Here is a 55,524-nt window from a genome sequence, read left to right on the forward strand (position 1 = left end):
GAGTCGAGAGCGAAAGGCTGGAGGTGACGGCGCAGGCCAGCAGAAGCTTGCCTAATCGGAAGGGGTTTGCGCGATTCATCATGAATTCTCCTGTGCTTTTATGGTTCGCAGCCGGAGCTGCTATTTAGGAGGGCAGTTTCAAGAGCATCAGGACAGGGCGTTTCCTGCCTCAGCGCGGCTTTGGACTTCTTCTTGGGTGAGAGGTGCGCCGCGTTTCGCCGCTGGAGCATAACAAAACGAGTTTTCTCCCTGGGATTGCACTAGGACAATTGCATGACACTGCGCTTCAGTCGATCCTGTCGGCTCGACTGAAGGTGGAACGTCATGCGCAACTGGAAACAGGCCTTGCTCGCTGCCCGTAGTGGCGCGTCCAAATACAAGCTGCTGGTTACCGCCATTGCAACCGACATCGAACAGGGCAATCTGCAGGACGGGCAGCGCCTGCCGCCGCAGCGCTTGCTCGCCGAGCAACTCGACATCAGCGTGCAAACGGTGACCAACGCCTACAAGGAGTTGGAGCGTCAGGGCTGGGTGCGTTGCGAGGTCGGGCGCGGCAGCTTCGTCAGCCGGCGCATCAGTGAACGTGTCGCCAGTTCGATGCTCGATCGCGGCGAGAATTCGCTGCTCGACTTCTCCACGGCGCGCATCGTGCGTACCGAGACCCATGACCGTTTCTGGCGGCAGACCTGCGAGGAACTGGCGGCCGAGCATGAGCAGCCGTGGATCCACGCCTGCCGGCCGATCGCCGGTTTCGAGCATCACCGCGAAGTCGGCGTGCAATGGCTCGCCGGGCTGGGGCTGACAGTGGAGCTACAGGATCTGCTGCTCACCAATGGAACCTCCCACGCAATTTTCCTCGCCCTCGCCTCACTGGCCGGGCCCGACGATCTGGTCCTCTGCGAAAACTGTACCGACCACGGTGTAATCGGCACCGCCCAGGTGCTCGGCTTCACCCTGCAAGGCGTGGAGACCGACCGCCATGGTCTCGATCCGGAACATTTCGAGGACCTGTGCGGCAACGAGCGGGTCACCGCGCTGGTCTGTACGCCGAATCTGAATAACCCCACCAGCACCATAATGCCGGACATGCGTCGCCGCGAAATCGCTGAGATCGCCCGCCGCTACGGCGTCTATGTGATCGAGGACGACGTGTACGGCCCGCTGCTCGGCGAGCATCGCGAAGCCTTGCCGATCAGCCATTACCTGCCGGAGTTGTCGTTCTACTGCACCAGCCTGACCAAGTCGGTACTCACCGGCCTGCGCATCGGCTATCTCGCCATGCCGCGGCGGCTGGCGTTGCGCACCGAAAGCATTCTGCGGGTAAACAGCTGGATGGCCGCACCCTTGCTGGGCGAAATTGCCACCCGCTGGATCGAACGGGGGCAGGCCAACGAACTGGTGCACCTGCAACGCGAGCTGATCGCCTCCCGTCAGGCCGCGGTGACTGCCGAACTGGGCGATTACCTGCGCGGCAGCCACCCCGCTTCCCTCAGCGCCTGGCTCAACGTGCCCGAACATTGGGAACTGGATGCGCTGCAGCACGAGCTGCGGCGGCGCGAAATAGCCTTGACCCTGCCCGATCCTTTTTTGCCACCGGGTAGCCGTCGCCCACGGGCGATGCGTCTATGCATCGGTGCAGAGTGCGACGACGAACGCCTGCGTGAGGGGCTCTGCAGCATCCGCGAAGTCTTCGAACAGTTCCCCGAGATTCATGAATTTCGCGGCGCGCGCTGAAAGCGAGCGCACGGTACCAGGGCGCCTCATACAGAGTCTCCAGAGGTGCTAAAACAGGGCGCATCGGCCCTTTGGGGCGGCACAATTACAGGGCGAAAATAAAGAGTCCTAGTACATTGAGCTGGCGAAATGGCCGCTCCTACACTCGGCGACATTCACCAGCGGAATGTTCGCCATGCAGCCGATCCTTTTCGACCAGCTCCTCGACGCTCGCGAGCGCATACGCGGTCTCGTTCGGGAAACCCCCCTTGAGCGTTCGGCCACGCTCAGTCGGCTGACGGGCGTGCCGGTATGGCTGAAGCTGGAGTCACAGCAGACAACCGGCAGCTTCAAGCTGCGAGGGGCGAGCCATGCGGTTGCGAGACTGCCGGCGGCGCAGAAACGACTCGGTGTGGTGACAGCCTCTACCGGCAACCATGGCCGCGCGCTCGCCTTTGCTGCGGCGCAGCAGGGCGTCAGGGCGATTGTCTGCCTGTCGCAATTGGTTCCGGAGAACAAAGTACAGGCGATCCGCGAGTTGGGCGCCGAGGTGGTGATCGTTGGCCATAGCCAGGACGATGCTCAGGTCGAGGCCGAACGCATCGAGCGGGAACAGGGCGCCACCTTCATTCCCGCCTTCGATCATCCGCATATCATCGCTGGCCAAGGCACGCTGGGTCTGGAAATCCTTGAACAATGCCCGGACGTCGCCGAGGTGCTGGTGCCGCTCTCCGGAGGTGGGCTGTTGGCGGGTGTCGCCCTGGGCCTCAAGCGCCAGCGCCCGGATATCCGCGTGCATGGCATCAGCATGCGCCGTGGTGCGGCGATGCATGCGAGCCTCGATGCTGGCCATCCGGTCGAGGTTGAGGAATGCCCGAGCCTGGCCGATTCACTCGGCGGCGGCATCGGGCTGGGCAATCGCCACACCTTCGGTCTCGTCCGTGAGCTGGCCGATCACCTCCACCTGCTCGATGAGCCGGCCATCGCCGTCGGCATCCGTCATGCCTATCACCAGGAACGGCTGGTGCTCGAAGGCGCTGCCGCGGTAGGCATCGCCGCCCTGCTCGAACGCGTGATCGAGCCTCGTGGTTCGGTGGTCGTCGTGATCAGCGGCCGCAATGTGGATACCGGTCAGCACCTGCGCGTGCTCAACGGCGCAAACGAATAAGCCCACTCCACCCTCATCAACCTTGCTACCGGTGCGTCCGGTGTATTCCCGATGGAGATCAACATGGCCGAGACTCTGCTGCTCAGCGAAACCGATCTCCGCGCCTGCCTGGCCCTCGATCCGGCCAGCCTCGACGCGGTCGAAGATGCGTTCCGCCTGCTTGCCACCGAGGCGGTGGCGATGCCGCCGATCATGCGTCTGGACATTCCCGAGCACAACGGTGAGGTCGACGTGAAGACGGCCTATCTGCCGGGCCTGCCGCGTTTCGCCATCAAGGTCAGCCCCGGATTCTTCGACAATCCGGCGCTCGGGCTGCCCAGCCTCAATGGGCTGATGATGCTGTTCTCGGCGCGCACCGGACTGCTCGACGCGTTGTTGCTGGACAACGGCTTCCTGACCGCCGTGCGTACCGCTGCCGCCGGTGCGGTGGCAGCAAAGTGGCTAAGTCGTCCAAACGCCAGCCGCGTGGCGATCATCGGGGCTGGCGAGCAGGCGCGCTTGCAATTGGCAGCCTTGCGGCTGGTGCGCGACATTCACGAGGTGCGTATCTGGGCGCGAGATCCAGCCAAGGCGGCCGCTTTTGCCGACGAGCTTGAAGGACTCCATGCGCGAGTCGCCGACAGCCTCGATGCCGCGATGGATGGTGTCGATATCGCGATTACCACCACACCCAGCCGCACGCCCTTGATACAGCCGCGTCATCTGCAACCGGGCCTGCACATCACAGCCATGGGCTCCGATGCCGAACACAAGAACGAAATCTCCGCGGCCGCTCTGGTCGCCTGCGATCTATACGTCGCCGACCGTCTGAGCCAGACCCGGGTGCTCGGTGAATTGCACCACGCGATCACGGCGGGCCTGGTGGACAGCGATTCGTCGTCGCTGACCGAACTTGGGCAGGTGATCGCCGGCCATCATCCCGGCCGCACCTCGGCCGGTCAGGTCACCCTCTGCGACCTGACCGGCACCGGCGCGCAGGACACTGCCATCGCCAGCTTCGCCTTCGACCGGGCTCGCGCAGCGGGCAGGGGTTTCATCTTCAACCCCTGATCTGCAGACGCGAGCCTGTTCGCACCGCCATTCGTCGCGGCTTCGCGAGCCAGCTCGCCCCTGCAGAGCAAGAGCGGTCCATCCACGAGGGCAATGAAGATGTCCGAAATCGTCGTCAATCTCCCCTTCAGCCGGGAGGAATATGCGTTGCGAATCGCCAGGGTTCGGCAGGCCATGGCTGATCGCGGTATCGAGCTGCTGATCGTCACCGACCCGTCCAACATGGCCTGGTTGACCGGCTATGACGGCTGGTCGTTCTACGTGCACCAGTGTGTGTTGCTGGCGCTGGAGGGCGATCCGCTCTGGTTTGGTCGCGATCAGGACGCCAACGGCGCGCGTCGCACGGTGTTCATGGGAGACGACGACATCGTTGGCTACCCGGATCACTACGTGCAATCGAGCGTACGTCATCCGATGGACTACCTTGCATGCGAGGTCATCCCTGCGCGCGGCTGGGACCGCCTGGCCATCGGCGTGGAGATGGATAACTACTACTTCAGTGCAGCGGCCTTCCGCTCGTTGCAGGAGCACCTGCCGCGCACGCGCTTTATCGATGCCACCGCGCTGGTCAACTGGCGGCGGGCGGTGAAGTCACCTCAGGAAATCGAGTACATGCGCGTCGCAGCGCGCATCGTCCAGCGCATGCACGAGGCGATCTACGAGCGCATCGAGCCGGGCCTGCGCAAGAACGAACTGGTCGCCGACATCTACCGTGCCGGTATTCTCGGGGTTGACGGCCATGGCGGCGACTACCCGGCAATCGTGCCGTTGCTACCGACCGGCGCCGATGCCAGCGCGCCGCATCTGACCTGGAACGACAGCCCGTTTCGGCTGGGTTCGGGCACCTTCTTCGAAATCGCGGGGTGCTACAAACGCTACCACTGCCCGCTGTCACGAACTATCTACCTGGGCAAGCCGCCGCCGCATTTTCTGGAGGCCGAGCAAGCCGTGGTAGAGGGCATTTCCGCTGGCCTCGCGGTGGCGCGTCCGGGCAATACCACGGGGGACATCGCCCGGGCGTTCCTTCGGGTGCTGGACAAGTTCGATATCCAGAAAGACAGCCGCTGCGGCTACCCGATCGGCATCAGCTACCCTCCCGACTGGGGTGAGCGGACCATGAGCCTGCGCCCAAGCGATGAAAGCGTGCTCGAACCGGGTATGACCTTCCATTTCATACCCGGACTGTGGATGGACGATTGGGGCCTGGAGATCACCGAGAGCATCCTGATCACCGAGACCGGGATGCAAACCTTCTGCGACCTGCCACGCAAACTCTACGTCAAGGACTGAGCCATGAGCGAAACACCCTTGCGCAACCCGATCAGCCCCACCGTCGACTTCGAGCGCGACGGTGTCCAGCACGGTTATCTGCGACTGCCCTACTCGCGCGATGATTCGGCCTGGGGCGCGCTGATGATTCCGATCAGCGTAGTGAAGAACGGCGCCGGGCCCACCGCGCTGTTCAGCGGCGGCAACCACGGCGATGAGTACGAGGGACCGCTGGCACTGAGCAAGCTGGCGCGCGGCCTCGATCCGGCGCGCCTGCGCGGTCGGGTGATCATCATCCCGTTCATGAACGCGCCGGCCGTATGGGCCGGCACACGCACCTCGCCGATCGATCGTGGCAACCTCAACCGCAGCTTTCCCGGGCGCCCCGACGGCAGCGTGACTGAGAAGATCGCCGACTATTTCCAGCGTCATCTGCTGCCGTTGGCCGACCTGGTGCTCGATATCCACTCCGGTGGCAAGACCCTCGACTTCCTGCCGTTCGCCGCCTGTCATGTCCTGGCGGACAAGGTCCAGCAGGCACGCTGCGAAGCGGCTATGCGCGCCTTCGCGGCGCCCTACTGCATGCGCATGCTGGAGCAGGACGCGTTGGGCATGTACGACACCGCGGCCGAGGCACTGGGCAAGATTTTCGTCACCACCGAACTGGGCGGCGGCGGCTCCGTCAGTGCCCGTAGCCTCGCCATCGCCGAGCGTGGCGTGCGCAACCTGTTGATCCATTTCGACTTGCTTGACGGGGAAGCCGAGCCATCCGAATCGGTCATGCTCGACATGCCGGATGAGGATTGCTACCTCTGCAGCGAAAGCGATGGCCTGCTTGAAATGTGCAAGGACCTGGGTGAGACCGTGCAGCGCGGCGAGCGGGTGGCGCGGGTCCACGATGCGCGCCGCACCGGTGTAGCGCCGGTCGAGTACCGGGCTCCGCGTGGCGGTCTGATCAGCGCGCGGCATTTTCCCGGACGGGTACAAAGCGGTGACACGCTGGCCGTGATCGCGCAGGTGGTGCTGTGAGCATGGAGCCTGGGTTTGCAGCGAATGGAGACTCGGCCGGGCAGACGATCATTGGCGCGCCGGGCGCTCTTTCTGGGGAGTAACCATGCACAAGCTCGACCGCTATGACCTGAAGATTTTGCGCATCCTGTCCGAAGACGGGCGGATCACCAAATCGGCGCTGGCCGAGGCCATCAACCTGTCGGTAACCCCTGCCTGGGAGCGCGTGCGCAAGCTCGAGGCCGCCGGACTGGTGCGCGGTTATCGCGCACTGATCGACTGGGGCGCGTTGTTCCGCACCCAGCAGGTACTGGTGGAAATCAGCCTGGCGCGGCACACCGCGCAGGACATGCGACGCTTCGAGCAACGACTGGCCGCGGCACCGGAGGTCGCGTTCTGCTACGCCACCGGCGGCGGCATCGACTACATCGCCATGATTCGAGCGCGCGACATCGACCACTACCAGCGCTTCATCGACATGCTGCTGACAGATGACCTGGGGATCGAGCGCTACTACACCTACATCGTCACCAAAGACATCAAACTCGACCAGGGCAATGCGCCCACGGCGTTCGACGAGCAAGCACAGGCGCTGCGGACGGCGCAGTCCTGACCGGCGTGACTATCTCCGCAGCCGAAATGGCACTAGAATGCGCGCCGCCTCGGCCACGTTGCCGGCAAATGGGTTCCCTCACCCCATCACGTTCAAAAAGGACATGTCATGCTGCAAATCCCTTCATCGGTCCGCCGGATCACCCTGGGCGGCCTGATCGCGTTTCACATACTGATCATCATCGCCAGCAATTATCTGGTGCAACTGCCGATCACCCTGTTCGGCTGGCACACCACCTGGGGCGCGTTCAGCTTCCCGTTTATCTTCCTGGCCACCGACCTGACGGTGCGCCTGCTCGGCAAAGGCCCGGCACGACGCGTCATCGCGCGGGTCATGCTCCCTGCACTGGTGGCCTCCTACGTCGTCTCGGTGCTCTTCCACCAGGGCGCATTCAGCGGCCTGGCCGCGCTCGGCGAGTTCAACCTGTTCGTGTTCCGTATCGCGGTCGCCAGCTTTCTGGCCTACGCGCTCGGCCAGGTGCTGGACATCCAGGTATTCGACCGTCTGCGACGGCTGCGCCAGTGGTGGATCGCGCCCAGTGCCTCCACCGTGTTCGGTAACCTGCTGGACACTTTCCTGTTTTTCTCAGTCGCCTTCTGGCACAGCGACGATCCCTTCATGGCGGCCAACTGGGTGGAGATCGCCAGTGTCGACTACGTGATAAAACTGGCCGTCAGCCTGGCGCTGTTCGTGCCGCTCTACGGCATGCTGTTGAACGCCATCGTGCGCCTGCTGCCGGGCCAGCCGACCGCCGCCGCGTCACGTTGAGCGTTGCCTGGGAGCGTCGGGCTGACCCGTCATCGGGTGCCCTTCGCTTCAGGCTGATCGGCAGCATTTTTTCTCGTTTCGACCCCGGCAAACGAAAAGATCCACCGGTCCACTCGGGCCGCTACGGAAAAGAACCCAAGCCGCCCTTTCCTAGCATGTCTCCCATGCCAATCGGCTTGGAGACACCGCCATGTCACTCGAACATCCGCTGCTGTTCAAATCGCTCTGCTACGTGGACGGTCAGTGGGTCCACAGTCGCGACGGTGCCAGCATCGCCGTGCAAAACCCGGCCAACCAGGCCGAAATCGGTCATGTGCCGATGCTCGATCGAGAGCAGATCAGCAGCGCGCTGGAAGCAGCCGAGCGCGCCTTCGAGGCCTGGCGTCAGTCCAGCCTGGACGAACGTGCAGCGATCCTGCGTCGTTGGCATGAGCTGATCCTGCGGCATCAGGAAGACCTGGCATTGATCCTTTGCGAAGAACAGGGCAAGCCGTTGGCCGAGGCGCGTGGCGAGATTCGCTACGCCGCGAGTTTCATCCCCTGGTTCGCCGAAGAGGCCCGACGGCTCTACGGACGGACCATCCCCAGCCATATACACGACGCGGAGCTGAGCACACGCAAAGTACCGGTCGGCGTCTGTGCCCTGCTCACCCCGTGGAATTTTCCCAGCGCGATGATCACCCGCAAGGCTGCCGCCGCGTTGGCGGCGGGCTGTACGGTGGTGGTCAAGCCTGCACACGAAACACCCTACTCCGCTTTCGCCCTGGCCCAACTCGCCGACGAAGCGGGACTGCCACCCGGCGTGTTCAACGTGGTGCTCGGCGAGCCGCAGATGACCATGCAGACGCTGGTGCAGGACCCCCGCGTGCGTTCGGTGAGTTTCACCGGATCGACCCGGGTGGGTCGTCTGATACTGGCCGCCGCCGCGTCCGGCGTGAAGAACGTGGCACTGGAGCTGGGTGGCAACGCGCCCCTGATCATTTGCGCGGACGCCGATCTCGAGCACGCGGTGCAGGTAGCAATGGATGCCAAGTTCCAGACCTCCGGCCAGGACTGTTGCGCAGCCAACCGCATCCTCGTCCATCGCGCCCTCTACGAAGCCTTCCTCGCACGCTTTGCGCGTGCCGTGCGGGAACTGCGCGTCGGCCCCGGGATGGATGAACGCAGCCAGATCGGCCCACTGATGCACCAGGCGGCATTCGACGCCACGGCCGCGCGGGTTGCCGACGCGCTCGATAAAGGTGCCCGGCTGCTGGTTGGGGGTGAGCCCCACGCCCTTGGCGGTTGGTTCTGGCAGCCGACAGTGCTGGCCGACGTCACGCCGACCATGCGTATCTACCGTGAAGAAAACTTCGCTCCGATCGCCGGCGTGCTGCCATTCGACAGCATCGACGAAGCGGTGGCCATCGCCAACGACACCGAATACGGGCTGGCCGCCTACATCTGCTCGAACCGCCTCGACGAGATCCATTCGCTCATCCGGCGGCTCGATCACGCGATGGTCGCGGTCAATGGCACGCGGTTCACCGGCCACCCGATCCCCTTCGGCGGGATGAAAGCCTCCGGCCTCGGCCGCGAGGGCGGCAGCGAAGGCTTCGAGCCCTTCGTCGAGACGCAGTACCTGTGCATCCATCATCAGGGCCAGCGCTACTGATGGGCGCCGCATTCGCCGCGGGGCGCGCCTCCCACAAGAGCGGGGACAAAGACCATGTGGCGCCTTTTGAACCCCTCGACCGCCTTCTGCTTTCTGGCGGGCCGGCTCGGGCGCGCGGGCCCATCTCGAACTGTGGGAGGCCCGCCCCGGGGCGAAGCGTTTGCCTTCGACCGCACCAGGGCACCGGACGCCCTGCAGCCCGCATTCGCCGCGGGGCGCGCCTCCTACAAAAGCGGGGACAAGGACCATGTGGCGCCTTTTGAATCCCTCGACCGCCTTCTGCTTTCTGGCGGGCTGGCTCGGGCGCGCGGGCCCCTCTCGAACTGTGGGAGGCCCGCCCCGGGGCGAAGCGTTTGCCTTCGACCGCACCAGGGCACCGGATGCCCTGCAGCCCGCATTCGCCGCAGGGCGCGCCTCCCACAAGAGCGGGGACAAGGACCATGTGGAGCCTTTTGAACCCCTCGACCGCCTTCTGCTTTCTGGCGGGCTGGCTCGGGCGCGCGGGCCCATCTCGAACTGTGGGAGGCCCGCCCCGGGGCGAAGCGTTTGCTTTCGACCGCACCAGGGCACCGGAGCCCTGCAGCCCGCATTCGCCGAGCGCGCGCCTCCCACAAGAGCGGGGACGAAGGCCATGCGGCCCCTTTTGAGCTCCTCGACCGCCTTCTGCTTTCTGGCGGGCCGGCTCGGGCGCGCGGGCCCATCTCGAACTGTGGGAGGCCCGCCCCGGGGCGAAGCTTTTACCTTCGACCGCCCCGGGGCACCGGACGCCCTTCAGCCCGCATTCGCCGCGGGGCGCGCCTCACGCGCGAGTCCGGAAGTGGAAATGTCTGGCAAACCAAACCATCCGATCACTGCAAATGGAGACGCCCATGAGTCATGACTACGACGCGCTATTCGCCCAGGACCGTGCTCACTTCATGCACCCGTCCACCCATGCCCACGACCATGCCAGCGGGGCGCTCAAGGGGCGCATCGTCACTGGCGCCTCGGGCATCCGCATCCGCGACCATGAAGGCCGCGAGCTGATCGACGCCTTCGCCGGGCTGTACTGCGTCAACATTGGCTACGGGCGTACCGAAGTGGCCGAGGCGATCTACCAGCAGGCCAAGCAACTGGCCTACTACCACACCTATGTCGGCCACTCGACCGAGGCCATCATCGAGTTGTCGCGCCGCATCATCGACTGGGCTCCCGAGGGCATGAAGAAGGTCTATTACGGGCTTTCCGGCTCGGATGCCAACGAAACCCAGATCAAGCTGGTGCGCTATTACAACAACGTGCTCGGCCGCCCGGCGAAGAAGAAGATCATTGCCCGCCAGCGCGGCTACCACGGTTCGGGAATCATGACGGGCAGCCTGACCGGCCTGGCCAGCTTCCACCAGCACTTCGACCTGCCGCACGCAGACATCAAGCACGCCGCCTGCCCGCATTTCTACAAGGCCCCGGCTGGCATGGACGAGGCGGCGTTCGTGCGCCATTGCGCCGCGGACCTGGAGCAACTGATCCAGCGCGAAGGCCCGGAAACCGTGGCGGCCTTTATCGGCGAACCGGTGATGGGCACGGGCGGTATCATCGTCCCGCCCAAAGGCTACTGGGACGCCATCCAGGCCGTCCTGGCGAAGTACGACATTCTGCTGATCGCCGACGAGGTGGTTTGCGCCTTCGGCCGTCTCGGCACGTCGATGGGCAGTCAGCTGTTCGGCATGAGGCCGGACCTGATCACCACGGCCAAAGGTCTCACCAGCGCCTATGCGCCGCTTTCGGCGGTCATCGTCGGAGAAAAGGTATGGAATGTTATCGAAGAGGCTTCTGCGCGCGACGGCGCCATGGGGCACGGCTGGACCTATTCCGGACATCCGATCTGCGCTGCAGCGGCGTTGGCGAATCTGGACATCCTGGAAAAAGAGAACCTTGCAGGCAACGCCGCCGAGGTGGGCGCGTACCTCAACGCTCAGCTGCGGCGGACGTTCGACGATCATCCGCTGGTGGGCGAGGTGCGCGGCGTGGGCATGCTGGCGGCGCTCGAATTCATGGCCGATAGGGAGGCGCGCACGCCCTTCGACGCGGCGCTGAAGGTAGGCCCGCGCGTATCGGCCGCTTGCCTGGAGCGTGGCATGATCGCCCGCGCCATGCCGCACGGCGACATTCTCGGCTTCGCGCCGCCGCTGATATTGACCCAGGCGGAGGCCGACCAGATCGTCGAAATAGCCCGAAGCGCGGTGGACGCGGTAGCCAGCGAGGTGCTTTGAGGCACCTCGCGGTCCTCAGAAGAAGGTCAGGCCGGCCTGGAACAGGCGCTCCACGTCGCGAATATGCTTCTTGTCGACGAGGAACAGGATCACGTGATCGCCGGATTCGATGACGGTGTTGTCATGGGCGATCAGCACCTGATCATCGCGAATCACCGCACCGATGGTCGTGCCGGGGGGCAAGGCGATCTTGCCGATGGCTCGGCCGACGGCCTTGCTCGATCGCGCATCGCCGTGGGCGATCACCTCGATGGCCTCCGCCGCGCCCCGGCGCAGCGAGTGGGCACTGACGATATCGCCCCGGCGCACATGGGTCAGCAGCGTACCGATGGTGGCCAGTTGGGGACTGATGGCGATATCGATCTCGCCGCCCTGGACCAGGTCAACGTAGGCCGGGTTGTTGATGATGCACATCACCTTGCGCGCGCCCAGCCGCTTGGCCAGCAGCGACGACATGATGTTGGCTTCGTCATCGTTGGTCAGGGCCAGGAAAACGTCGGCATCGTTGATGTTCTCTTCGACCAGCAGATCGCGATCCGAGGCGCTGCCCTGGAGGATGATGGTGCTGTCGAGGGTATCGGAGAGGTAGCGGCAACGTGCCGGGTTCATCTCGATGATCTTGACCTGATAGCGGCTTTCGATGGCTTCGGCCAGGCGTTCGCCGATGTGTCCGCCACCGGCGATGACGATCCGCCGGTAGGAATCGTCGAGCCGGCGCATCTCGCTCATCACGGCGCGGATGTGCCCGCGCGCGGCGATGAAGAACACCTCGTCATCCGCTTCGATCACCGTATCGCCTTGCGGCAGGATGGCCTGGTTGCGACGGAAGATTGCCGCCACGCGGGTGTCGACGTTGGGCATGTGATTGCGAAGCTGGCGCAGCTCCTGGCCGACCAGCGGCCCCCCGTAATAGGCCCGCACCGCCACCAGCTGCGCTTTGCCTTCGGCGAAGTCGATCACCTGCAGCGATCCGGGATGCTCGATCAGACGTTTGATGTAATTGGTGACTACCTGCTCCGGGCTGATCAGGACGTCGACTGGGATCGCCTCGTTGTTGAACAGACCGGAACGGGTCAGATACGCCGACTCGCGCACCCGGGCGATCTTGGTCGGGGTATGGAACAGTGTGTAGGCGACCTGGCAGGCGACCATGTTGGTTTCGTCGCTGTTGGTCACCGCGACCAGCATGTCGGCGTCATCGGCACCGGCCTGGCGCAATACGGTCGGAAACGAACCGCGGCCGACCACGGTACGGATGTCCAGGCGGTCGCCAAGATCCCTCAGGCGATCGGCATCGGTGTCCACCACAGTGATGTCATTGGCTTCGCTGGCGAGATTTTCGGCAAGCGTGCCACCCACCTGTCCCGCACCGAGAATGATGATCTTCACGCGATCACTCCTGATAGGCGGCTTCAGGCCGCCGCGTCCATGATTGGCCGAGGCCTTGTGCCTGGCGCATTTACGAATCCGGGCCGCTGGGTTGGGCCGTGATCTTGATCAGTTTGGCGTAATAGAAACCGTCGTGGCCATTTTCCTGCGCCAGCAACTGGCGTCCATGAGACTGCTCCAGGCCGAATTCGCTCGGCAGGTCTAATTCCCGAGCGCCGGGCATGCGCGCCAGGAAGGCTTCGATTACCTCGCGGTTTTCCGTCGGCAACACCGAGCAGGTTGCATACAGCAGCACGCCTCCAACGGCCAGGGTGGGCCACAGCGCGTCGAGCATTTCGCCTTGAAGGGTCGCCAGCGGCGCGATGTCCTCGGCCTGCCGGGCCAGCTTGATATCCGGATGACGGCGGATCACGCCGGTCGCCGAACAGGGTGCATCGAGGAGAATGCGCTGGAATGGCTGCCCGTCCCACCAGACTTCGGTCGCACGGGCATCAGCCGCGACCAGTTTGGCCTGCAATTGCAGGCGGTCGAGATTTTCCTGGACGCGCTGAAGTCGTTTCGGTTCGAGGTCCAGCGCGATGACCTCTGCCAGCTCAGGCTCGCGCTCGAGGATATGGCACGTCTTGCCGCCGGGCGCGCAGCAGGCATCCAGCACGCGTTGTCCCGGGGCGAGATCGAGCAGCCCTGCCGCTAACTGGGCCGCTTCGTCCTGCACACTGACGCGGCCTTGCGCAAAACCGGGCAACTGGTTGACATCGCAGGCCGCAGCCAGGCGGATACCGTCCTCGCTGTAGGCGCAGGGGAACGCTTCGAGGCCGGCGGCCTGCAGCTCATCGAGATAGGCATCCCGCTCGACCTGACGATGGTTGACCCGCAGCATCATCGGCGGATGGGCATTGTTCGCGGTGCAGATGGCCTGCCAGTGCTCGGGCCAGTGCGCTTTCAGGGATTTCTGCAACCAGCGCGGATGGGCGAAGCGAATCACCGGATCGCGCTCCAACTCGGCAAACAGCGCCTCGCCCTCACGCTGGGCATTGCGCAGCACCGCATTGAGCAGCCCCTTGGCCCAGGGTTTGTTGAGTTTTTGCACGCAACCGACGGTTTCGCCGATGGCGGCGTGGGGCGGAATACGGGTATGGAACAGCTGATAAAGGCCGACCAGCAGCAGCGCTTCGACGTCTCGGTCCGCCGCCTTGAATGGCTTTTGCAGGAGACGTTCGGCGAGGCCCGCCAGGCGTGGCTGCCAACGGGCAGTGCCGAACGCCAGGTCCTGGGTCAGCCCTCGGTCTCGGGCGTCGACCTTGCCCAGTACGTCCGGCAGGCTGCTGTTCAGTGAGGCCTTGCCGGACAGCACCACGCTGAGCGCACGCGCAGCGGCCAGGCGCGGGTTCATCGACATTATTCGAACACCTTGCCAGGCATGAACTGCTCGCGCCGACTGTTGTACAGATCGCTGAAATTCAGCGGCTTGCCATTGGGCAGCTGTAGTCGAGTGAGCAACAGCGAGCCTTCACCGCAGGCGACCTGCAGGCCGTCCTTGCTGGCACCGATGATCTGGCCGGGCGCGCCCTGCCCCGTCTCCAGCCGCGCCGCATGAATCTTCACCGCTGCTTCATCCAGACGGCTGTGGCAGATCGGCCAGGGGTGGAACGCGCGTACCAGGCGCTCCAGTTCGGCAGCCGGCCGGCTCCAGTCGATGCGCGCCTCGTCTTTGTTCAGCTTGTGCGCATAAGTCGCCAGACTGTCGTCCTGCACCTCGCCGCTGAGCGTGCCGGCTTCAAGCGCGGCGACAGCCGTGACCACGGCATCGGAACCCAGCGCGGCGAGCCGGTCGTGCAGGCTGCCGCCGGTGTCCTCGGCGTCGATCGGTGTGCTGACCTTGAGCAGCATCGGACCGGTATCCAGGCCGGCTTCCATCTGCATCACGGTGACCCCGGATTCGGCATCGCCGGCTTCGATCGCGCGCTGGATCGGCGCGGCGCCGCGCCAGCGCGGCAGCAGCGAGGCATGACTGTTGATGCAGCCCAGGCGCGGCAGGTCGAGCACGGCTTGCGGCAGAATCAATCCATAGGCCACGACCACCATCAGGTCGGCGCGCAACGCGGCCAATTCGGTCTGGGCCGCGGGGTCGCGTAGTGTCTGTGGCTGGTAAACCGGAATGCTGTGTTGCAGTGCCAGTTGCTTGACCGGGCTAGGCATCAGCTTTTGCCCTCGACCCGCAGGCCGATCCGGCTGGGTGTAGACCGCGATCACCTGCCGCCCGGCGTCGAGCAGGGCTTGCAGGTGCTGGGCGGCGAATTCCGGAGTACCGGCAAAAACGATGCGCATGAAGAGGACTCGTCAATGAATGGCTGGCTGCTCAGGCAGCATGAAACGGCTGCGCGCGGGTCATCTGAGTCAATGGCAGGCGTGTCCGCGAGACCCGTCGAGCACAGCCCGCTATTGGGTTGCCTGACTCGCTGCACTCGCCCCTGGGATCGCTCCTGGGTGCGCCAATCCCCCGGTCGTTGCGTCTGACCCTCGCTCGCTACGTTTCACACCACCGGCGATGCACGCCTTTGGGGTCGGTGATCAAGCCTGCTGACGGTGAAGCTTTTCCAGCTTCTTCTTGATCCGGTCGCGCTTGAGATTGGACAGATAGTCGACGAACAGTTTGCCGTTGAGGTGATCGCACTCGTGCTGGATACACACCGCGAGCAGGCCCTCGGCGATCAGTTCGTATGGCTGGCCGTCGCGATCCAGCGCCTTGACCTTGACCTTCTGCGGGCGGTCGACGTTCTCGTAGAAACCGGGCACCGACAGGCAACCTTCCTGATACTGCTCCATCTCGTCAGTCAGGAACTCGAACTCCGGGTTGATGAAAACCCGCGGCTCGGACCGGTCATCGGACAGGTCCATCACGACCACGCGCTTGTGCACATTGACCTGCGTCGCGGCCAGGCCGATACCCGGCGCGTCGTACATGGTCTCGAACATGTCGTCGATCAACTGACGAATGCCATCGTCGACCACGTCCACCGGTTTGGCGATGGTGCGCAGGCGTGGATCGGGAAATTCTAGGATGTTCAGGATTGCCATATGCGTTTGTGATGCACTTATGGAATAAAGTCAAAAGCCGCTGCTAAGATGCCGAGCAGCTTGTAAACGGCTTAACGCCGCTTTCCACAAGGGTTTCTGCGGCGCTAGGGCGCTTTACGTGAAGGCACATCATAAAGGGATTCACCACATGAGGAAATCACTACTCGCCCTGCTGTTGGTGGCGGTTGGCGGCATGGCACAGGCCGCTGTGCAGCTCAAGGATGATCATCCGGAGCAGTACACCGTAGTGAAAGGCGACACCCTCTGGGATATTTCCGGTCGTTTCCTGCGTGAGCCCTGGAAGTGGCCCGAGCTTTGGCACGCCAACCCGCAGGTGGAAAACCCGCACCTGATCTACCCCGGTGACAGCCTGAGCCTGGTCTATATCGACGGCCAACCGCGCGTCATGCTCAATCGCGGCGCGTCGCGTGGGACCATCAAGCTTTCGCCGACGGTCCGCACCACACCGATGGCCGAAGCCATCAGCACCATCCCGCTGGAAGCCATCAACAGTTTCCTGTTGAGCAACCGTATCGTCGACAGCGCCGCTGAATTCCAGGCCGCGCCCTATATCGTCGCCGGCAACGCCGAGCGCGTCATCAGCGGCTCCGGTGATCGTGTGTACGGGCGTGGCGAGTTCCAGGAGGGTATCGGTGTCTATGGCATCTTCCGTCAGGGCAAAACCTATATGGACCCCGAGACCGAGGAGTTCCTGGGCATCAACGCCGACGACGTGGGCACCGCCGAGCTCCTCGACATGGAAGGCGATATCGCGACCATGATGCTCACGCGGGTCACCCAGGAAGCGCGCATCGGCGATCGCATGTTCCCTAGCGAGGAGCGTGCGGTGAACTCGACCTTCATGCCGAGCGAGCCGGAAGGCGAGATCAACGGCGTCATCCTCGACGTGCCTCGCGGTGTAACGCAGATCGGCCAGTTCGATGTAGTGACGCTGAACAAGGGCGCGCGCGACGGCCTGAGCATCGGTAACGTGCTGGCGGTATACAAGACCGGCGAAACCGTGCGTGATCGGGTGACCGGCGAGCAGGTCAAGATTCCGGACGAGCGTTCGGGGTTGCTGATGGTCTTCCGCACCTATGACAAGCTCAGCTATGGCCTGGTGTTGCAGGCCACGCGCTCGCTGGCGGTAATGGACAAGATCCGCAATCCCTGACACTGACAAGCCCCGCCGATGCGGGGCTTGTCGTTTCTGTGGTACGCCGCATGGATGCGGTGCGACGAAACAAGGACGGTTCCCATGGCCTCGATTTCTCCTGCCGAACTCGAAGCGCGCCTGCGCCTGCATCTGCTGCCAGAGCTCGGTCCGCGACGTCTGCATAAACTGCTGACGGCGTTTCCCAATGCGTCCTCCGCGCTCAGCGCACCGGCCTCCGCGTGGCGTGCGCTGGGATTGCCGCCCAGCTGTGCCGAACCCCGCCGCGCCCCGGCGATACGCGAACGAGCCGCCCAGGCGCTGAGCTGGCTGGCGCAGCCGGGTCATCATCTGGTGATGTGGGACGAGCCGGGTTACCCGGGGTTGCTGGCGCAATTGCCGGACGCGCCGCCGCTGTTGTTCGTCGACGGCGATCCCGCCCTGCTGGAGCGGCCGCAGCTGGCAATGGTCGGCAGTCGTCGAGCCTCGCGTCCCGGCCTGGATAACGCCACTGCCTTCGCGCGCAGCCTCGCTGGGGGTGGCTTCGTGATCACCAGCGGGCTGGCCCTGGGTATCGATGGCGCGGCGCACCAGGGCGCGCTGGACGTGAGCGGTGGAACGATCGCCGTACTCGGCACCGGACTGATGCGAATCTACCCGCGTCGCCACGTTGGGCTTGCCGAGCGAATCGTCGCCCATGGCGGTGCGCTGGTATCCGAACTGCCGCTGGATTGCGCGCCGCACGCGTCCAATTTTCCTCGCCGCAACCGCATTATCAGCGGGCTGTCGCTCGGCGTGCTGGTGGTCGAGGCCAGTCTTTCCAGTGGCTCGCTGATAACCGCGCGGTTGGCGGCCGAGCAGGGCCGTGAGGTGTACGCCATTCCCGGTTCGATTCATCATCCTGGCGCACGCGGCTGCCATCAGCTGATTCGTCAGGGCGCCGCGCTGGTCGAAAGCGTCGACGACATCCTTCAGGCGCTGCAGGGCTGGCAACGGACAACCGTAGAAAGTCCGGCGCACCCTGCTCGTCCGTCTCATCCGCTACTTGATCAGTTAGTCGCCGGATCGATGACCAGCGAAACACTTGCCGGCGCGCTGGCACAACCGCTGGCCCAGGTGCTGGCTGAACTGACCGAGCTGGAGATCGAGGGGTTGGTGGCCTGTGATAACGGCCTCTGGGTGGCGCGAACCGGTTAAGCACGGCTGTGCGGGCGCATGGGCTTGGGTACACTGCGCCGATCAGTCTCAGCGGAGGTGCGAATGGTCGGTAACTGGCGCGTGCAGCAGGCGGCCCGAGTGGTCAGGAGCGGCGGGGTCATCGCCTACCCGACCGAAGCGGTCTGGGGACTGGGCTGCGATCCGTGGGACAGCGATGCGGTGCACAGGTTGCTCGCGCTCAAGGAGCGGCCGGTGGAAAAAGGGCTGATCCTGGTGGCCGATTGCGTCGAGCAATTCGCGTTTCTCCTCGATGATCTGCCCGAGCGCTGGCTGGATCGGCTGGCGGGCAGCTGGCCGGGCCCCAATACCTGGCTGGTGCCGCATCGGCAGCGGCTACCGGACTGGATTACCGGCAAGCATGACAGCGTGGCCCTGCGGGTCAGCGATCATCCGCTGGTCGCACGGCTATGCGCGCTGAGCGGGCCGCTGGTCTCGACCTCGGCGAACCCTGCCGGTCGCCCTGCCGCGCGGTCGCGTCTGCGTGTCGAACAGTATTTCCCAGGCCAGCTCGACGGGGTGCTGGGTGGGCGCCTGGGTGGGCGTCGCAACCCAAGCACCATCCGCGACGTGCGTAACGGCGAAGTGATCAGGCCGTCCTGACGGCAACAGGACGGCCGGCGATGCTGCGTCAGGGCAGCAGAATGGTCGAACCGGTCGTCCGGCCCGCCGCCAGGGCGCGCTGCGCCTCGGCGGCTTCAGCGAGTGGGTAGCGCTGATCGATCTCGACCTTGATCTTGCCGCTGGCAATCATCTCGAACAGCTCGGCGGCCATCGTCTGCAGGCGCTCGGCGGTGTCCGCATAGCCGGCGAGCGTCGGCCGGGTGAGGTACAGCGAGCCCTTCTGCGCGAGCACTCCGAGGTTGACGCCGGTGACGGCGCCCGAGGCGTTGCCGAAACTGACCAGCAGGCCGCGCGGTGCCACGCAATCCAGCGAAACCTCCCAGCTGCTCTTGCCCACCGAGTCATAGACCACGGGGCACTTCTTGCCATCGGTGAGTTCCAGCACGCGTTGCACCACATCTTCCTGCGTGCGGTCGATGGTGGCCCAGGCACCCAGCGCCTTGGCCCGCTCGGCTTTCTCCGCGGAACCGACCACCCCGATCAATCGGGCACCGATGGCCTTGGCCCATTGGCAGGCGATCGAACCGACCCCGCCAGCGGCGGCATGGAACAGCACGGTCTCGCCTGCCTGCAGCGCGTGGGTCTGGCGCAACAGGTATTGCGTGGTCAGGCCCTTGAGCATGACGGCCGCCGCTTGTTCGTAGCTGATGGCCTCGGGCAGCTTCACCAAATGCCGTGCCGGCAGCGTGTGGTGCTCGCCATACGCGCCAAGCGGGCCGGTGGCGTAGGCCACGCGGTCACCGACCTGCAAGCCGCTGACACCCTCGCCGACCGCTTCGACCTGGCCAGCCCCTTCGGTGCCCAAACCGGACGGCAAGCTCGGCGGCACGTAGAGACCGCTGCGGAAATAGGTATCGATGAAATTCAGGCCGATGGCGTGGTTGCGTACTCGAACCTCCCCCGCTCCCGGCGCCGTGACAGGCGCGTCTACCTGTTCGAGGACTTCGGGGCCACCGTGCTGGCTGAACTGTATGCGCTGCGACATATCGACTCCTGGACAGATGCAAAAGAGCCTATCCAACGCTTCCCGGGCGTATTCGTCAATCGGCTGGGTGATATGCTTGCCGGCCCTCCCGCTGAAGCACTTCCTGGCCGGCCGCTGCCGCCGGGGCTGTGCCGCTATTTGCCAAGGTGATTTCGTGAACGAGCGTACCGAAGCCGTCAAAGCCTACCTGCTCGACCTGCAGGACCGTATCTGCGCCGCCCTTGAAGCCGAAGATGGCGCTGCCCGCTTCGTCGAGGATGCCTGGACCCGCCCGGCGGGTGGCGGTGGACGGACACGGGTAATCGAAAACGGGGCGCTGATCGAAAAAGGCGGTGTGAATTTTTCCCATGTACACGGCACCGGCCTGCCCCCTTCGGCCAGTGCGCACCGCCCGGAGCTGGCTGGGCGGGGCTTCGAGGCGCTCGGCGTGTCGCTGGTGATCCATCCGCAAAACCCCTACGTGCCGACCTCGCATGCGAACGTGCGGTTCTTCATTGCCGAAAAGGAAGGCGAAGCGCCGGTCTGGTGGTTTGGCGGCGGCTTCGACCTCACGCCCTACTACGGTAACGAGGACGATTGCGTGCACTGGCACCGCGTGGCGCGCGATGCCTGTGCGCCCTTCGGCGCGGATGTCTACCCGCGCTACAAGGAATGGTGCGACCGTTACTTCCACATCAAGCATCGCAACGAGCCGCGCGGCGTCGGTGGGTTGTTCTTCGACGATCTGAACGAATGGGACTTCGACACCAGCTTCGCCTTCATGCGGGCGGTCGGCGACGCCTATGTCGATGCTTACCTGCCGATCGTGCAGCAGCGCAAAGCGACGCCCTACGGCGAGCGCGAGCGGGAATTCCAGCAACTGCGTCGCGGCCGCTACGTGGAATACAACCTGGTCTACGACCGCGGTACGCTGTTCGGCCTGCAATCGGGCGGGCGTACCGAGTCGATCCTCATGTCGCTGCCACCGCTGGTGCGCTGGGGCTACGACAAGCATCCCGAGCCGGGCACACCGGAAGCACGCTTGACCGAGTTTTTCCTACAGGACCGCGACTGGCTGGCGGGACAGCCATAGCCCCGACAGGCTTCGCGTGCCGCTTACAGACGAGGACATCCATGGATCGCTACGCCGTTTTCGGCAACCCCATTGCCCATAGCAAGTCACCAGAGATTCATCGACTGTTCGCCGAGCAGACAGCGCAAGCGCTGGGTTATGAACCGTTGCTGGCACCGCTGGACGACTTTCCTGGCTTCGCTCGCACATTCTTCGAATACGGACTGGGTGCCAACGTCACCGTGCCGTTCAAGGAAGAGGCCTACCGCCTGGCTGATCGGTTGACTGAACGCGCGCGTCGCGCCGGGGCAGTGAACACGTTGAAGAAGCTCGACGGCGGCGCGTTGCTGGGCGACAACACCGACGGTGTCGGCCTGGTGCGCGATCTGCTGGACAACGCCGGTGTGCGGCTGCAAGGCAAGCGCATCCTGCTGCTCGGTGCAGGTGGCGCGGTACGCGGCGTGCTCGAGCCGCTGCTGGCAGAGCGGCCGGCAGCGCTGGTCATCGCCAACCGGACACTGAGCAAGGCCGAGCAACTAGCACGCGAGTTCGCCGAGCTGGGGTCAGTGAGCGCGAGCGCTTTCGAGCCGTTGGAAGGCCCGTTCGATGTGATCATAAACGGTACGTCAGCCAGTCTTGGCGGTGAACTACCGCGTCTGGCCGACGGCCTGGTCCGCGCGGACGCGACCTTCTGCTACGACATGATGTACAGCGCGACGCCGACGCCTTTCTGCCAATGGGCCGCTGGACTGGGTGCACGAACCCGCGATGGATTGGGCATGCTGGTCGAGCAAGCGGCAGCGGCTTTCGAATTGTGGCGCGGCGTGCGCCCGGCATCGGCGCCGGTACTGGCGCAGTTGCGCGGTCAGCTTGTCGGTTAGGCAACGCTTACAGGCGAAAGTGAACCTGCTGATGCAGGTGCTGCGGTCTTTCCAACTCATCCACCATCCCGGCGGCGATGCGCCGAAGCTGCACGCGACGATCATCGTCGCCAAGGCCTTCGAGATCGGCGAAGTCTTCGAGCGACAGGTCTTCGCCGTCGGTCTCGGCATCCACCAGGGTCCATTTCATCGGGTGCACGGCGATGCGTTGCAGGGCCGCCGCGACTTCGGGGGCCTCGCCATGGCTGGAGAGGTCGGCTACCAGCAGCAGCCGCTCGACGCCGACCTTGGGCAGCCCGGACAGTAAAGCGTCCACGGCCTGATAAAAATCCTGCCGCTGCGCCGTCGCCGGCGCACCCGATGCGGTGGGCACCGAAGCGCTTTCGTAGAGGCAGATCACCGCGTCCATGCCGGCAACGCTCTGCGACACGCTGACGGCATCGAACAGGTCGCCCGTCTTGGCGCGCAGGCCGGGGCGGACGGTCATCGAATTCAGATCGTCGACCAGTGCCACGACCTCATGCTGGCGGGTCAGCAGCTCGCATGTCACCGCGTTGCCCAGGCTCGAGTGCGCCCCGTACAAGGCGAACTTGAGTCTGGGCGTCTCAGCGTTGAGCATGCGCGGCTTGTCCGCTCAGCGCCGCGTGACCAGATAGCCGATCAGCGCAACCGCGCCGGCGGCTAGCGCCACGGTGCTCAGCGGGTGCTCGCGCACGCACTCCTTGGCCAGGCGGCTGGCGTCACGGCCCCGTTTGGACAGGTCACGGCAATGTGCGTCCCAGTCGGCGTCATGCCACAGCGACTCGGCGCGTGCGCGCAGGGCATCGAAGCGGTGCCGCGAACCGCGGGTCGCGTCGTGCTTGAGTTCGTCAAGGGCGGTCATGAGGTCCTGGATTTCGCGTTCGATCTCGGCGCGGGTGGTGGGCTTGTGGCTGAAGCGGGACATAGTCGGTCTCCCCTTTGAATGTGCTGATTGGACCGTGCGTGCGGCCGAAGGTGCAGCGTTGCGACGAAGGTTCTGCCAGGCAGCGGACCCGTGCGTGGCGTCCGGGTTCCCGTCCGTCGGGCCGATTGATACGTTGCGCGCGCGTGCCGATAGCAAGGCGAGCGGCGCGATTGCTGCTTCATCACGAGGCGCGAGGCGTTTGAAGCGCAGCAGTCGATGTTCTTCTACACTCAGATCGCTGCGCTATCACGCGCCCGGTTTCGTTCAGGCGCCGATGGGATGCAGCAAGCGAGACGCTCTTTGTGCAAGGGGCCGGGATGCGCGGGACAGGTCGAAATATCCTCGTGCAGGCGCGTGCTCCTCGCCTGGGTTCCCTATAATGCGCGCCGCTGGCGTCGACCTCGGCGCGCCATTTTTTTCACAGCCAATTCATCGGTGTTCATCTTGAAGTTTCGCCAATCCATTCTCGGTCTGCTGCTCGCGTGCGGCAGTCTCATACTGTCCCCAGCCGTGACCGCCGCGACTGCACCGGTCGTTCAGGAGCTCGCCTCCGGCAGCGCATTGCTGGTCGATCTCAAAAGCAATGAGGTCCTGTATTCGAGTAACCCCAACCTGGTGGTGCCCATCGCCTCGGTAACCAAGGTCATGACGGCGATGGTCGTGCTCGACGCCAAGCAGCCGCTTGACCAACGTCTGCCGGTCACCATCCGCGACGCGCGGGAGATGCAAGGTGTGTTTTCGCGCGTGCGTATCGGGAGTGAAATCAGCCGTCGCGAGATGCTCCTGCTGACGCTCATGTCGTCGGAGAATCGCGCCGCGGCGAGCCTTGCCCATCACTATCCGGGCGGTTATTCCGCCTTCATTCAGGCAATGAACGCCAAGGCGAAGGCGCTCGGCATGTCTCAGACTCGCTACATCGAGCCCACGGGGCTGTCCGAGCGGAACGTTTCCAGTGCCACCGATCTGGTCAAGCTGCTCAAGGCCAGCCAGGCCTATCCGCTGATAGAACAGTTCAGCACCACCTCGGAAAAGACCGTCGCCTTCCACAAACCCAACTACACGTTGGGTTTTCGCAACACCAACGCCCTGGTGCGCAAACCTGACTGGAGCATTCAGCTGACCAAGACCGGCTTCACCAACGCGGCCGGTCACTGTCTGGTGATGCGCACTGTCATGGATCAGCGCGAAGTGGCTTTCGTGGTGCTGGATGCGTTCGGCAAGTACACACACATCGCCGATGCGAGCCGACTTAAAAAGTGGCTGGAAACCGGCAGGGTGACGCCGGTGGCCCCCGCCGCGTTGGCCTACAAGCAGCAGAAGATGGCCCAGCGACAGCTGGCTGCCCAATCCGACGATGCATCCACGGTGGTAGCCGGCGCACGCTGAAGGGCGCGCCGGCACCGGGCGCGGGTTGCGAGTGGGTCGATCAACCAAAAAAGCGTTTCATCGCGCCTGACAGCCAGCCCTTGTCCTCAAGCAATTCGTGCATGTTGCGCCGGACGGATTTGACGTAGTCGACGTCATCGTTGCAGATGTGGTTGATCAGCCAGCGCGAGAGCAATTCCTTCAACTGATCGCCCACATCTTCGCCCTGCTCGAAGCGAGTCCGGTATTGCTCGACACGTCGGATAAAAAGTTCGTGGATTTTTTTATGTGCCCGCGAAAACTGATATTGCGCATCTTCCATCAGCGTTTCTTCGAAAGCGAAGTGTGACAGGGTATAGTCGATCAATTCTTCGATTACATTGCTGACCGCTTCTTTTTCCTGCCCCTGTTGCGCTTCGTGAAGTTCGTTGATCATATCCACGATACGCTTGTGCTGATTGTCGATGACATGAATGCCGGTATTCATACTATCTTTCCAAACTAGATACGTCATGGCGAAACTCCACTACAGGAAACAGGGCTTGAGATCGATTCGATCAATGGTAACGCTCGCCTGCGAGCTGGAATTTCGGATGTGGCCATTTTAAGAATCGTCTTAATTTTGCGATTCCACCGGGCAGCCAGCCCAGCCGCTCGAAAGTGACCCGTACAGCGTAACGACGCGCTATTGGGGCGGATGCCGCCGCGCGCGGGTATGGACCGACGCGAAGCCACTGCGCGGCAGCCAGCAAGGCGAAGGCCGTCAGCGGGGGTCGCCCATGGCTCATGCGCAAGCCCTTCCAGCCATGATGACACGTGCAACAACCACGAAGCCGCTGAGTATCTTGCGGCAGACCATATGGTTTTACGTAAAGTGTATTTATTTATTGAGTAGCGCAGTTTGTATGAACTGCTGCTGGTGTTTGTTATGTCCGGGACGGAATAACCCTATATTGAAACAGTTAGTGAATCCAGGCGGACATTCTGCTTTTAATGGGCATGTCGGCGGTGTGAGAGAGACTTGTTGTATCGAACGAGCCGGCGTATTCATTCACCTGATAGCGTTCGGTGACGGTTCAGTGACAGGCGCCGCTTGCAGCGGTCGATTCGTCGGCTATGGCACGACTGCCGGAACCAACCTTGTGTGGCTCGCCTCTGCTGAAGGGTGGTCCCGCCGACGCCGCCGGTACTGGCCGGCGCCCGGTTCAATCCCAGCGAGGTGAACAGACATGAACGATGAACAACGCATACGTGAACGGGCCTATCAGCTTTGGGAAGAAGCTGGCCGTCCAGAGGGCCAGGATGTCGAATACTGGATGCGGGCCCGCGACGAGATGGAACCCTTCTACAAGGAAGGCGACCCGCTGGCCGGCAGCGTTGAAAGCAGCGTCGCCATCCCGATGCCCAAACCGTCTGAGGAGTGAAGGCGGTCGCTTCCGAGCGATCCGGAACGCACAGCCCGTCGTCGACTGATGTCGTCCACAGCGGGCTGGCGGCCGTTCTTTTGCGCAACGCCGAGCCTGAGATCAATCGGCCCTGGGGGTTGGCGTTGCGGCTGACGGGCACTACCGTGTGGGGACGAGCTGCCATCGATGATGCGAAGGCGGCATCTGGACTTTGGAAGGAATGACAAAACCCATGAGCAAGCAAACCATGCGTCATGTAGAGCACCGCCCGGGTGGCGGTGCCGAGTGCCTGCGGCTGGTCGAAGGGCCGGTCCCCGAGCCGGGCCCGCACGATGTGCTGGTTCGCGTGGCCTATGCCGGAATCAATCGGCCCGACGTGTTCCAGCGCTCTGGCAGCTACCCGCCGCCACCGGACGCGTCGCCGTTGCTCGGCCTGGAGATCGCCGGTGAAATCGTCGCGCTCGGCGCCCAGGTGAGCCGCTGGAAACTGGGTGATCAGGTGTGCGCACTGACACCGGGCGGCGGCTACGCCGAATACTGCGTGGCGCCCGCTGAACACTGCTTGCCGGTCCCTGCCGGGCTCTCCTTGCTAGAGGCCGCGGCGCTGCCTGAAACCTATTTCACGGTCTGGAGCAACGTGTTCGAGCGGGGTGCCCTGCAGGCAGGTGAAACCTTGCTGGTGCACGGTGGTTCCAGTGGTATCGGCCTGACCGCCATTCAGTTGGCCAAGCAGTTCGGTGCCCGCGTATTCACCACGGTTGGCAACAGCGAGAAGGTGCAGGCCTGCCAGCGCGCCGGAGCGGATCGGGTGATCAACTACCGCGAGGAGGACTTCGTCGAGGCGGTCGCCCAAGCCACCGACGGCAACGGTGTAAACGTCATTCTCGACATGGTGGGCGGCGACTATATACCCCGCAATATCCAATCCCTCGCACTGGAAGGACGGCTGGTGCAGATTGCCTTCCTCCAGGGCAGCCGCGTGGAGCTGGATACTTCGCCGATCATGCGCAAGCGCCTGACCTTCACCGGGTCTACCCTGCGGCCGCGCAGCCGCGCGCAGAAGGCGGATATCGCCACGGCGTTGCAGGCGAAGGTTTGGCCGCTGCTGGAACAAGGCCTGTGTCGCCCGGTGATCCATTCCACCTTCCCGCTCGACGAGGTCGCGCACGCGCACCGACTGATGGAGAGCAGCCAGCATATCGGCAAGATCATGCTGGCGATCGCGCCCTGACGGCAGCGCTCGCACCGCCGGGTCGAGCCCTGTCGGGTGAGCTTGTCGAAGGAGCTGGGCCGGGGCGGGCAAGGCCGCGGTCTTAGCTGATGGGCCTGACGGCCGATCGCAGGCTCAGCCGACCACCGGCTAAACCGCTCTGGATCGAGGCTTGCAGCTCGAATTCAGACACTTGCGACGGCATTTCGTGTGGCGTCGCTGCTCCCTTATCCGCACCTCTGCAAACGGCATCTGTCTCAGGAGAAAGAGCCCTAAGTTGGGTCGATCCTGAAGCCGATGAAGCACGAGTTGGATTTCAAGGCCATCTTCGAGGCCTTGCCCGCAATCAATCTAGTCCTGTCCGCCGACTCAGACTTCATCATGCTCGCCGCCAGCGATGCCCGCCTGCGCGCAACGCACAAGCGCCGTGAGGAGTGCATCGGCCGTTCCATATTCGACGTCTTCGGCGAAAACCCCGATCAGCCCGAGGCGTTCGGCGCTGGCGCTCTGCGCGCCTCGCTGGAGCGGGTGCTGAAGACCGGCGTACCCGATCGAATGGCGGTCACTCGCTACGATGTGCCGCGACCGGCCTCCGAAGGTGGCGGCTTCGAGATGCGCTACTGGAGCACGGTCAATCTTCCGGTATTCGACAGGCAGGGCAAGATGTACTGCATTGTCCACAAGACCGAAGACGTGACCGACCAGGCGCTCAGCCAGGAAGAAGCCCGGGCGCGAATGCGCTATTCGGACGAGCGCTTTCGGGCAGCGCTGCTGGCTTCGGGTACCGGGACGTTCAACTGGTATCTGTGCGACCGCAGCCTTTACATCGATAGCGCGCTGGAGCAGATATTCAATCTCTCGCCTGGTCAGAAGCCCGATAACGACGACCGTTTCGTCGAGTGGGTGCATCCCGAAGACCGACCCCGGGTGCGCCTGGCTTTCGAGCACTGCCGCGACGGTCAGGACATGTCAGTGGAGTTTCGCTTGGCGCGTCCCGATCCCGAGCAATGGCTGGCGTGCAAGGCCAAGGTGTTCCGTAACGCGGCGGGAGCGCCTTCCCATGTCGCGGGCGCCTGCACCGACATCAGCGCGCGCAAGCATGCCGAACAGGGCCTGAGCATCAGTGAACATCGGCTGCGCCAGCTCAACGAGAATCTCGAAGCGCGCGTCGCATCGGAGGTTGCCGAGCACAGCCGAACGGAAAAAGCGCTGCGCCAGGCGCAGAAAATGGAGGCCGTGGGCCAGCTCACCGGCGGCATCGCCCATGACTTCAACAACCTGCTCACGGGCATCGTTGGCAGCCTCGACCTGATGCAGCGGCGCCACCACCGGGGCGAGCCGTTGGACCTAGACCGCTACATCAGCGCCGCGGCCAGCTCGGCCCAGCGCGCCGCGGCGCTGACGCAACGTCTGCTGGCTTTCTCCCGCCAGCAGGCGCTGGACCTCAAACCCGTCGATGTCAATCAGATGGTGCGCTCGCTGGAGGATCTGCTGCATCGCACCACGGGCGAAAACATCGAGGTCGTGACGGACCTCGCGCCCGATCTGCGACCCGCCTGCATGGACGTCAACCAGTTGGAAAGTGCCGTGCTCAACCTGGTCATCAATGCGCGCGACGCCATGCCCAGCGGCGGCAGAATCACCCTCGCGACGAGCCGTTTTCATATGGACGAACCGCCCGATCCGCAGATGCGAGGCCTGGGCGCGGGTGACTATGTTCTTCTGACCGTCACCGATACCGGCACTGGCATGACGCCGGAGGTCATGGCCCGTGCGTTCGAGCCCTTCTACACCACCAAGCCCATCGGCCAGGGCACCGGGCTCGGTCTGTCGATGGTGTATGGCTATATCAAGCAGGCCAAGGGCTACGTGCACATCAAGTCCCAGCCGGGCAGCGGTACGACGGTCTGCCTGTACCTGCCGGTCTACAAGGGCAAGGCCGCCCCCTTGCCAGTAGAACCCGAGCTGGCGCCACAGGGCGCGGGCGAAACCATCCTCGTCGTCGAAGACGAACCCGTGGTCCGCTCCCTGGTGGTCGAGGTACTCAACGACCTGGGCTACCAGACCCGCGAGGCCGGCGATGCCGCCGAAGCCTTGCGCATCTCCGAAAGCGGCCAGCGCATCGACCTGTTGGTCAGCGACGTCGGCCTGCCCGGCATGAATGGCCGCCAAATGGCGGAAATCATTCGTCAGCAGCGCCCCGGCCTCAAGGTTCTCTTCGCGACCGGCTACGCCGAAAGCGCCGCTGCCAGTGATTTCCTCGGGCCGGACATGGCGGTCATCACCAAGCCTTTCGCCATCGACGCGTTCGCGATCAAGGTGCGCGAGATGCTGGGCGCGCAGGACCGTTGAGACGGGCCGCTCGCCTGGCTGCGACCCCAGGTGGTCGCAGCGGGTGAACGCGCCTCTGCTCGACCGGTCGGTATTAGCAACGACCGGGAGACGATGCGTATGACCCTATCCAGCAATCTGTTCTGGGGTGCCTTGGCGCTTGGCGTGGTAACGGGCATGCGCAGCATGCTGGCGCCGACGATGGTCAGCCGTGCGCTGGCCGTGCGCGATGACCGCGATCACCTGGACGAGCCGGCGCGCACGCTGGGCTTGCGCCGTGCACGGCAATTCCTGGTGCCGTTGGCCGCCAGCGAGTTGCTGGGCGACAAGCTGCCTTTCGCCCCGGATCGGACGATCCCGCCGTCGATGCTGGTTCGCGCGTTGTCGGGTGCCGTGAGCGCGGCAGCGTTGGCCAATGCGCGGCGGGAATCGGTCTGGCTTCCGGCGCTGATAGGCGCGTCGGCGGCGTGCGTCTCGGCAAAGATCGGGCTCGACCTGCGCAAGCGCTATGGCAGCGCCGGAGGCATGAGGAACGCGGCGTTGGGGCTCACGGAAGATGCCCTGGCGCTGGCCATCGGTACTGCCGGGCTGAAACGGACCCTGGACCCCGCCCGAAGCCGTCGGTGAGACGACAGGGGCAGGGCGGGCTCCAGCGCCTCGGATGGCCGGCCACCGGCAGGCAGGCGTGGCGCCTGCAATGGCTGGTCATGGGATGCGCGGTGCCCAAGGGTTCGGCCCGCGTCCCGGTGGCGCCGGCAGGGTGGAACAACCGCTGCGGTTCCACCCTGGCTATAGCCGAGCCGTCAGTCGAGGTCTGCGGCGTCGTGACGTTCAGGCACCTGCTGCGATTCTTCACCCCAGGTGCGGTTGACCTTGCGACCCCGAATCACGGCCGGTCGTTCGCCGATCTCGGCGGCCCAGCGCTGCACGTGCTTGTAATCGTGTACCGAGAGAAACTCACCGGCTTCGTACAACTCACCACGCACCAGCCCGCCATACCACGGCCAGATCGCCATGTCGGCGATGGTGTAGTCGTCACCGGCGATGTAGCGACGTTCGGCCAACTGGCGGTCGAGCACGTCAAGCTGCCGCTTGACCTCCATCGCGTAACGGTTGATCGGGTACTCGTACTTTTCCGGTGCATAGGCATAGAAATGGCCGAAGCCGCCACCCAGGAACGGCGCAGACCCCATCTGCCAGAACAGCCAGTTCAGGGTTTCGGTGCGGGCGCGGGGCTCGGTCGGCAGGAAGGCGCCGAATTTCTCGGCCAGATAGACCAGGATCGAACCCGACTCGAAGACACGCACCGGCGTGCCCTCGCTGTGGTCGGCCAGCGCCGGAATCTTGGAGTTCGGGTTGATCTCCACGAAGCCGCTGCCGAACTGGTCGCCGTCACCGATGCGGATCAGCCAGGCATCGTATTCGGCACCGGCATGGCCGAGCGCCAGCAGCTCTTCGAGCATGATGGTGACCTTCACACCGTTGGGCGTGGCCAGCGAGTAAAGCTGCAAGGGATGCTTGCCGACCGGCAGCGGCTTGTCATGCGTGGCGCCGGCGGTGGGGCGGTTGATGCTGGCGAACTTGCCACCCGAGGGCGCTTCGTGCGTCCAGACCTTGGGCGGGATGTAAGGGGTATCAGGCATGACGATCTCCAGGCGCTGCATAGAGGTAACAGGTGGCTGGGCGCGCTTGATTCGCCAACACCAAGGCGAGCCGAACACAGCCCGAGCGATGACGAAGCCTGCCACTTCTGACTGCATGAAGTCGATGATTACGTCAGCCCGGTCGTAAGCGCTATCTGACGACCATCGGCGATGGCTGAGAACCAGTCCATAAAAAAACGGTGCGCCGTTTGCGCTCGCCAACACGCGTGCAGCAAGGTTCCAGTTCAAATACCGAAAAGGAGATTGGTATGGCTGGCATCCCCATCGTTCACCGGGGGGCCCATGACGTGCGCCCCATAATCGGACAGGGCAAAACGTCCATTCGCAGTGGTGCATGGGCCGTGATGGCGGGAGGCCCGGCATGAGGCGCTACCACATCACGGTTGGCTCACCGACTACCGCAGGCGGCAGCGTAGTCACCGGTTGGGAACGTAGCACCCTCAACGGCAAGCATCTGGCACGCGAAGGCGACACGGTCGCCTGCCCGGCGTGCGGGGCCACGGGCACCATCGCCTGCACCGGCCCACGGCATGAGGAAACCTTCGAAGGGCGGCTGGCCGCGCTGGAAGGTGATCTCTGCCTGTGCAAGTGCAGCCCGCCGCCACGGCTGGTCGCCAACCAGACGCTGCGTTACCAGACGCTCGGTGACAGCCCGGCGAGCCGGGCTGGTGCGCCGTTTGCCTCACCGCAGACAGCACCTGTCGGCTCGCAGCAGGCCGCCCCGCAAACGGAAAGCCATGGTCTGCAGGAGGAGGAAGAAGAGGAAGAAGAACTGACCGGCATTACCCTGCGCTTGGGGCTGTTCTTCGACGGTACCGGCAACAACCAGTCCAACAGCGAGGCCGCAGCGGGCTGCCGACCCCGCGACGTGGGGTTGACGGACGAGGAGGCCGAGGACATTCGCCAGCGCTGTGTCGAGTATGGTTTCGATGCCGAAGGCAACGTGCCGGACAACAGCTACGGCAACCACGTCACCAATATTGCGCGACTGCATGGTCTTTATCCGGATCAGGCGGATGAGCCATTACCCGCAGGTGCTGATAGCGCCCATTTGGCCGTCTACATCGAGGGAATCGGCACCCTGAGCGGCGGGCCGGACTCGCTGTATGGCAAGGCGACAGGGCGGGGCGCTACCGGGGTGGTGGCGCGTGTCGAACAGACACCCGGTCTGATTCTGGATCAACTGCGGCGTTTACAAGTCGCCAACCCCGATGTCCAGATTCGGCGTATCGAGATCGACCTGTTCGGCTTCAGCCGGGGCGCGGCGGCGGCCCGCCACTGCGCCAACGATCTGCTCAGGGGCGCGGACAGTCTGCTGGCCAAGGCGATTCCCGCTGGAACCGTAGGCTTGGTAAACGGCTTCTCCTGGCGGCACAAGCGGGATTTCGAGCTCAACTTCATTGGGCTGTTCGACACCGTGGCCGCCATCTTCGACCCGTGGAGCGGTGATCTGAGCCCGGCCAATGCCGCCAATCCCGGTCTGGAGCTGCGTCTGGCACCCGGTTGTGCCCGCAAGGTGGTGCACCTGGTCGCCAACACCGAGTGGCGACACAATTTTCCGCTGGTCAAGACCGACAACGACATCCAGGCTCCAGGTGCGCACTCGGACCTTGGTGGCGGCTATCCACCTGTCGTTCAGGAAACGATCCTCCTCGACAAGCCGCTCAGCAACCTCGTCAGCCGAAATACCGCCGAAGAAGACACCGCGGTCTACCAGCTCCGGCAGCTTCTGGAGCAGGACATGCCCCTGTTGCAGGACTATGTGCAACGCATGGAGGTTTATACCTGGTCAGTAGATCAGCCCTACGACAGGCGCGATCATCTGCCCCCGCAAAAACGAGTGTATGCGGCTGCTCGCAGCATCCGAGAAGTGCGTGGCGAACTGTCGCTGGTCTACCTGCGTGTCATGTGGGATCTGGCGGTGCGCGCTGGGGTGGCATTCGAGCCGATACTCGACACCCCGGATTTCGCCCTGCCTGAGGAATTGCAGCCGATCTCCGAGAAATTTCGGGCACAGGCGCTGGGTGACTCCACAGTCGATTTAACGGCTGAAGAAGCGGCGCTGCTGCGTCGGCGCTATATACACCTGTCCGCCCACTGGAACGCGAGTCACAACAGTGCGCTGGAAGTATTGTTTATCAATCGACCAGCCGAGAATGCACTGCGCAAGGTCTACCCCAATGCCTAGATTCGGATGGATAGGCCCCTGGTTGTTGGCCCTGTGCCTGAGCGGCTGTGCCAAGGGCTCCGAGTTGCCCTATGAGCGTATTCCTGCCTGGTATCTGGGTTTTCTGGCACCCAACTATATGCAGGTATGGATCGAGACCGCCGATGCGGTCGATGTCAATGACCGGGTGTTCCGCCGGGCCATGAGCGGAGTGTCAGCGATCCAGGCACCGCCGAATCTTGCGGGCGATCCCAGAGGCTGGCCGGAGCGTCCCGGGGGGGGGAAAGGCAAGCATGTATTCGGCGCAGCGTTGCCACGGCTGATCTATGTGCGCTGGCAGTCCCTGGCGGAGCCGCAGACCTATCAGGCCTATATCGTGATTCCCGAGGCGACCCGACAGGTCATGATCAAGCCCGAAAGAACCTATTGCGCTTTCGACGATAAATGGATCACCGACTATCGCAATATGCTGACCATAGGCTTGGCTCCCGGTGGCATCACCAAGACCTGGATTTCCGGTCCATGTCTGGAGCCGATCGAAGTGGCGCGGGTCGAGGGCGAGGTGGTGAAGCGCGGGCCTTATGGGGGGCGATCCAACGGCATGTACGCTTTGCCACTCAAGCCAGAGTCCAAAGCCTATATCGAGAAGTACGGGATTCCGTATGACAGTTGGTAAGGCAGCGGAGCCACAGTTTTCTGAGTTCAGATTGTTCATCAATCGGCCAGCCGAGCATGCACTGCGCAAGGTCTACCCCAATGCCTAGATTCAGATGGATACGGCCATGGCTGTTGGTCCTGTGCCTGAGCGGCTGTGCCAAGGGCTCCGAGTTGCCCTACGAGGATGTGCCTGCCTGGTACCTGGGCTTTCTGGCACCCAACTATATGGAAGTGTGGATCGAGACCGCCGATGCGGTCGATGTCAATGACCGGGTGTTCCGCCGGGCCATGAGTGGAGTGTCGGCGATCCAGACACCGCCGAATCTTGCGGGCGATCCCAGAGGCTGGCCGGAACGTCCAGGTGGGGGGGCTGGCAAGCATGTATTCGGCGCAGCGTTGCCACGGCTGATCTATGTGCGCTGGCAGTCCCTGGCGGAGCCGCAGACCTATCAGGCCTATATCGTGATTCCCGAGGCGATTCAAAAGGAGATGGTCAAGGGAGAGAAAGGCTATTGCGCCGCGACAGGGCGGTGGAAAACTGATTACCGCAATATGCTGACCATTGGCCTGGCTCCCGGAGGCATCACCAAGACATGGCTCATGGGCCCGTGTCTGGAGCCGATCGAAGTGGCGCGGGTCGAGGGCGAGGTGGTGAAGCGCGGACCATCCCAGGGCTTGACTGACGGCAGATATGCCTTGCCCTTGGAGCCTGAGTCCAAAGCCTATATCGAGAAATATGGGATTCCGTATGACAGTTGGTAAGGCAGCGGATTTCGCCCTGCCTGAGGAGTTGCAGCCGATCTCCGAGAAATTACGGGCACAGGCGCTGGGGGATTCCACAGTCGATTTAACGGCTGAAGAAGCGGCGCTGCTGCGTCGGCGCTATATACACCTGTCCGCCCACTGGAACGCGACTAGCAACAGTGCACTGGACATATTGTTCATCAATCGGCCAGCCGAGCATGCACTGCGCAAGGTCTATCCCAATGCCTAGATTCGGATGGATAGGCCCATGGCTGTTGGTCCTGTGCCTAAGCGGCTGCGCCAACGGCTCCGAGTTGCCCTACGAGGATGTGCCTGCCTGGCGCTTGGGCTTTCTGGCACCCAACTATATGGAAGTATGGATCGAGACCGCCGATGCGGTTGATGTCAATGACCGGGTGTTCCGCCGGGCCATGAGTGGAGTGTCAGCGATCCAGACGCCGCCAAATCTTGCGGGCGACCCCAGAGGCTGGCCGGAACGTCCAGGTGGGGGGGCTGGCAAGCATGTATTCGGCGCAGCGTTGCCACGGCTGATCTATGTGCGCTGGCAGTCTCTGGCGGAGCCGCAGACCTATCAGGCTTATATCGTGATTCCCGAGGCGATTCAAAAAGAGATGGTCAAGCCGGAAAGGACCTATTGTGCTTTCGACGATAAATGGATCACTGACTATCGCAACATAGTGACCATTGGCCTGGCTCCCGGAGGCATCACCAAGACATGGCTCATGGGCCCGTGTCTGGAGCCGATCGAAGTGGCGCGGGTCAAGGGCGAGGTGGTGAAGCGCGGACCGTCCCAGGGCTTGACTGACGGCAGATATGCCTTGCCCTTGGAGCCTGAGTCCAAAGCCTATATCGAGAAATATGGGATTCCATATGACAGTTGGTGAAACCGCTGCTGCTGATAGCGGCGCAGCGGTTCTCGCTCGAGAGGTTTGACAGTTAGTTACGAGCGTCTCTAACGCCTTCGCTCAGCTCGCGGCACAAGCCCAGCACACCCTCGATCGCCTGTGGGCCGCTTTCGGCCTTGGCGATCTGGTCGATCAGGGCGGAGCCGACCACGACGCCGTCTGCGCGGCGCGCAATGGCCGCGGCCTGTTCCGGTGTGCGGATGCCGAAGCCGATGGCAATCGGCAGGTCGGTGTGGCGCTTGAGCCGGGCGACGGCTGTTTCGATGTGTTCCAGCGTTGCCGAACCTGCGCCGGTCACACCCGCGACCGAGACGTAGTAGACGAAGCCCGAGCTGCCGTCGAGCACGGTCGGCACGCGTTTGTCGTCGGTGGTCGGGGTGGTCAGGCGGATGAAGTCGATGCCCGCGGCCTGGGCCGGGTCGCAGAGGTCTTCGTTGTGTTCCGGCGGCAAGTCGACCACGATCAGACCGTCGACGCCCGCTTGCACTGCCTCCTGGATGAAGCGCTCGACACCCATCTTGTGGATGGGGTTGAAGTAGCCCATCAGCACCAGCGGCGTGTCCTGATTGCCCTGGCGGAATTCACGAACCATCTGCAGCGTCTTGGCCAGGTCCTGCCTGGCGGCCAGGGCGCGGATGTTGGCCAGCTGGATCGCCGGGCCGTCGGCCATCGGATCGGTGAAGGGCATGCCCAGCTCGATCACGTCGGCGCCGGCGGCGGGCAGGCCCTTGAGGATTTCCAGCGAGGTGGCGTAGTCCGGGTCGCCGGCTGTCACGAAGGTGACCAGCGCGGCGCGGTTTTCCTGTTTCAGCTGGGCGAAGCGCGTCTGCAGGCGGCTCATATATGTTCTTCCTGTTCGTCGTAGTGGTGCATGACGGTCTGCATGTCCTTGTCGCCGCGGCCGGAGAGGTTGACCACCATCAGGTGATCCTTCGGCAGGGTCGGCGCGCGTTTGAAGACCTCGGCCAGCGCGTGGGCGCTTTCAAGGGCCGGGATGATGCCTTCGAGCCGGCAGCACTTATGGAAGGCGGCGAGCGCCTCCTTGTCGGTGATGGAGGTGTACTCGACGCGGCCAATCTCGTGCAACCAGGCATGCTCGGGGCCGATGCCGGGGTAGTCGAGGCCAGCGGAAATCGAGTGGGCGTCGATGATCTGGCCATCCTCGTCCTGCAGCAGGAAGGTGCGGTTGCCGTGCAGCACGCCAGGCACGCCACCGTTGAGGCTGGCCGCGTGCTGACCGGTTTCGATGCCGTGACCGGCGGCTTCGACGCCGATGATCGCGACGCTCTGGTCGTCGAGGAAGGGGTGGAACAGGCCCATGGCATTGGAGCCACCGCCGATGCAGGCGACCAGCGAATCCGGCAGCCGGCCCTCTTGGGCCTGCATCTGCTCGCGCGTTTCCTTGCCGATCACGGCCTGAAAATCACGGACCATGGCCGGGTAGGGATGCGGGCCGGCGACCGTGCCGATCAGGTAGAAGGTGCTGTCGACATGGGTCACCCAGTCGCGCAGGGCTTCGTTCATCGCATCCTTCAAGGTACCGGTGCCGGCGGTGACGGGGATCACTTCAGCGCCCAGGAGCTTCATGCGGAAGACGTTGGCCTGCTGGCGGTCGATGTCGGTGGTGCCCATGTAGATCACGCACTGCATGCCGAAGCGCGCGGCCACAGTGGCGGTTGCCACGCCGTGCATGCCAGCGCCGGTCTCGGCGATGATGCGTTGCTTGCCCATGCGCTTGGCCAGGAGGATCTGGCCGATGCAGTTGTTGATCTTGTGCGCGCCGGTGTGGTTGAGCTCCTCGCGCTTGAGGTAGATCTTCGCGCCGCCGCAATGCTCGGTCAGGCGCTCGGCGAAATACAGCGGGGAAGGGCGGCCCACGTAGTCGCGCTGAAAATAGGCCAGCTCTTCGGTGAATGCCGGATCGCTCTTGGCCTTTTCGTATTCGGCTGCCAGCTCATGGATCAGCGGCATCAGGGTTTCGGCGACGTACTGCCCGCCAAAGTGGCCGAACAGGCCCTTGGCGTCAGGGCCGTTGCGCAATGAGGTCATGGTCGTCTCCTGCAGGAAAGCGGTAGCGGAATGCGCGATGGATTGGAACTTAACCGACCTGGGCGGCGAGAAAAAGCGATAAGATCGCCGCAACCTGTCAGGAATACTCACAAATGCCGCAAGACCTTCCGCCCCTCAACGCGCTACGAGCATTCGAAGCGGCGGCCCGCTTGCAGAGCGTAAGCCAAGCGGCAGCCGAACTCAGCGTGACCCACGGTGCGGTGAGCCGGCAGATCCGGGTGCTTGAAGAACACCTCGGCGTTGCGCTGTTCAGCAAAGAGGGTCGCGGCGTAAAACTCACCGATGCGGGCGTGCGGCTGCGTGAGGCGGCAGGCGATGCCTTCGAGCGTCTACGCAGCGCCTGCCGCGAGCTGCGTCAGCAAACCGCCAACGCGCCGTTCGTGCTCGGCTGTCCGGGGAGCCTGCTGGCGCGCTGGTTCATCCCGCGGCTCGACCGGCTCAATCGGGAGCTGCCGGACCTGCAACTGCAGTTGTCGGCCAGCGAGGGCGAGCTGGACCCTCGAAAGCCAGGTCTGGATGCGACCTTGCTCTACGCCGAACCGCCCTGGCCGGCTGACATGCGGGTATTCGAACTGGCCAGCGAATGCATCGGCCCGGTTCTCAGCCCACATCATGCGCACGGCGACGCGTTGCGCCAGGCGCCGGCGGCGGCCTTGTGCAATGAAGCCTTGCTGTACACGGCTTCCCGACCGCAAGCCTGGCCGGCGTGGGCGCGCGCGCATGGCATCGATCCGGCCATGCTGCGCATGGGGCAGGGTTTCGAGCATCTGTACTTTCTGCTGGAAGCGGCGCTGGCGGGGCTGGGCGTGGCGATCGCCCCTCGGCAATTGGTCGTCGACGATCTGCGCCAGGGGCGCCTGCTGGCGCCTTGGGGGTTTGTCGAAACGCAGGCGCGGCTGGCGCTCTGGGTACCCGCGCGCCGCTCCGATCAGCGTGCCGAACGGCTGGCCCAATGGCTGCGCAACGAACTGGCCAGTGTCGAGCCGGCGGCAGAGTCGCCTCGCAGCGCGCCATAGCAGCGCGGGCCCGCTACAGGCTCGGCGGTCAGCTGGCCAGCGCGGTTTCCGCCGTTTCGCCGTCCTTCGCCGCAGCCGTTTCCACCGCGTAACCCTTGGGGTTGCGGCTCTGCCAGCGCCAGGCATCGCTGAGCATGGTGAGCAGGTCTTTTTCAGCCTGCCAGCCAAGATCGTTGCGGGCCTTGGTGGTGTCTGACCAGCATTGGGCGATGTCGCCCGGACGGCGCGCCTTGAACACGTGTGGCAGTGGCCTGCCGATGACTTCCTCGAAGGCGGTGATCATCTGCCGCACCGAGTAGCCACGGCCGGTGCCGAGGTTCCATACGCAGACGCCATGGACCAGGTTGAGCCGCTCCAGCGCCTTGAGGTGTCCCTTGGCCAGATCGACCACATGGATGTAATCACGCACGCCGGTTCCGTCAGGGGTCGGATAATCGGCGCCATAGACGTTGAGCTGCTTGCGCCGGCCGACCGCGACTTGAAGCATGTAAGGCAGCAGGTTATTGGGAATGCCGTTGGGGTCTTCGCCGATGAGCCCCGACTCGTGTGCGCCGATGGGATTGAAATAGCGCAGCAGGGCAATCGACCAGCGCGGGTCGGATTCGGCCAGCCCCTTGAGAACGTTCTCGGCCATCAACTTGGACTGGCCATAGGGATTGGTCGGGACACCGGTTGGGCAGTCCTCGGTGATCGGCATGCGTGGGGAGTCGCCATAGACGGTCGCCGATGAGCTGAACACCAGTTTGAAAATGCCGGCTTCGGCCATCGCCTGACACAGGGCGATGCTGCCGCTGACGTTGGTTTCGTAATAGCGCAGGGGTTCTCGCACGCTTTCGCCAACCGCCTTGAGCCCAGCGAAATGCAGCACGGCTGTCACCGGATACGAGGCGAACAGCGCGTTGAGCAGCGAGCGGTTGCGCACGTCGCCCTTGATGAACTGGACGCGGCGCCCGGAGAGGGCTTCGACCCGATCCAGCGCGCTTTTGGAACTGTTGCACAGATTATCCAGCACCAGCACGTCGTGGCCCGCCAGGAGCAGCTCCAGCACTGTATGGGACCCGATATAACCAGCTCCTCCCGTTACCAGAATCATGTTTCTACCTCGCATACCGGAATTATTCGACGCGCACGGGAGAGACGCGGCTGGCCGTATGAGCGCGGCCGCTGCATGCATCTCCAGGGTTGGGTTCGGCGAAACGGGCGGTGCTTCCGACTGCTGAAGTACGCAGCGCCGATACCGGGATAAATCAGGCGTCCTGAGATAAGGACGGGGAGAAGGGCGGCCAAGTTCCACTGGGCCGACGGCCAGCCGATGACCGACCTTTGAAGGGGGTCGTAGGGAACCTTGCCTTGTCCCGCGTCGTCCATAGCCCGCGGGCTGCGCTTGGTGTCGCGATGATCGGCTGGCGCTGCAGCGAACCCGCTTTTCCTACACCTGCGCAGGCTGCGCGGGATTATGCGATGCGGCAGAAGGGACTCTGGAGGACTTCGCCATCAGCGAGAGGTAGCCATGAGCTGGGCCGGCCCTTATCAATACGAGATTGGAAAATCACCCGACAAGCAGCAAACGCCGCCCGAAGTCGTTTTCGATGAGCTGGTTCCAACGCTGCTGTGTCTGTCGCATCTACGCTGGAGCTTCGTCTACCAGCGTCCACAGCACCTGATGTCCCGGTTTGCACGGGATTTCAACGTCCTGTTCTTCGAGGAACCGATTCCGACCGAAGACGCTCAGCCCTGGCTGGAAGTGCGTCCCGAGGAAAACGGCGTGCAAGTGCTGGTGCCGCGCCTACCGCATGGCTGTGAAGGCGAGACGGCGCTGCGGATTCAGCGCGATCTGCTCGACGGCTACCTGCAAAAGCTCGGCGTCAACGAGCTGATGCTCTGGTACTACACGCCAATGGCGCTGGGTTACGCCGGGCATCTGCAACCGAAGCTCACGGTGTACGACTGCATGGACGAGCTCTCGGCATTCCGTGGCGCGCCGCCGGAGCTGGTGGAGCGTGAGCGGGAGTTGCTGCAACGAGCGGACCTGGTCTTCACCGGCGGCTATAGCATCTGGGAAGCCAAGCGTGCCTTGCACGACAATGCCCACGCCTTCCCCAGCAGCGTCGATGTGGCCCATTTCGCCGAAGCGCGGCGGACCCAGGCCGATCCGGACGATCAGGCCGAAATCCCCACGCCACGCCTCGGTTTCTACGGGGTGATCGACGAGCGCTTCGATATCCAGCTGGTCGCGGAGATCGCGGCAAAGCGCCCTGAGTGGCAATTCGTGCTGGTCGGGCCGGTGGTCAAGATCGATCCGGCCGAGCTGCCGCGCCGCGACAATATCCATTACCTGGGCGGCAAGACCTACGACGAGCTGCCGCGTTATCTGGCCGGTTGGGACGTGGCGATCATGCCGTTCGCAATGAACGAATCGACGCGCTTCATCAGCCCGACCAAGACCCCCGAGTACCTCGCCGGCGGTTGCCCCGTGGTGTCCACGCCCATCAGGGACGTGGTACGCACCTATGGCGACACCGAGATCGTCTACATCGCCGATACGCCCGAGGCGTTCATCGCCTCGGTGGAGCGAGCGCTTGCCGATGCCGAAGACCGTGACCGACTACTGAAGATCGCCGACGAGATTCTCGGCGACATGTCCTGGGACCATACCTGGGCGCTGATGAAGGAGAAGATGCAATGCGCGATCTAAGCCTGCGAGACAGCCATCCCGAACACGCAGGCGGAGGCGCCAGCGCCAACCCCTCCGGCGGCCGGCGCGGCTTCGACTACCTGATCGTTGGCGCCGGATTCGCTGGCAGCGTACTGGCCGAGCGCCTCGCCGCCGGGCTGAACAAGCGCGTGCTGGTGGTCGACCGCCGCCCGCACATTGGCGGCAATGCCTACGACCACTACGACGAGGCGGGCGTGCTGATCCATCGCTACGGACCGCATATCTTCCATACCAACGCCCAGCGCATCGTCGACTACCTTTCCCGGTTTACCGAGTGGCGGCCCTACGAGCACCGCGTGCTGGCGCAGGTAGACGGCCAGCAGGTACCGATTCCGATCAACATGACCACACTGAACGCGCTCTACGGCCTGAACATGACCACCGAAGAGGAGGCGGCGGCATTCCTCGCCAGCCGTGCCGAGCCGGTCGAACACATCCAGACCAGCGAGGACGTGGTGATCAACGGCATCGGTCGCGAGCTGTACCAGAAGTTCTTCCGCGGCTACACCCGAAAGCAGTGGGGACTGGACCCCTCGCAACTGGACAAGTCGGTGACCTCGCGCATCCCCACGCGAACCAATACCGATGATCGCTACTTCACCGATACCTTCCAGCAGATGCCCAAATACGGCTACACCAAGATGTTCGAGAAAATGCTGGCGCACCCGAACATCAAGGTCATGCTCAACACCGATTACCGCGAGATCCGCGACGAAGTGCAGCATGATCATCTGATCTTCTGCGGGCCGATCGACGAGTATTTCGATTACCGCTTTGGCAAGTTGCCCTATCGTTCGTTGAAGTTCGAGCACAAGCAGCTCGATCAGGCGCAGTTCCAGGCGGTCGGAACGGTCAACTACCCGAGCGAGGACGTGCCCTACACACGTATCAGTGAGTACAAGCACCTGACCGGCCAGGTTCACCCGAAGACCAGCATCACCTACGAGTATCCCTCGGCCGAAGGCGACCCCTACTACCCGATTCCCCGCCCCGAGAACGCCGAGCTGTACAAGCGCTACCAGAAACTGGCCGACGAGACGCCCGGCGTCACCTTCGTCGGCCGCCTCGGCACGTACAAGTACTACAACATGGATCAGGTGGTCGGGCAGGCGTTGGCCCTGTACAAGCGTATCGAGGAAGCCGAACTCGGCACCGAGCCCGGCGAGGGCGCCGAACACAGTCAATCGCTGGCCGAACAAGCACCCTGAGACGAGGCCGAAGATGCACCAGCCGACGCTGTTCAAGAGTTTTTTCATGGGTGGTTTCGAGTGCTCGAATCATCGCCGCAGCGACGGTCGACGGCTCGACCTGATTGCAGCCACCGGCCATGACCGCTGGGCCGCGCACGATTACGCCGTGCTGCACCGCCATGGCTTGCACAGCGTGCGCGATGGACTGCGCTGGCACTTGATCGAGCGCTCGCCACGCCAGTACGACTGGTCGAGCTTTCTGCCGATGCTGCAGGCCGCGCAGCGTCAGGGAACGCAGGCGATCTGGGACCTGTGCCACTACGGCTGGCCGGACGATCTGGACATCTGGCGACCGCAGTTCGTCGAGCGCTTTGCCCGTTATGCCGCGGCGGCGGCGCAATTGGTCAAGGATGAGACCGATACGGTGCCGTTCTACGCGCCCCTGAACGAAATCTCGTTCTGGGCCTGGGCAGGCGGTGACGAGGCCTACTTCAACCCGATGGCCCGTGGCCGTGGGTCCGAACTCAAGCACCAGTTGGTCCGCGCGACGATCGCAGCGATGCAGGCGATCCGGGATGTCGAGCCGCGGGCACGCTTCGTCCAGGTCGATCCGGCCATCCATGTGGTCGCGCCCAATGACAGGCCGGGGCCGCAGCGCGATGCCGAACGCTTCCGACAATCCCAGTTCGAGGCCTGGGACATGTTGTGCGGCGAGGCCTGGCCCGGCCTGGGTGGCGCGCCTGAATACCTCGATGTGCTGGGCGTGAATTATTACTCGGACAACCAGTGGTACCACGGCGATGGCCGTACGATCGAACGCGACAACCCCGACTATCGCCCATTCAAGGGCATCCTCACGGAAATCTGGCAGCGCTACAAACGACCGCTGCTGATTGCCGAAACCGGTGCCGAGGGCGACGTGCGCGGCGATTGGCTGCGCTATGTCAGCGAGCAGGCCGGCCTGGCCATGCAGCGCGGCGTCCCGGTCGAAGGCATCTGCCTGTACCCGGTGCTGGACTACCCTGGCTGGACCGACGACCGCCACTGCCCGGTCGGGTTGCTGGGTTTCCCGGACGAAAACGGCAACCGCCGCGTGCATGAGGGCCTCGCCGACGAGCTGCGTCTTCAGCAACTGAGGTTCAATCAGTTCAACAGCCGCTTGCCACTCGCCGAAGCCCTGTCATGAACGCCCCCGCCCAGGCTCCCAAGGCGAAACCGCAGGCGGCGCCGCTACCGAGCCGGCCGGTCGCGTTCCTCTGGCACTACATTTGTGCCCGGCCCTGGCATTTCGGCGGCCTGCTGGCCCTGATCATCGGTGCCTCCAGTTGTGCCGTGGCGGTGCAGTACGGCATGAAACTGCTGGTCGACTCCATGGCCCAGGGAGGCTCGGATCGCAGCGCCGCCAACGTCTGGTTCCCGCTGGGGCTGTTCATCAGCCTGATCGTCCTCGAAAACGTGTTCTGGCGACTGGGTGGCTGGCTCGGCTGTCGCACCGTGGTGGCCAGCGTGGTGGATTTGCGTGTCGACCTGTTCAAACATCTGACCGGCCATCCGATGCGCTATTTCACCGAGCATTTTGCCGGTTCGCTGGGCAATCGGATTTCCGCGGTAGGGACCGCGGCGGGCGCGATCTATGGCGGTCTGGCGTGGAAAATCGTACCGCCCATCGTCGATTTCCTGGGCGCGGTGGTGGTGTTGCTCACCGTCGATGTACGCATGGCCGTGGCGCTGATTCTCTTCGTCGCCATCGTCGCCGCACTGATCACCGGCTTTGGCATCCGTGGCCGTGCCAAGCACCAGCGTTTTGCCGCCCAGTCGGCCCGCGTCGGCGGCGAACTGGTCGATGCGGTATCCAACGTCTGGACCATCAAGGCGTTCTCGGCCCGCGACCGCGAGGCTGAACGGCTGGCCCAGGAGATCGGTTACGAAGCGCGTGCCCAGCGACGCAGCTGGATGTATCTGGAAAAAGCGCGGGTCATGCACGACGTCTGCCTCTCGGTGATGGCCGGCGGCATGCTGATCTGGGCAATCAACCTGTGGATCGCCGGTTCGGTGACCGCGGGCGACGTGGTGCTGGTCAGCGCGCTGACGTTCCGTATCCTGCATGGCTCGCGCGACCTCGCGCTGGCGCTGGTGGATGCGACGCAGCAGATCGGGGCGATCGACGATACCTTGCGCATCATCGTCCAGCCGCATGGTCTGGAAGACAGCGATGCGCAGCTGTTACTCGCCGAGGGCGATATCACCTTCAATGACGTCAGCTTCAGCTACGCCGACCGTCGCACCGTGTTCCACCACCTGGAGCTGCACATTCCCGCCGGACAGAAGGTCGGGCTGGTGGGCTCGTCCGGCGCGGGCAAGTCGACGCTGATCAACCTGATCCAGCGGCTCGATGACGTCCAGGAAGGGCGCATCCTGATCGATGGTCAGGACATCCGCAGCGTCAGCCAGGACAGCCTGCGCGAGAAGATCGCAGTGGTCCCGCAGGAAACCGCGCTGTTCAATCGCAGCATCCGCGAGAACATCCGCTACGGTCGTCCCAGCGCGACCGACGAAGAGGTCGTCGAGGCGGCGCGCAGCGCGTTTTGCGACGGCTTCATTCGTGAGCTGCCGCAGGGATACGACACCCTGGTCGGCGAGCGTGGCGTGATGCTCTCCGGCGGCCAGCGCCAGCGCCTCGGTATCGCCCGTGCGTTCCTCAAGAACGCGCCGATCCTGATCCTCGACGAGGCGACGTCGGCGCTCGATACCCAGTCCGAAGCCGAAATCCAGGTCGCGCTCAACGATCTGGTGCACAACCGCACCGTGGTCGCCGTCGCGCATCGGCTATCGACCCTGTCGAGTTTCGACCGGATTCTCGTGTTGCGCGACGGTCGCATCGTCGAGGATGGCCCGCCGCATGAGTTGCGCAGCCGTGGCGGGGAGTTCGACGCGCTGTGGCGCATGCAGGCCGAAGGCTTCAAGCAGCGGCCCGACCCGGTCGCATGAAGCGCGTGGCGGTGACGTCGCGCAGCCTGCGTTCGCTGGGCTACGAGCCGGACCAGCAGGCGCTGGAGGTGGAGTTCCACAACGGCTCGGTCTACCGCTACGAACAGGTGCCGGCGTCGGTGGTGCAGGCGCTGCTGGCGGCCGACTCCCTGGGTCGCTATTTCAACCAGGTCTTCAAGGCCTGCGACTTTCCGTATCGACGGATCGAATAAACCGTTGCGCTGAACTTCCATGCGCCTGCGCGGGCCTCAGATAGACAGGACGCGTCATCACCGAGCGGAGGCTCCTCAGATCGCAAAGGGGAATTTATCTATGTCGGATCATCACACCTACAAGAAGATCGAGATCGTTGGCTCTTCGCGCACCAGCGTCGACGAGGCGATTCAGAACGGCGTGGCGGAGGCCTGCAAAACGCTTCGGAACGTCGAGTGGTTCGAGGTCGGCGAAATACGCGGTCACGTCGAGAATGGCCAGATCGGGCATTTCCAGGTCACCATGAAGGTCGGTTTCCGTCTCGCCGACAGCTGACCGCTCCCAGGCCACCGGCAGCGATGGCGGATCGACTGCCCGGTGCTCGCGCGCGGCGGGCTCGTCAGGCGCTGCTGGGGTGTTGATCGCGGCTGCGCTCATAACGGCGTAGCAGCGGTTGCGTGCTGAGGCCGTGGACCAGAATGCTCAGGGCCACCACTGGGATGACCAGTTGAATGACGTGCTCCGCCTCGTCCGGCAGCAGACCGTGGGTCACCGCGTAGCTCAGGTAATAGAGGCTGCCGATACCGCGGATGCCGAACCACCCGACGGTCAGGCACTGGATGCGATCCAGGTAGCGGCGCGGCATCAGCAGCCACACGCTCAACGGTCGGATCACCAGAAACAGCGCAAGCGCCAGCGGTACCGCGCGCCAATCCCAGTGCACCGATACCAGCACGCCAAGCATGGTCACCAGCAACACCTCCAGGCTGCGCTCCATTTGCCCGCCGAAGGTCAGGATGTCGCCCATCATCACTCCTGCGGCCACCTTGGGCTCGGCGATGCGGTCGTTTGCCAGCGGCAGCTCACGGGGCGAGAACCCACCCTCGGTCAGATGCGGGACGGCGTGCGCGATCAATTCTTCCGAGGGCGTTTCGGATTTCTTCGCCACCGAGACTTCTGCACGCCGCAGGCCAAGCCCGGCGGCGAACACGGCGAGAAACCCCCAGGCGCCGATCAGCTCGGCACCGACATAGGCGAGGGCGATCAGCGCCAACGCCAGCGAATCGTTCGGCGACATCGAGGTGTCGGCATCGCGGGTGCGCAAGTAGATCGCCAGCTTGCCGATCAGCTTGCCGAGCATGTAGCCAAACAGCAGACCCGCCGGTACCGCCCAGACCAGCCGGTGCAACGCCCACTCACTGACCCAGCCCAGCGCCAGGGTTTGTTGCTCGATCAGCAGCAGACCGAACACCACGAAGGGAAACGCCGTGCCGTCGTTGAAACCGGCCTCGCCCGACAGGCCATAGCGGACATGGTCGCTGTCGCGTGCATTGTTGACCTGCACCAGACTGGCCAGCACCGGATCGGTCGGCGCCAGGATCGCACCGATCAACACCGCGATGCCCCAGCCAAGGCCCAGCAGGTAATGGCAGAACACAGCGACGCCGGCGATGCAGGCGAGCATCACCGGGCCGGCGAGGATGTACGTACTTCGCCAGGCGGGATGGCGTAGCGGCATGCGCAACTGCAACCCACTGACGAACAGCGAGATCAGTACCACCACTTCCGTCAGGTGCTCCATCCAGCCGGCGATGAGCAGAAAATCCATTTCCCACAGGCCCACTCCGAGCTGCCCGATGAGCAGCCCGAAACCGAGATAGATCAACGAGGTGGTGACTGGCAGCCAGCGCAGATAGGCCGATGCCAGCGCCAGGATTAGCAGGAGAATGCCGAGCACCGCCATCCATTCGAGAAAATTCATTCAGTCTTCCGCAACCGAGCGTGACGCGCCGAAGTGCGCATGGATGGTGGTTCGATCGGAAGGATTCGATGGGGTTCAGCTGCGTTCGTCGAACAGGATTCCTTGCGAATCCATACAAACGGCCCGCCCCGGGGCGGAGCTTTTGCTTTGGCTTTGGCTTTGCCTTTGCTGTGCTGTGCTGTGCCTTTGCTGGGCTTTTGCTTTTTGTGGGAGGCCCGCCCCGGGGCGAAGCTTCTGCTTTGGCTTTGCTTTGGGGGAACCCCGGACTCGGTGCCCAGCAAGCCAGCAGGCCTGCGGCCTGCATTCGCCGCAGGGCGCGCCTCCCACGCAAGCGGTGCGTGTGGGGCGCAGCGGCGGTGCTGACTCGCCTTTACCCCCACGCTTTGCGGCTAGGCTTTGCTTCTGATGCTTCTGATGCTTCTGATGCTTCTGATGCTTCTGATGCTTCTGATGCTTCTGATGCTTCTGATGCTTCTGATGCTTCTGATGCTTCTGATGCTTCTGATGCTTCTGGCTTTGCTTTTAGATCCTGGCTTTACTTCTGCTTTCTGCTTTCTGCTTTCTGCTTTCTGCTTTCTGCTTTCTGCTTTGCTTTTGTGGGAGGCCCGCCCTCGGGGCGAAGCTTGGGTTAGCAACGCCCTTTGGTCGGACTCAACGCAGTCCGGCGAGGATATCGAAGGCGCGGTGGCGATCTGCGGTTTCGTAGAAATCGCAGGTGAAGATCAGTTCGTCGGCCTGGGTCTGTTCCAGCAGTATCTCCAGCCGCGCCCTAATCTTCTCGGGCCCACCGATCAGTGCCATGCCCAGGAAGTTGCCCACCGCGTCCTGCTCGTGAGGCAACCACTTGCCCTGCATGCTCGGCACTGGAGGAACCAGAACCAGGCTTTGGCCACGGATCAGCGCAAGGATGCGCTGGTAAGCGGTAGTTGCCAGGTATTCGGCATGCTCGTCGGTATCGGCAGCCATCAGCGGCACGCCGAGCATCACGTAGGGTTTGTCCAGCACCTCGGAGGGCCGGAAATTCTCCCGGTACAGGCGAATCGCTTCATGCGCGTAACGCGGTGCGAAATGTGAGGCGAAGGCGTAGGGCAGGCCCTTGGCCGCGGCCAGTTGGGCGCTGAACAGACTGGAGCCGAGCAGCCAGATCGGCACCTGGCTACCGACCCCGGGCATTGCGATCACCCGTTGATTCGGCTGGCGCGGGCCGAGCAATCGCTGCAATTCCTCCACGTCCGCCGGAAAGTCGTCGGCACTGCCCATGCGGTCGCGGCGCAGCGCGTGAGCGGTGAACTGATCGGCCCCCGGCGCGCGGCCCAGGCCCAGCTCGATGCGCCCGGGGTAGAGGGCTTCGAGCGTACCGAACTGTTCGGCAATGACCAGCGGCGCGTGGTTGGGCAGCATGACGCCCCCGGCGCCCAGGCGGATCCGCGAGGTGCCGGCGGCCAGGTAGCCGATCAATACGGAGGTGGCGGCGCTGGCGATGCCGTCCATGTTGTGGTGTTCGGCGACCCAGAAGCGTTCGAAGCCGAGCGTCTCGACGTGCTGGGCCAGGGCCAGGGAGTTGCGCAGGGCAAGGCCGGCGTCGCCGTCATCGCGGATCGGCGCCAGGTCGAGGGTGGAAAAACGGGTGTGTTCGATACGGGACATGTCTCTCTCTCTGCTGGCGGAACGGGGGTCGAGACGACTCAGCGACAGTGCTCGGCCTCGGCACGGGCCAATACGTTGTGCTGTTCGTCGCGCAGCCATCCCTGTGGCGTGAAGCCCAGCGAGCGCGCCTGGAATAGATAGCGCCGCCCGGCCTGGAAGTCGTCATAGCGGATGACCATGGTACAGCGCATGTACTGCGTGTCGCCGAACTCGCCCAATCCGCCGCTGCTGATTTCGAATTCGTAGCGTGCCTCGAGTTCATGCGCGCCGGGGCCGACCTGGAAATAGCGACCATCGGGGGTGCGTTTGTTGTCCAGACGGTCCGACATGAAGATATCGCTGGGTTGTGCGCTCAGGTCGACCCAGGCCAGGTCTGGATCGGGCGCAGGTAACGGGCCGGCGCAACCGGACAGGCCCGCGGCCAGAAGCAGTGCGAGTGGCAGACGCATGAGTGTTCCTCCGGAAGCCGCAAGGTCCAGCCCATTGCTGGCGCGGTCGCCTGCTGAGCCTGAGCCAGTCGCGGCGCTTTTTCAACGCGTGCGCTTGACGAGGCTCGCTCGAATGGCGCGATCAGCGTGTAGCGACCCCGCCGCAGCCGCGCTCGGTGGCCTTGGCCAGCAGCTGATCGTGTTGATCGTAAAGCCGTGCCCAGGGTCGGAAGCCATAGCCGCCGGCCACCAGCCGGTATCGCGCGCCGGCATCGAAACTGTCGTATTCGAGCGTCAGGCGGCAATCGCGCTCCAGCGCTTCGCTGTCGCGCCCGATGTCGGCTGCGCCTACTTCGAAGCGGTAGCGCATGCCCAATTGATGGCTGCCCGGCGTGACCTGGAAGTAGCGGTGATCATCCAGCGGGCGCTGGTCGACGGCAACCGCCTTCAGCTCGGTTTCTTCACGCGGGTCCAGTTCGATCCAGGCCTGGTTCGGGTCAGGCCTGGGCATCCACAGGGCGCAACCGCCGAGAGTGGACAACGCAAGGGCAAGAATCAGGGTTCGCATGGATGGCTCTCCGACCGCGCCGGGCGGTCTGGCTGCAAGGCTCGGTGCCTCGATGGTTGGGTGGGCTTCGATGTCGTTGTAGGCTTCGGTGCACCGACCGGAAGGTCTTCAAGGCGAGCAGGCGCTTGTTCATTTCGAAGCTGAAAACCGCCCTAATCGACAATCGCAACGGCCGTTGGGTTCCGCTGCTACTGGTCATTGGTCTGAATGGCTGCAGTACCTATTATGGTCAGCTGGCACTTGGCCAGCTTGAGCTGCTGCGCCTGCGTGAGCCCATTGCCGACCTCATTGCCGACCCACAGCGCGACGCCCGGATGCGGCAACGGTTGAGCCAGGCGCTGCAGGCCAGACGCTTCGCCAGCGATACACTGGGCCTGCCGGACAACGGCAGTTACCGGGTCTATGCCGACATTCAGCGGCCTTACGTGGTGTGGAATCTGTTCGCCACCGAGGCGTTTTCGGTAACGCCCCTGACCCATTGTTTTCCGATCGCCGGTTGCGTGGCGTATCGCGGTTATTACCAGCCGGGGCACGCGCGGGGCGCGGCAGCACGGCTTCAGGCCGAAGGCTACGACACCCTGGTGACCGGCGTGCAGGCGTACTCGACCCTCGGCTGGTTCGACGACCCGCTGCTCAGTTCGATGCTGCGTTGGGACGACGAGCGTCTGGCCGGGCTGATCTTCCACGAACTGGCGCACCAGCGGCTTTACGTGCCGGGCGACACGGCGTTCAACGAGTCCTATGCGTCGTTCGTCGAGCGCGAGGGGCTGCGCCAATGGCGCGCCAGCCGTGGCCTGCCGGCAACAGACGAAACAGCGTGGCATCGCTATGCCCAGTTCAGTCAGTTGATGCTGGAGACGCGGGATCGACTGGCCACGCTGTATGCCTCTGAGCTGAGCGAGCCGGCCAAGCGTGACGCGAAGGCAGCGGAGTTCGTGCGTCTGCGACAGGCCTATCGCCGGCTGCGCGACCTGAGTTGGGACGGCGATGGACGTTTCGATCGCTGGATGGCCCAGCCGCTGAACAACGCCAGCCTGTTGCCGTTCGGCCTTTACGACCGTTGGGTGCCCGCGTTCGCGGCACTTTTCCAGCAACTGGACGGCGACTGGTCGCGCTTTTACGCGCGGGTCGAGGCTCTGGGACGCCTGCCGACCGACGAGCGGACAAGCCTGCTGGACGCGCTTCGCTGAAGGCGTGCCCGCTTCGCTTCATCGCGCACCGAGCAAGGCCGCGGGGTCAGTGAGCTGCCAGCGCGATCGCGTCTGTTCAAGGCGTTTGGGACCCTGCCGCTGGTCGATTTCTGCGTCATTGGGCGCAATATCACGGAATTGTTTTCCGCTTGCCTCCGTCCATTTTCTAGCCAGGCCGTGAGCCCGGCCGACCCGTGATGTAGCCGTACGGTCCCGTACGTCTGACTAAGAAAAGCCGTTTAAACGGAGGCTCCATGGATAACCTGTCCGGCATTCTGGATAACAAAGGCACCCCGCTGGAAAAGCAGAAATTCACCTGGAAGGAAATGGCTGGCAAGCCGATCAGCAAGCTCGATGACGACGCGTTCACCCGCGTGCGGATCATTCTGATGAACGGGATCGAGACCGACGCGCTGCGCCTCAAGCATGGCATCGCCCGCATCACCGGCCAGCTACGCGGCCCGTTGGCCGAGATCCGTCGCGTCGAGCAGCACCAGGCGACGATGATCAACTGGCTGATCTCCGCCGACCACTCGCCGCTGGAAACGACCGTGGCTTATGAGCAGGTTGCGATCGAAGTGACGGCGGCAGTGGCGCAGACCGAACCCGATCCATATCAGGCGCAAACCTACCGCTTCGGCCTGCTGGAAGATTTCGATCACCTGTATCGCTATTCGGCCATGCTCGACCGCCTCGAAGGCAAGGATGCGAACAACATCCTGCAGGGCTACACCGACATCGTGCCGGGTCGGCAGACCTCCGAACATCATCGCCACCCGCTGAACGACCTGCGTGAAAGCTATGAGAAGGAGCAGGCCGCGCTGATTACCAAGATCCACGCGGCGATGATCACGGCGGCGGAATTCCAGACCCACGACTACTACATGAACATCGGCCCGCTGTTCGCCGATCCGCTCGCGCGTCAGTTGTACGCCGAAATCGCCTCGGTGGAAGAGCAGCACGTTACCCAGTACGGCTCGCTGGCCGATCCCCAGGAGTCGTTCATGGAAAAGTGGCTGGTCCACGAAGCCATGGAAGTCTATGCCTATGCCAGCTGCGCCGAGCAGGAAACCAACCCCCGCATCAAGGCGATGTGGGAGCGCTTCCTGGACTACGAGCTGGGCCATTTGAACATCGCCTGCGAGCACTTCAAGAACATCGAGCGCCGTGATCCGGCTGAAATTCTCGGAGGACCGTTGCCGAAGATGATCGAATTCAAGAGCCAGCGCGCGTTCGTCCGCCAGGTGCTGGCCGCCGAAGTGAACCTGCGCACCAGCGGCACGCAATATGTGGACAAGAGCGAAGAGCCGCAGAACTCGCTCGACTACCGCAACCAGGTCAACGCCGATGGCATCGCGTCGAACATCGTCTCGGCGGGCTACCAGTGGGCGCCAGGCGGCGAACTGATGCGTAAGGCTTCCTGAGGAGAACGGACATGGCAACTGCAGCAAAAGTAGGTACCAATTTCACCGGCGTCCAGATGTCGCCCAAGGACACCAAGAGCCTGATGGAAGCGGTCAACGAGATTCACCCCGACGTGCCCGGCGACGAGAAAGGCTTGCTGCTCGAACGCGCCTTGCGCAGCGAGGAAGCCGAGCGCATCGGCTCGGTACCGGTGCCGGGATCGGCGAAGGGCATGCTCAAGACCACCTTCGACATGGCCATGGGGAAAAGTCCTGAAATCCTCATCGACAAGCTCGGCGAGCGGTTGGCGTTCGAGCGCAGTGGCGTGCGCCTGTACGACGCGATGATTGCCAAGGCCAAGGCCCTGGGCACCGCCGAATCCGATCTGATACAGGTGCTCGAGCACATTCGCGGTGAAGAATTCGAACATATGCAGATGGTGGCCGAGGCCATTGAAACGCTCGGCGCGGATCCGACCGCGCAGACGCCGTGTGCCGACGTTGCGGCCGTCAAATCGATGGGCGTGATCCAGGTGCTCACCGACCCGCGTACCAACATCGCACAATGCATGAATGCGCTGTTGACCGTGGAGCTCGAGGATAACGCGGCCTGGGAACTGCTGATCGAGCTGGCCGAAGCCGGCGGCCATCCGAACATCGCCAAGGGTTTCCAGAAGGCAAAAGACCAGGAGGACGATCACTTGATAAAGGTCAAAACCCTCCTGCGCCGAGACCTGATCAGCCAGATCAAATAGATACGCGTGCGCTTCAAAGCTTTGGCGCGCCTTCGGGCGCGTCTTTTTTATCGGGGTCCTGTTTGCCCTAGCGGGCGATCGGAGCCGCTCTGGGCGGCACGCTCACGGCCACGGCCGGCTTGAAGAACAGCGTGGCGCCTCGAGCGAGGTCGGTCAGGCTGGCGTGGTCGTGGGCGACTTCCGCCTCGATGGGGTGCGGCTGGCCCACCACCCTGAGCGTGACCCGCGTGACGGCGCCTAGCAGCCTGATATCGCGGACCACCGCTGGCTGGTGATCGTCCGCCATGCGGCGGGACAGGTGGACCTCGTGTGGTCGGAACAGAACCTGCCGCTCGCCGATCTGCAATTGGTTGGCATCGCCCAGGAAGTGATAGACGAAGTCGCTGGCCGGCTGCCGATAGACCTCGGCCGGCGAGCCGATCTGCTCGACTACGCCCTTGTTCATCACCACGATGCGGTCGGCCACCTCCATCGCTTCTTGCTGATCGTGGGTGACGAACACCGACGTCAGGTGCACTTCTTCGTGCAGGCGTGCCAGCCAACGACGCAGCTCCTTGCGAACCTTGGCGTCCAGGGCGCCGAAGGGTTCGTCGAGCAGCAGCACCTTGGGCGCCACCGCCAGCGCCCGGGCCAGCGCGATGCGTTGGCGCTGGCCGCCGGAAAGCTGGTCGGGGTAGCGCCCGGCGAGCCAGTCAAGTTGGACCAGTTCGAGCAGCTCGAGGACTTTATCCTTTATCTGGTGCTCGCTAGGGCGCTCACGCCGCGGCTTCATGCGCAGGCCGAAGGCGACGTTGTCGAACACCGTCATGTGGCGGAACAGCGCGTAGTGCTGGAACACGAAACCGACGTTGCGATCGCGCACATCTCGCCCGGACACGTCCTCGCCATGGAACACGATGCGCCCGCTGTCGGGGGTTTCCAGCCCGGCGATGATGCGCAAAAGGGTGGTCTTGCCGCAGCCAGAGGGGCCGAGCAGGGCGACCAGTTCGCCGCTGGCGATGTTCAGATCGATCTCGTTCAGGGCTTTGAACCGGCCGAACTGCTTGCTGACGTGGCTCACTTCGATGGACATGGACTCACTCCTCGCCGACGGCGGTTCTGAGATGTTGAAGGCGCGATTCGCTCCACTGCTTGAGCAGCAGGATCAGCAGCGCCAGCAGCAACAGCAGGCTGGCCACGCTGAAGGCAGCGACATGGTTGTATTCGTTGTAGAGAATCTCGACATGCAGCGGCAGCGTGTTGGTGTAGCCGCGGATGTGCCCGGAGACGACCGACACCGCGCCGAACTCGCCCATCGCCCGGGCGGTACAGAGCACCACGCCATAGATCAGGCCCCAACGGATGTTGGGCAGGGTCACATGCCAGAACATCTGCCAACCGTTGGCACCGAGCAGCCGCGCCGCTTCCTCTTCCTGGGTGCCCTGCTCCTGCATCAGCGGAATCAGCTCGCGCGCGACGAACGGCACGGTCACGAACACCGTGGCCAGGACGATGCCGGGCAGGGCGAAGATGATCTGAATGTCGCGGTCGGCCAGCCATTGACCGAAAAAGCCCTGGGCCCCGAAGAGCAGCACGTAGATCAGCCCGGCGATGACTGGCGAGACCGAGAAGGGCAGGTCGATCAGCGTCACCAGCAGGCTTTTGCCGGTGAACGTGTATTTGCTGACGCACCAGGCCGCGGCCACGCCGAAAACCAGGTTGAGCGGTACGGAAATCCCGACGGCCAGCAGGGTCAGTTTCAGCGCGGCGAGGGCATCGGCTTCGAGGATCGCGCCGAAGAACGTGCCGAGGCCGAGTTTCAACGCTTCGCCCAGCACCACCAGCAGGGGCAACAGCAGGAACACCGCGAACGTCAGCCAGGCGGCTACGATCAGCAGTCGCTGCGCCAACGGGGTGCCCTGGCGGGCTCTGCCAAGCGGTACGGCGATCAGGGTCGTGGCGGTCATCAGGCGATCCTCAACCATGGGATAGGCGGCGCTGCAGCAGATTGATCGCCAGCAGCAGGACGAAAGACACCAGCAGCATCAGCACACCGATGGCCGTGGCGCCGTGGTAGTCGTACTGGTCGAGCTTGACCATGATCAGCAGCGGCAGGATCTCGGTCTTCATCGGCATGTTGCCGGCGATGAAGATGACCGATCCGTACTCGCCCACGCCCCTGGCAAACGCCAGGGAAAACCCCGTCAGCCAGGCCGGCAATAATGCCGGTAGCAGCACATGACGAGCGATCTGCAGCGGTTTGGCGCCCAGGCATGCGGCGGCTTCCTCCACTTCGCGTGGGATGTCGGCCAACACCGGCTGCAGCGTGCGGACGA

The 55,524-nt window shown here is 63.8% G+C and carries 55 protein-coding genes (2 of these 55 only partly in view); 35 read left to right on the forward strand and 20 right to left on the reverse strand.

The window, feature by feature from the left end; translation table 11 throughout:
- Positions 1-82, reverse strand: partial view of an ectoine/hydroxyectoine ABC transporter substrate-binding protein EhuB gene (gene ehuB / locus GQA94_RS03605; RefSeq protein WP_423835373.1) — the beginning only. It extends 773 nt beyond the left edge of the window; 82 of the gene's 855 nt are visible here — the first part of the coding sequence; its start codon is at positions 80-82; its stop codon lies beyond the left edge, outside the window.
- 242 nt (positions 83-324) lie between these two features.
- On the opposite strand from ehuB, the gene GQA94_RS03610 reads away from it, so the two are divergent.
- The 9 genes from GQA94_RS03610 to GQA94_RS03650 all read left to right on the forward strand — a co-directional run bounded on the left by GQA94_RS03610 (position 325) and on the right by GQA94_RS03650 (position 11,492).
- Positions 325-1,734 (forward strand): PLP-dependent aminotransferase family protein, encoded by a 1,410-nt coding sequence (locus GQA94_RS03610; protein ID WP_158186780.1) that lies wholly within the window; start codon positions 325-327, stop codon positions 1,732-1,734.
- 175 nt (positions 1,735-1,909) lie between these two features.
- On the forward strand, positions 1,910-2,881 hold the full coding sequence (gene eutB, locus GQA94_RS03615; protein WP_158186781.1) for a hydroxyectoine utilization dehydratase EutB: 972 nt from the start codon (positions 1,910-1,912) through the stop codon (positions 2,879-2,881).
- A gap of 63 nt (positions 2,882-2,944) precedes the next feature.
- Entirely contained in the window at positions 2,945-3,931 is a 987-nt protein-coding gene (locus tag GQA94_RS03620) for a cyclodeaminase (RefSeq protein WP_158186782.1), read from the forward strand.
- A 99-nt stretch (positions 3,932-4,030) separates the two neighbouring features.
- Positions 4,031-5,221, forward strand: coding sequence for an ectoine hydrolase DoeA (gene doeA / locus GQA94_RS03625; RefSeq protein ID WP_158190017.1), 1,191 nt, complete (start codon positions 4,031-4,033; stop codon positions 5,219-5,221).
- A 3-nt stretch (positions 5,222-5,224) separates the two neighbouring features.
- Complete coding sequence (gene doeB / locus GQA94_RS03630) at positions 5,225-6,229, forward strand: N(2)-acetyl-L-2,4-diaminobutanoate deacetylase DoeB (RefSeq protein ID WP_158186783.1); 1,005 nt, start codon at positions 5,225-5,227, stop codon at positions 6,227-6,229.
- Between the two features lie 85 nt (positions 6,230-6,314).
- A complete protein-coding gene (locus GQA94_RS03635; protein WP_158186784.1) occupies positions 6,315-6,821 on the forward strand; it encodes an Lrp/AsnC family transcriptional regulator in 507 nt (168 codons plus the stop codon).
- Positions 6,822-6,929: 108 nt separating this feature from the next.
- The gene (locus GQA94_RS03640; protein ID WP_158186785.1) at positions 6,930-7,589 is read left to right on the forward strand and encodes a 7-cyano-7-deazaguanine/7-aminomethyl-7-deazaguanine transporter; all 660 of its coding nucleotides are present in this window, start codon (positions 6,930-6,932) and stop codon (positions 7,587-7,589) included.
- 190 nt (positions 7,590-7,779) lie between these two features.
- Positions 7,780-9,243, forward strand: coding sequence for an NAD-dependent succinate-semialdehyde dehydrogenase (locus GQA94_RS03645; protein ID WP_158186786.1), 1,464 nt, complete (start codon positions 7,780-7,782; stop codon positions 9,241-9,243).
- 869 nt (positions 9,244-10,112) lie between these two features.
- On the forward strand, positions 10,113-11,492 hold the full coding sequence (locus GQA94_RS03650; protein WP_158186787.1) for an aspartate aminotransferase family protein: 1,380 nt from the start codon (positions 10,113-10,115) through the stop codon (positions 11,490-11,492).
- A 15-nt stretch (positions 11,493-11,507) separates the two neighbouring features.
- Here GQA94_RS03650 and trkA read toward each other — a convergent pair whose 3' ends face one another.
- The 4 genes from trkA to def all read right to left on the reverse strand — a co-directional run bounded on the left by trkA (position 11,508) and on the right by def (position 15,959).
- Positions 11,508-12,881 (reverse strand): Trk system potassium transporter TrkA, encoded by a 1,374-nt coding sequence (gene trkA / locus GQA94_RS03655; protein WP_158186788.1) that lies wholly within the window; start codon positions 12,879-12,881, stop codon positions 11,508-11,510.
- 70 nt (positions 12,882-12,951) lie between these two features.
- Positions 12,952-14,274: a 16S rRNA (cytosine(967)-C(5))-methyltransferase RsmB gene (gene rsmB / locus GQA94_RS03660; protein ID WP_158190018.1), complete on the reverse strand. Its 1,323-nt coding sequence runs from the start codon at positions 14,272-14,274 to the stop codon at positions 12,952-12,954.
- 5 nt (positions 14,275-14,279) lie between these two features.
- Complete coding sequence (gene fmt, locus GQA94_RS03665; protein WP_158186789.1) at positions 14,280-15,209, reverse strand: methionyl-tRNA formyltransferase; 930 nt, start codon at positions 15,207-15,209, stop codon at positions 14,280-14,282.
- Positions 15,210-15,452: 243 nt separating this feature from the next.
- The gene (gene def, locus GQA94_RS03670; protein ID WP_158186790.1) at positions 15,453-15,959 is read right to left on the reverse strand and encodes a peptide deformylase; all 507 of its coding nucleotides are present in this window, start codon (positions 15,957-15,959) and stop codon (positions 15,453-15,455) included.
- A 148-nt stretch (positions 15,960-16,107) separates the two neighbouring features.
- On the opposite strand from def, the gene GQA94_RS03675 reads away from it, so the two are divergent.
- From GQA94_RS03675 to GQA94_RS03685, 3 genes are all read left to right on the forward strand, one after another.
- Entirely contained in the window at positions 16,108-17,133 is a 1,026-nt protein-coding gene (locus tag GQA94_RS03675; RefSeq protein ID WP_158186791.1) for a LysM peptidoglycan-binding domain-containing protein, read from the forward strand.
- A gap of 84 nt (positions 17,134-17,217) precedes the next feature.
- On the forward strand, positions 17,218-18,309 hold the full coding sequence (dprA, locus tag GQA94_RS03680) for a DNA-processing protein DprA (RefSeq protein ID WP_158186792.1): 1,092 nt from the start codon (positions 17,218-17,220) through the stop codon (positions 18,307-18,309).
- Between the two features lie 63 nt (positions 18,310-18,372).
- Complete coding sequence (locus tag GQA94_RS03685; protein WP_158186793.1) at positions 18,373-18,930, forward strand: L-threonylcarbamoyladenylate synthase; 558 nt, start codon at positions 18,373-18,375, stop codon at positions 18,928-18,930.
- A gap of 28 nt (positions 18,931-18,958) precedes the next feature.
- Here the strand turns inward: GQA94_RS03685 and GQA94_RS03690 are convergent, their stop codons facing one another.
- Positions 18,959-19,936 carry an NADPH:quinone reductase gene (locus GQA94_RS03690; RefSeq protein ID WP_158186794.1) on the reverse strand — a complete coding sequence of 326 codons (978 nt, stop codon included), beginning with the start codon at positions 19,934-19,936 and terminating at the stop codon, positions 18,959-18,961.
- A 154-nt stretch (positions 19,937-20,090) separates the two neighbouring features.
- On the opposite strand from GQA94_RS03690, the gene hemF reads away from it, so the two are divergent.
- The gene (gene hemF / locus GQA94_RS03695) at positions 20,091-21,008 is read left to right on the forward strand and encodes an oxygen-dependent coproporphyrinogen oxidase (protein ID WP_158186795.1); all 918 of its coding nucleotides are present in this window, start codon (positions 20,091-20,093) and stop codon (positions 21,006-21,008) included.
- 41 nt (positions 21,009-21,049) lie between these two features.
- Positions 21,050-21,868, forward strand: coding sequence for a shikimate dehydrogenase (aroE, locus tag GQA94_RS03700; protein WP_158186796.1), 819 nt, complete (start codon positions 21,050-21,052; stop codon positions 21,866-21,868).
- 7 nt (positions 21,869-21,875) lie between these two features.
- Here the strand turns inward: aroE and GQA94_RS03705 are convergent, their stop codons facing one another.
- Positions 21,876-22,487: an NAD(P)-dependent oxidoreductase gene (locus tag GQA94_RS03705; RefSeq protein WP_158186797.1), complete on the reverse strand. Its 612-nt coding sequence runs from the start codon at positions 22,485-22,487 to the stop codon at positions 21,876-21,878.
- Between the two features lie 15 nt (positions 22,488-22,502).
- Positions 22,503-22,814 carry a glycine zipper domain-containing protein gene (locus GQA94_RS03710; RefSeq protein WP_158186798.1) on the reverse strand — a complete coding sequence of 104 codons (312 nt, stop codon included), beginning with the start codon at positions 22,812-22,814 and terminating at the stop codon, positions 22,503-22,505.
- A 444-nt stretch (positions 22,815-23,258) separates the two neighbouring features.
- Between GQA94_RS03710 and pbpG the strand changes: the two genes are divergently transcribed.
- Positions 23,259-24,200, forward strand: coding sequence for a D-alanyl-D-alanine endopeptidase (gene pbpG / locus GQA94_RS03715; RefSeq protein ID WP_158186799.1), 942 nt, complete (start codon positions 23,259-23,261; stop codon positions 24,198-24,200).
- Between the two features lie 40 nt (positions 24,201-24,240).
- Here pbpG and GQA94_RS03720 read toward each other — a convergent pair whose 3' ends face one another.
- Entirely contained in the window at positions 24,241-24,693 is a 453-nt protein-coding gene (locus tag GQA94_RS03720) for a bacteriohemerythrin (RefSeq protein WP_158186800.1), read from the reverse strand.
- Between the two features lie 715 nt (positions 24,694-25,408).
- On the opposite strand from GQA94_RS03720, the gene GQA94_RS03725 reads away from it, so the two are divergent.
- From GQA94_RS03725 to GQA94_RS03740, 4 genes are all read left to right on the forward strand, one after another.
- On the forward strand, positions 25,409-25,603 hold the full coding sequence (locus tag GQA94_RS03725; protein WP_158186801.1) for a DUF2934 domain-containing protein: 195 nt from the start codon (positions 25,409-25,411) through the stop codon (positions 25,601-25,603).
- 214 nt (positions 25,604-25,817) lie between these two features.
- Complete coding sequence (locus GQA94_RS03730) at positions 25,818-26,816, forward strand: NAD(P)H-quinone oxidoreductase (protein ID WP_158186802.1); 999 nt, start codon at positions 25,818-25,820, stop codon at positions 26,814-26,816.
- A 276-nt stretch (positions 26,817-27,092) separates the two neighbouring features.
- The gene (locus GQA94_RS03735) at positions 27,093-29,147 is read left to right on the forward strand and encodes an ATP-binding protein (protein ID WP_158186803.1); all 2,055 of its coding nucleotides are present in this window, start codon (positions 27,093-27,095) and stop codon (positions 29,145-29,147) included.
- 99 nt (positions 29,148-29,246) lie between these two features.
- Positions 29,247-29,753: a DUF4126 domain-containing protein gene (locus GQA94_RS03740; protein WP_158186804.1), complete on the forward strand. Its 507-nt coding sequence runs from the start codon at positions 29,247-29,249 to the stop codon at positions 29,751-29,753.
- A gap of 176 nt (positions 29,754-29,929) precedes the next feature.
- Here GQA94_RS03740 and yghU read toward each other — a convergent pair whose 3' ends face one another.
- Entirely contained in the window at positions 29,930-30,769 is an 840-nt protein-coding gene (gene yghU / locus GQA94_RS03745; protein ID WP_158186805.1) for a glutathione-dependent disulfide-bond oxidoreductase, read from the reverse strand.
- 382 nt (positions 30,770-31,151) lie between these two features.
- On the opposite strand from yghU, the gene GQA94_RS03750 reads away from it, so the two are divergent.
- The 5 genes from GQA94_RS03750 (at position 31,152) to GQA94_RS03770 (ending at position 35,263) form a co-directional block, all read left to right on the forward strand.
- Positions 31,152-32,978: a PAAR domain-containing protein gene (locus tag GQA94_RS03750; RefSeq protein ID WP_158186806.1), complete on the forward strand. Its 1,827-nt coding sequence runs from the start codon at positions 31,152-31,154 to the stop codon at positions 32,976-32,978.
- Positions 32,971-33,633: a DUF2931 family protein gene (locus GQA94_RS03755; protein WP_158186807.1), complete on the forward strand. Its 663-nt coding sequence runs from the start codon at positions 32,971-32,973 to the stop codon at positions 33,631-33,633. Before GQA94_RS03750 ends, GQA94_RS03755 begins: the two co-directional genes overlap by 8 nt.
- 80 nt (positions 33,634-33,713) lie before the next feature.
- On the forward strand, positions 33,714-34,376 hold the full coding sequence (locus GQA94_RS03760; RefSeq protein WP_158186808.1) for a DUF2931 family protein: 663 nt from the start codon (positions 33,714-33,716) through the stop codon (positions 34,374-34,376).
- Entirely contained in the window at positions 34,363-34,608 is a 246-nt protein-coding gene (locus GQA94_RS03765; RefSeq protein WP_158186809.1) for a hypothetical protein, read from the forward strand. Before GQA94_RS03760 ends, GQA94_RS03765 begins: the two co-directional genes overlap by 14 nt.
- On the forward strand, positions 34,601-35,263 hold the full coding sequence (locus GQA94_RS03770) for a DUF2931 family protein (RefSeq protein ID WP_158186810.1): 663 nt from the start codon (positions 34,601-34,603) through the stop codon (positions 35,261-35,263). Before GQA94_RS03765 ends, GQA94_RS03770 begins: the two co-directional genes overlap by 8 nt.
- Positions 35,264-35,315: 52 nt before the next feature.
- Here the strand turns inward: GQA94_RS03770 and trpA are convergent, their stop codons facing one another.
- A complete protein-coding gene (trpA, locus tag GQA94_RS03775) occupies positions 35,316-36,125 on the reverse strand; it encodes a tryptophan synthase subunit alpha (RefSeq protein ID WP_158186811.1) in 810 nt (269 codons plus the stop codon).
- Complete coding sequence (gene trpB, locus GQA94_RS03780) at positions 36,122-37,333, reverse strand: tryptophan synthase subunit beta (protein WP_158186812.1); 1,212 nt, start codon at positions 37,331-37,333, stop codon at positions 36,122-36,124. Before trpB ends, trpA begins: the two co-directional genes overlap by 4 nt.
- A gap of 113 nt (positions 37,334-37,446) precedes the next feature.
- On the opposite strand from trpB, the gene GQA94_RS03785 reads away from it, so the two are divergent.
- Entirely contained in the window at positions 37,447-38,370 is a 924-nt protein-coding gene (locus tag GQA94_RS03785) for a LysR family transcriptional regulator (protein WP_158186813.1), read from the forward strand.
- A gap of 28 nt (positions 38,371-38,398) precedes the next feature.
- Here GQA94_RS03785 and galE read toward each other — a convergent pair whose 3' ends face one another.
- Positions 38,399-39,463 carry a UDP-glucose 4-epimerase GalE gene (gene galE / locus GQA94_RS03790; protein WP_158186814.1) on the reverse strand — a complete coding sequence of 355 codons (1,065 nt, stop codon included), beginning with the start codon at positions 39,461-39,463 and terminating at the stop codon, positions 38,399-38,401.
- A 417-nt stretch (positions 39,464-39,880) separates the two neighbouring features.
- Between galE and GQA94_RS03795 the strand changes: the two genes are divergently transcribed.
- The 6 genes from GQA94_RS03795 to GQA94_RS03820 all read left to right on the forward strand — a co-directional run bounded on the left by GQA94_RS03795 (position 39,881) and on the right by GQA94_RS03820 (position 45,792).
- Positions 39,881-41,065 carry a glycosyltransferase family 1 protein gene (locus tag GQA94_RS03795; RefSeq protein ID WP_158186815.1) on the forward strand — a complete coding sequence of 395 codons (1,185 nt, stop codon included), beginning with the start codon at positions 39,881-39,883 and terminating at the stop codon, positions 41,063-41,065.
- Positions 41,053-42,294 (forward strand): UDP-galactopyranose mutase, encoded by a 1,242-nt coding sequence (glf, locus tag GQA94_RS03800; protein ID WP_158186816.1) that lies wholly within the window; start codon positions 41,053-41,055, stop codon positions 42,292-42,294. The genes GQA94_RS03795 and glf overlap by 13 nt, the downstream gene beginning before the upstream one ends.
- A gap of 13 nt (positions 42,295-42,307) precedes the next feature.
- Positions 42,308-43,462 (forward strand): beta-glucosidase, encoded by a 1,155-nt coding sequence (locus GQA94_RS03805; protein ID WP_158186817.1) that lies wholly within the window; start codon positions 42,308-42,310, stop codon positions 43,460-43,462.
- A complete protein-coding gene (locus GQA94_RS03810; protein ID WP_158186818.1) occupies positions 43,459-45,264 on the forward strand; it encodes an ABC transporter ATP-binding protein in 1,806 nt (601 codons plus the stop codon). The genes GQA94_RS03805 and GQA94_RS03810 overlap by 4 nt, the downstream gene beginning before the upstream one ends.
- Positions 45,261-45,476: a KTSC domain-containing protein gene (locus GQA94_RS03815; protein WP_158186819.1), complete on the forward strand. Its 216-nt coding sequence runs from the start codon at positions 45,261-45,263 to the stop codon at positions 45,474-45,476. The genes GQA94_RS03810 and GQA94_RS03815 overlap by 4 nt, the downstream gene beginning before the upstream one ends.
- A gap of 100 nt (positions 45,477-45,576) precedes the next feature.
- Positions 45,577-45,792, forward strand: coding sequence for a dodecin (locus tag GQA94_RS03820; protein WP_158186820.1), 216 nt, complete (start codon positions 45,577-45,579; stop codon positions 45,790-45,792).
- A gap of 64 nt (positions 45,793-45,856) precedes the next feature.
- Here GQA94_RS03820 and GQA94_RS03825 read toward each other — a convergent pair whose 3' ends face one another.
- Positions 45,857-47,218, reverse strand: a complete 1,362-nt coding sequence (locus GQA94_RS03825; protein ID WP_158186821.1) for a cation:proton antiporter — start codon at positions 47,216-47,218, stop codon at positions 45,857-45,859.
- Positions 47,219-47,574: 356 nt separating this feature from the next.
- Here GQA94_RS03825 and GQA94_RS03830 point away from each other — a divergent pair, with 356 nt between their 5' ends.
- Positions 47,575-47,850, forward strand: coding sequence for a hypothetical protein (locus tag GQA94_RS03830; RefSeq protein ID WP_158186822.1), 276 nt, complete (start codon positions 47,575-47,577; stop codon positions 47,848-47,850).
- A gap of 19 nt (positions 47,851-47,869) precedes the next feature.
- Here the strand turns inward: GQA94_RS03830 and GQA94_RS03835 are convergent, their stop codons facing one another.
- From GQA94_RS03835 to GQA94_RS03845, 3 genes are all read right to left on the reverse strand, one after another.
- Complete coding sequence (locus tag GQA94_RS03835) at positions 47,870-48,865, reverse strand: LLM class flavin-dependent oxidoreductase (RefSeq protein WP_158186823.1); 996 nt, start codon at positions 48,863-48,865, stop codon at positions 47,870-47,872.
- Positions 48,866-48,903: 38 nt separating this feature from the next.
- Complete coding sequence (locus GQA94_RS03840) at positions 48,904-49,314, reverse strand: hypothetical protein (RefSeq protein ID WP_158186824.1); 411 nt, start codon at positions 49,312-49,314, stop codon at positions 48,904-48,906.
- Positions 49,315-49,435: 121 nt separating this feature from the next.
- Positions 49,436-49,861 (reverse strand): hypothetical protein, encoded by a 426-nt coding sequence (locus tag GQA94_RS03845; RefSeq protein ID WP_158186825.1) that lies wholly within the window; start codon positions 49,859-49,861, stop codon positions 49,436-49,438.
- A gap of 131 nt (positions 49,862-49,992) precedes the next feature.
- Between GQA94_RS03845 and GQA94_RS03850 the strand changes: the two genes are divergently transcribed.
- The 3 genes from GQA94_RS03850 to GQA94_RS03860 all read left to right on the forward strand — a co-directional run bounded on the left by GQA94_RS03850 (position 49,993) and on the right by GQA94_RS03860 (position 53,209).
- On the forward strand, positions 49,993-51,051 hold the full coding sequence (locus GQA94_RS03850; RefSeq protein ID WP_233270245.1) for an aminopeptidase: 1,059 nt from the start codon (positions 49,993-49,995) through the stop codon (positions 51,049-51,051).
- A gap of 254 nt (positions 51,052-51,305) precedes the next feature.
- Positions 51,306-52,475: a hypothetical protein gene (locus tag GQA94_RS03855; protein WP_158186827.1), complete on the forward strand. Its 1,170-nt coding sequence runs from the start codon at positions 51,306-51,308 to the stop codon at positions 52,473-52,475.
- An 11-nt stretch (positions 52,476-52,486) separates the two neighbouring features.
- Entirely contained in the window at positions 52,487-53,209 is a 723-nt protein-coding gene (locus GQA94_RS03860; RefSeq protein ID WP_158186828.1) for a ferritin-like domain-containing protein, read from the forward strand.
- Positions 53,210-53,276: 67 nt separating this feature from the next.
- Here GQA94_RS03860 and GQA94_RS03865 read toward each other — a convergent pair whose 3' ends face one another.
- The 3 genes in view from GQA94_RS03865 to cysT are tightly spaced (at most 10 nt apart) and all read right to left on the reverse strand, a layout consistent with a single transcriptional unit that may run on beyond the window.
- Positions 53,277-54,281 (reverse strand): sulfate/molybdate ABC transporter ATP-binding protein, encoded by a 1,005-nt coding sequence (locus tag GQA94_RS03865; RefSeq protein ID WP_158186829.1) that lies wholly within the window; start codon positions 54,279-54,281, stop codon positions 53,277-53,279.
- A gap of 4 nt (positions 54,282-54,285) precedes the next feature.
- The gene (cysW, locus tag GQA94_RS03870) at positions 54,286-55,155 is read right to left on the reverse strand and encodes a sulfate ABC transporter permease subunit CysW (RefSeq protein ID WP_158186830.1); all 870 of its coding nucleotides are present in this window, start codon (positions 55,153-55,155) and stop codon (positions 54,286-54,288) included.
- A gap of 10 nt (positions 55,156-55,165) precedes the next feature.
- Positions 55,166-55,524 carry the 3' end of a sulfate ABC transporter permease subunit CysT gene (cysT, locus tag GQA94_RS03875; protein WP_158186831.1) on the reverse strand. Its footprint extends 460 nt past the window's final position, so only the last 359 of its 819 coding nucleotides appear in the window; its start codon lies beyond the right edge, outside the window; the stop codon is at positions 55,166-55,168.

Origin of the sequence: Stutzerimonas stutzeri, assembly GCF_009789555.1 — a bacterium.
In the GTDB taxonomy this organism is placed as follows: domain Bacteria; phylum Pseudomonadota; class Gammaproteobacteria; order Pseudomonadales; family Pseudomonadaceae; genus Stutzerimonas; species Stutzerimonas stutzeri_R.

Excerpts from the sequence above, each read along its gene's own strand:
- GQA94_RS03750 (WP_158186806.1), top strand. The coding sequence starts at position 31,152 with ATGAGGCGCTACCACATCACGGTTGGCTCACCGACTACCGCAGGCGGC.
- GQA94_RS03820 (WP_158186820.1), top strand. The coding sequence starts at position 45,577 with ATGTCGGATCATCACACCTACAAGAAGATCGAGATCGTTGGCTCTTCG.
- GQA94_RS03785 (WP_158186813.1), top strand. The coding sequence starts at position 37,447 with ATGCCGCAAGACCTTCCGCCCCTCAACGCGCTACGAGCATTCGAAGCG.
- trpA (WP_158186811.1), bottom strand. The coding sequence starts at position 36,125 with ATGAGCCGCCTGCAGACGCGCTTCGCCCAGCTGAAACAGGAAAACCGC.
- GQA94_RS03685 (WP_158186793.1), top strand. The coding sequence starts at position 18,373 with ATGGTCGGTAACTGGCGCGTGCAGCAGGCGGCCCGAGTGGTCAGGAGC.
- GQA94_RS03610 (WP_158186780.1), top strand. The coding sequence starts at position 325 with ATGCGCAACTGGAAACAGGCCTTGCTCGCTGCCCGTAGTGGCGCGTCC.
- GQA94_RS03855 (WP_158186827.1), top strand. The coding sequence starts at position 51,306 with ATGGATAACCTGTCCGGCATTCTGGATAACAAAGGCACCCCGCTGGAA.
- GQA94_RS03865 (WP_158186829.1), bottom strand. The coding sequence starts at position 54,281 with ATGTCCATCGAAGTGAGCCACGTCAGCAAGCAGTTCGGCCGGTTCAAA.
- GQA94_RS03690 (WP_158186794.1), bottom strand. The coding sequence starts at position 19,936 with ATGTCGCAGCGCATACAGTTCAGCCAGCACGGTGGCCCCGAAGTCCTC.
- GQA94_RS03635 (WP_158186784.1), top strand. The coding sequence starts at position 6,315 with ATGCACAAGCTCGACCGCTATGACCTGAAGATTTTGCGCATCCTGTCC.
- GQA94_RS03805 (WP_158186817.1), top strand. The coding sequence starts at position 42,308 with ATGCACCAGCCGACGCTGTTCAAGAGTTTTTTCATGGGTGGTTTCGAG.
- eutB (WP_158186781.1), top strand. The coding sequence starts at position 1,910 with ATGCAGCCGATCCTTTTCGACCAGCTCCTCGACGCTCGCGAGCGCATA.
- yghU (WP_158186805.1), bottom strand. The coding sequence starts at position 30,769 with ATGCCTGATACCCCTTACATCCCGCCCAAGGTCTGGACGCACGAAGCG.
- GQA94_RS03760 (WP_158186808.1), top strand. The coding sequence starts at position 33,714 with ATGCCTAGATTCAGATGGATACGGCCATGGCTGTTGGTCCTGTGCCTG.
- GQA94_RS03645 (WP_158186786.1), top strand. The coding sequence starts at position 7,780 with ATGTCACTCGAACATCCGCTGCTGTTCAAATCGCTCTGCTACGTGGAC.
- GQA94_RS03815 (WP_158186819.1), top strand. The coding sequence starts at position 45,261 with ATGAAGCGCGTGGCGGTGACGTCGCGCAGCCTGCGTTCGCTGGGCTAC.
- cysW (WP_158186830.1), bottom strand. The coding sequence starts at position 55,155 with ATGACCGCCACGACCCTGATCGCCGTACCGCTTGGCAGAGCCCGCCAG.
- GQA94_RS03675 (WP_158186791.1), top strand. The coding sequence starts at position 16,108 with ATGAGGAAATCACTACTCGCCCTGCTGTTGGTGGCGGTTGGCGGCATG.
- aroE (WP_158186796.1), top strand. The coding sequence starts at position 21,050 with ATGGATCGCTACGCCGTTTTCGGCAACCCCATTGCCCATAGCAAGTCA.
- GQA94_RS03860 (WP_158186828.1), top strand. The coding sequence starts at position 52,487 with ATGGCAACTGCAGCAAAAGTAGGTACCAATTTCACCGGCGTCCAGATG.
- doeB (WP_158186783.1), top strand. The coding sequence starts at position 5,225 with ATGAGCGAAACACCCTTGCGCAACCCGATCAGCCCCACCGTCGACTTC.
- def (WP_158186790.1), bottom strand. The coding sequence starts at position 15,959 with ATGGCAATCCTGAACATCCTAGAATTTCCCGATCCACGCCTGCGCACC.
- GQA94_RS03720 (WP_158186800.1), bottom strand. The coding sequence starts at position 24,693 with ATGACGTATCTAGTTTGGAAAGATAGTATGAATACCGGCATTCATGTC.
- GQA94_RS03765 (WP_158186809.1), top strand. The coding sequence starts at position 34,363 with ATGACAGTTGGTAAGGCAGCGGATTTCGCCCTGCCTGAGGAGTTGCAG.
- GQA94_RS03770 (WP_158186810.1), top strand. The coding sequence starts at position 34,601 with ATGCCTAGATTCGGATGGATAGGCCCATGGCTGTTGGTCCTGTGCCTA.
- fmt (WP_158186789.1), bottom strand. The coding sequence starts at position 15,209 with ATGCGCATCGTTTTTGCCGGTACTCCGGAATTCGCCGCCCAGCACCTG.
- GQA94_RS03740 (WP_158186804.1), top strand. The coding sequence starts at position 29,247 with ATGACCCTATCCAGCAATCTGTTCTGGGGTGCCTTGGCGCTTGGCGTG.
- GQA94_RS03840 (WP_158186824.1), bottom strand. The coding sequence starts at position 49,314 with ATGCGTCTGCCACTCGCACTGCTTCTGGCCGCGGGCCTGTCCGGTTGC.
- GQA94_RS03710 (WP_158186798.1), bottom strand. The coding sequence starts at position 22,814 with ATGTCCCGCTTCAGCCACAAGCCCACCACCCGCGCCGAGATCGAACGC.
- GQA94_RS03620 (WP_158186782.1), top strand. The coding sequence starts at position 2,945 with ATGGCCGAGACTCTGCTGCTCAGCGAAACCGATCTCCGCGCCTGCCTG.
- GQA94_RS03845 (WP_158186825.1), bottom strand. The coding sequence starts at position 49,861 with ATGCGAACCCTGATTCTTGCCCTTGCGTTGTCCACTCTCGGCGGTTGC.
- GQA94_RS03795 (WP_158186815.1), top strand. The coding sequence starts at position 39,881 with ATGAGCTGGGCCGGCCCTTATCAATACGAGATTGGAAAATCACCCGAC.
- rsmB (WP_158190018.1), bottom strand. The coding sequence starts at position 14,274 with ATGAACCCGCGCCTGGCCGCTGCGCGTGCGCTCAGCGTGGTGCTGTCC.
- GQA94_RS03725 (WP_158186801.1), top strand. The coding sequence starts at position 25,409 with ATGAACGATGAACAACGCATACGTGAACGGGCCTATCAGCTTTGGGAA.
- GQA94_RS03730 (WP_158186802.1), top strand. The coding sequence starts at position 25,818 with ATGAGCAAGCAAACCATGCGTCATGTAGAGCACCGCCCGGGTGGCGGT.
- GQA94_RS03650 (WP_158186787.1), top strand. The coding sequence starts at position 10,113 with ATGAGTCATGACTACGACGCGCTATTCGCCCAGGACCGTGCTCACTTC.
- GQA94_RS03825 (WP_158186821.1), bottom strand. The coding sequence starts at position 47,218 with ATGAATTTTCTCGAATGGATGGCGGTGCTCGGCATTCTCCTGCTAATC.
- GQA94_RS03640 (WP_158186785.1), top strand. The coding sequence starts at position 6,930 with ATGCTGCAAATCCCTTCATCGGTCCGCCGGATCACCCTGGGCGGCCTG.
- galE (WP_158186814.1), bottom strand. The coding sequence starts at position 39,463 with ATGATTCTGGTAACGGGAGGAGCTGGTTATATCGGGTCCCATACAGTG.
- trpB (WP_158186812.1), bottom strand. The coding sequence starts at position 37,333 with ATGACCTCATTGCGCAACGGCCCTGACGCCAAGGGCCTGTTCGGCCAC.
- GQA94_RS03755 (WP_158186807.1), top strand. The coding sequence starts at position 32,971 with ATGCCTAGATTCGGATGGATAGGCCCCTGGTTGTTGGCCCTGTGCCTG.
- GQA94_RS03835 (WP_158186823.1), bottom strand. The coding sequence starts at position 48,865 with ATGTCCCGTATCGAACACACCCGTTTTTCCACCCTCGACCTGGCGCCG.
- glf (WP_158186816.1), top strand. The coding sequence starts at position 41,053 with ATGCGCGATCTAAGCCTGCGAGACAGCCATCCCGAACACGCAGGCGGA.
- GQA94_RS03810 (WP_158186818.1), top strand. The coding sequence starts at position 43,459 with ATGAACGCCCCCGCCCAGGCTCCCAAGGCGAAACCGCAGGCGGCGCCG.
- dprA (WP_158186792.1), top strand. The coding sequence starts at position 17,218 with ATGGCCTCGATTTCTCCTGCCGAACTCGAAGCGCGCCTGCGCCTGCAT.
- doeA (WP_158190017.1), top strand. The coding sequence starts at position 4,031 with ATGTCCGAAATCGTCGTCAATCTCCCCTTCAGCCGGGAGGAATATGCG.
- GQA94_RS03735 (WP_158186803.1), top strand. The coding sequence starts at position 27,093 with ATGAAGCACGAGTTGGATTTCAAGGCCATCTTCGAGGCCTTGCCCGCA.
- GQA94_RS03705 (WP_158186797.1), bottom strand. The coding sequence starts at position 22,487 with ATGCTCAACGCTGAGACGCCCAGACTCAAGTTCGCCTTGTACGGGGCG.